The organism is Simplicispira sedimenti, from assembly GCF_022760965.1.
GTDB classification, from domain to species: Bacteria; Pseudomonadota; Gammaproteobacteria; order Burkholderiales; family Burkholderiaceae_C; genus Simplicispira; species Simplicispira sedimenti.
In genome coordinates, this window is sequence record NZ_JAKVIJ010000005.1 from 1 (window position 1) to 55,960 (window position 55,960).

57 protein-coding genes (1 of these 57 cut by a window edge) are annotated in these 55,960 nt (G+C 67.2%); 29 read left to right on the forward strand and 28 right to left on the reverse strand.

All coding sequences use genetic code 11. From position 1 onward, the window contains the following. The 7 genes from MJ602_RS06875 to MJ602_RS06905 form a co-directional block, all read left to right on the forward strand. Nucleotides 1-301, forward strand: a 301-nt coding sequence (locus tag MJ602_RS06875; RefSeq protein WP_243020111.1) for an ABC transporter substrate-binding protein, incomplete at its 5' end; no start/stop codon positions are given. A 75-nt stretch (nt 302-376) separates the two neighbouring features. Continuing rightward, nucleotides 377-1,309: a 4-hydroxyproline epimerase gene (locus MJ602_RS06880; protein ID WP_243020112.1), complete on the forward strand. Its 933-nt coding sequence runs from the start codon at nt 377-379 to the stop codon at nt 1,307-1,309. Then, entirely contained in the window at nt 1,306-2,412 is a 1,107-nt protein-coding gene (locus tag MJ602_RS06885) for an NAD(P)/FAD-dependent oxidoreductase (protein ID WP_243020113.1), read from the forward strand. Before MJ602_RS06880 ends, MJ602_RS06885 begins: the two co-directional genes overlap by 4 nt. A 2-nt stretch (nt 2,413-2,414) precedes the next feature. After that, nucleotides 2,415-2,669, forward strand: coding sequence for a (2Fe-2S)-binding protein (locus tag MJ602_RS06890; RefSeq protein WP_279235915.1), 255 nt, complete (start codon nt 2,415-2,417; stop codon nt 2,667-2,669). Continuing rightward, the gene (locus MJ602_RS06895) at nt 2,666-3,982 is read left to right on the forward strand and encodes an NAD(P)/FAD-dependent oxidoreductase (protein WP_243020114.1); all 1,317 of its coding nucleotides are present in this window, start codon (nt 2,666-2,668) and stop codon (nt 3,980-3,982) included. The genes MJ602_RS06890 and MJ602_RS06895 overlap by 4 nt, the downstream gene beginning before the upstream one ends. Next, on the forward strand, nt 3,979-5,007 hold the full coding sequence (locus MJ602_RS06900) for an Ldh family oxidoreductase (protein WP_243020115.1): 1,029 nt from the start codon (nt 3,979-3,981) through the stop codon (nt 5,005-5,007). Before MJ602_RS06895 ends, MJ602_RS06900 begins: the two co-directional genes overlap by 4 nt. A gap of 70 nt (nt 5,008-5,077) precedes the next feature. Continuing rightward, complete coding sequence (locus MJ602_RS06905; RefSeq protein ID WP_243020116.1) at nt 5,078-5,758, forward strand: GntR family transcriptional regulator; 681 nt, start codon at nt 5,078-5,080, stop codon at nt 5,756-5,758. Between the two features lie 96 nt (nt 5,759-5,854). On the opposite strand, the gene MJ602_RS06910 is transcribed toward MJ602_RS06905, so the two are convergent. Next, nucleotides 5,855-6,364, reverse strand: a complete 510-nt coding sequence (locus tag MJ602_RS06910) for an OmpA family protein (RefSeq protein WP_243020117.1) — start codon at nt 6,362-6,364, stop codon at nt 5,855-5,857. Between the two features lie 51 nt (nt 6,365-6,415). Between MJ602_RS06910 and MJ602_RS06915 the strand changes: the two genes are divergently transcribed. Genes MJ602_RS06915 through MJ602_RS06925 form a run of 3 tightly spaced genes read left to right on the forward strand, consistent with a single transcriptional unit; the run spans nt 6,416 to nt 7,968 of the window. Beyond that, nucleotides 6,416-7,039, forward strand: coding sequence for a gamma-glutamylcyclotransferase (locus MJ602_RS06915; protein WP_162016293.1), 624 nt, complete (start codon nt 6,416-6,418; stop codon nt 7,037-7,039). Beyond that, the gene (pdxH, locus tag MJ602_RS06920; protein ID WP_243020118.1) at nt 7,036-7,683 is read left to right on the forward strand and encodes a pyridoxamine 5'-phosphate oxidase; all 648 of its coding nucleotides are present in this window, start codon (nt 7,036-7,038) and stop codon (nt 7,681-7,683) included. Before MJ602_RS06915 ends, pdxH begins: the two co-directional genes overlap by 4 nt. Before the next feature lie 15 nt (nt 7,684-7,698). Next, nucleotides 7,699-7,968 (forward strand): hypothetical protein, encoded by a 270-nt coding sequence (locus MJ602_RS06925; protein ID WP_162016295.1) that lies wholly within the window; start codon nt 7,699-7,701, stop codon nt 7,966-7,968. Nucleotides 7,969-7,989: 21 nt separating this feature from the next. Here MJ602_RS06925 and MJ602_RS06930 read toward each other — a convergent pair whose 3' ends face one another. From MJ602_RS06930 to MJ602_RS06945, 4 genes are all read right to left on the reverse strand, one after another. Next, nucleotides 7,990-8,952 carry an AEC family transporter gene (locus MJ602_RS06930; protein WP_243020119.1) on the reverse strand — a complete coding sequence of 321 codons (963 nt, stop codon included), beginning with the start codon at nt 8,950-8,952 and terminating at the stop codon, nt 7,990-7,992. A gap of 162 nt (nt 8,953-9,114) precedes the next feature. Further along, complete coding sequence (locus MJ602_RS06935) at nt 9,115-10,062, reverse strand: cyanophycinase (protein ID WP_162016297.1); 948 nt, start codon at nt 10,060-10,062, stop codon at nt 9,115-9,117. Nucleotides 10,063-10,090: 28 nt separating this feature from the next. Then, nucleotides 10,091-11,146 carry a patatin-like phospholipase family protein gene (locus MJ602_RS06940; RefSeq protein ID WP_479725627.1) on the reverse strand — a complete coding sequence of 352 codons (1,056 nt, stop codon included), beginning with the start codon at nt 11,144-11,146 and terminating at the stop codon, nt 10,091-10,093. 86 nt (nt 11,147-11,232) lie between these two features. Then, a complete protein-coding gene (locus MJ602_RS06945) occupies nt 11,233-12,105 on the reverse strand; it encodes a FapA family protein (protein WP_162016298.1) in 873 nt (290 codons plus the stop codon). Between the two features lie 630 nt (nt 12,106-12,735). Here MJ602_RS06945 and MJ602_RS06950 point away from each other — a divergent pair. The 4 genes from MJ602_RS06950 (at nt 12,736) to MJ602_RS06965 (ending at nt 14,788) form a co-directional block, all read left to right on the forward strand. Next, a complete protein-coding gene (locus MJ602_RS06950; protein WP_423246690.1) occupies nt 12,736-12,975 on the forward strand; it encodes a hypothetical protein in 240 nt (79 codons plus the stop codon). Between the two features lie 115 nt (nt 12,976-13,090). Then, nucleotides 13,091-13,441 carry an RNA recognition motif domain-containing protein gene (locus MJ602_RS06955; RefSeq protein ID WP_162016300.1) on the forward strand — a complete coding sequence of 117 codons (351 nt, stop codon included), beginning with the start codon at nt 13,091-13,093 and terminating at the stop codon, nt 13,439-13,441. 274 nt (nt 13,442-13,715) lie between these two features. After that, nucleotides 13,716-14,090 carry an antitoxin Xre-like helix-turn-helix domain-containing protein gene (locus MJ602_RS06960; protein ID WP_243020120.1) on the forward strand — a complete coding sequence of 125 codons (375 nt, stop codon included), beginning with the start codon at nt 13,716-13,718 and terminating at the stop codon, nt 14,088-14,090. Further along, nucleotides 14,090-14,788 (forward strand): RES family NAD+ phosphorylase, encoded by a 699-nt coding sequence (locus MJ602_RS06965; RefSeq protein WP_243020121.1) that lies wholly within the window; start codon nt 14,090-14,092, stop codon nt 14,786-14,788. Before MJ602_RS06960 ends, MJ602_RS06965 begins: the two co-directional genes overlap by 1 nt. 97 nt (nt 14,789-14,885) lie before the next feature. Here the strand turns inward: MJ602_RS06965 and MJ602_RS06970 are convergent, their stop codons facing one another. The 13 genes from MJ602_RS06970 to MJ602_RS07030 all read right to left on the reverse strand — a co-directional run bounded on the left by MJ602_RS06970 (nt 14,886) and on the right by MJ602_RS07030 (nt 26,867). Beyond that, nucleotides 14,886-15,161, reverse strand: coding sequence for a hypothetical protein (locus MJ602_RS06970; RefSeq protein ID WP_243020122.1), 276 nt, complete (start codon nt 15,159-15,161; stop codon nt 14,886-14,888). Nucleotides 15,162-15,263: 102 nt separating this feature from the next. Further along, a complete protein-coding gene (locus tag MJ602_RS06975; protein WP_243020123.1) occupies nt 15,264-16,886 on the reverse strand; it encodes a sensor domain-containing diguanylate cyclase in 1,623 nt (540 codons plus the stop codon). A 353-nt stretch (nt 16,887-17,239) separates the two neighbouring features. Beyond that, complete coding sequence (locus MJ602_RS06980; protein ID WP_243020124.1) at nt 17,240-18,178, reverse strand: AbiTii domain-containing protein; 939 nt, start codon at nt 18,176-18,178, stop codon at nt 17,240-17,242. Between the two features lie 77 nt (nt 18,179-18,255). Then, the gene (locus tag MJ602_RS06985) at nt 18,256-19,035 is read right to left on the reverse strand and encodes a hypothetical protein (RefSeq protein WP_243020125.1); all 780 of its coding nucleotides are present in this window, start codon (nt 19,033-19,035) and stop codon (nt 18,256-18,258) included. Between the two features lie 361 nt (nt 19,036-19,396). Further along, entirely contained in the window at nt 19,397-21,463 is a 2,067-nt protein-coding gene (locus MJ602_RS06990) for a TonB-dependent receptor domain-containing protein (RefSeq protein ID WP_243020126.1), read from the reverse strand. Nucleotides 21,464-21,611: 148 nt separating this feature from the next. Then, nucleotides 21,612-22,082: a hypothetical protein gene (locus MJ602_RS06995; RefSeq protein ID WP_243020127.1), complete on the reverse strand. Its 471-nt coding sequence runs from the start codon at nt 22,080-22,082 to the stop codon at nt 21,612-21,614. 22 nt (nt 22,083-22,104) lie between these two features. After that, nucleotides 22,105-22,680 carry a DUF3299 domain-containing protein gene (locus MJ602_RS07000; protein ID WP_243020128.1) on the reverse strand — a complete coding sequence of 192 codons (576 nt, stop codon included), beginning with the start codon at nt 22,678-22,680 and terminating at the stop codon, nt 22,105-22,107. A gap of 142 nt (nt 22,681-22,822) precedes the next feature. Then, the gene (locus MJ602_RS07005) at nt 22,823-23,074 is read right to left on the reverse strand and encodes a hypothetical protein (RefSeq protein ID WP_243020129.1); all 252 of its coding nucleotides are present in this window, start codon (nt 23,072-23,074) and stop codon (nt 22,823-22,825) included. Between the two features lie 25 nt (nt 23,075-23,099). After that, a complete protein-coding gene (locus MJ602_RS07010; RefSeq protein ID WP_243020130.1) occupies nt 23,100-24,335 on the reverse strand; it encodes an FtsX-like permease family protein in 1,236 nt (411 codons plus the stop codon). Next, nucleotides 24,332-25,009 (reverse strand): ABC transporter ATP-binding protein, encoded by a 678-nt coding sequence (locus MJ602_RS07015; RefSeq protein ID WP_243020131.1) that lies wholly within the window; start codon nt 25,007-25,009, stop codon nt 24,332-24,334. Before MJ602_RS07015 ends, MJ602_RS07010 begins: the two co-directional genes overlap by 4 nt. Beyond that, complete coding sequence (locus MJ602_RS07020; protein ID WP_162018070.1) at nt 25,006-25,425, reverse strand: Fur family transcriptional regulator; 420 nt, start codon at nt 25,423-25,425, stop codon at nt 25,006-25,008. Before MJ602_RS07020 ends, MJ602_RS07015 begins: the two co-directional genes overlap by 4 nt. A 95-nt stretch (nt 25,426-25,520) precedes the next feature. Continuing rightward, on the reverse strand, nt 25,521-26,075 hold the full coding sequence (gene msrA / locus MJ602_RS07025) for a peptide-methionine (S)-S-oxide reductase MsrA (RefSeq protein WP_162016315.1): 555 nt from the start codon (nt 26,073-26,075) through the stop codon (nt 25,521-25,523). 21 nt (nt 26,076-26,096) lie between these two features. After that, complete coding sequence (locus MJ602_RS07030) at nt 26,097-26,867, reverse strand: hypothetical protein (protein ID WP_243020132.1); 771 nt, start codon at nt 26,865-26,867, stop codon at nt 26,097-26,099. A gap of 210 nt (nt 26,868-27,077) precedes the next feature. Here MJ602_RS07030 and MJ602_RS07035 point away from each other — a divergent pair, with 210 nt between their 5' ends. From MJ602_RS07035 to MJ602_RS07060, 6 genes are all read left to right on the forward strand, one after another. Next, entirely contained in the window at nt 27,078-27,746 is a 669-nt protein-coding gene (locus MJ602_RS07035) for a TetR/AcrR family transcriptional regulator (protein ID WP_243020133.1), read from the forward strand. A gap of 8 nt (nt 27,747-27,754) precedes the next feature. After that, nucleotides 27,755-28,939 (forward strand): efflux RND transporter periplasmic adaptor subunit, encoded by a 1,185-nt coding sequence (locus MJ602_RS07040; protein ID WP_243020134.1) that lies wholly within the window; start codon nt 27,755-27,757, stop codon nt 28,937-28,939. Nucleotides 28,940-28,948: 9 nt separating this feature from the next. Next, entirely contained in the window at nt 28,949-32,122 is a 3,174-nt protein-coding gene (locus MJ602_RS07045; RefSeq protein ID WP_341474741.1) for an efflux RND transporter permease subunit, read from the forward strand. A 52-nt stretch (nt 32,123-32,174) separates the two neighbouring features. After that, on the forward strand, nt 32,175-32,885 hold the full coding sequence (locus MJ602_RS07050) for a protein-L-isoaspartate O-methyltransferase family protein (RefSeq protein ID WP_162016319.1): 711 nt from the start codon (nt 32,175-32,177) through the stop codon (nt 32,883-32,885). A gap of 23 nt (nt 32,886-32,908) precedes the next feature. Continuing rightward, nucleotides 32,909-33,247: a rhodanese-like domain-containing protein gene (locus MJ602_RS07055; protein ID WP_243020135.1), complete on the forward strand. Its 339-nt coding sequence runs from the start codon at nt 32,909-32,911 to the stop codon at nt 33,245-33,247. A 63-nt stretch (nt 33,248-33,310) separates the two neighbouring features. Then, the gene (locus tag MJ602_RS07060; RefSeq protein WP_243020136.1) at nt 33,311-34,636 is read left to right on the forward strand and encodes a TolC family outer membrane protein; all 1,326 of its coding nucleotides are present in this window, start codon (nt 33,311-33,313) and stop codon (nt 34,634-34,636) included. A 36-nt stretch (nt 34,637-34,672) separates the two neighbouring features. On the opposite strand, the gene MJ602_RS07065 is transcribed toward MJ602_RS07060, so the two are convergent. Continuing rightward, the gene (locus MJ602_RS07065) at nt 34,673-35,848 is read right to left on the reverse strand and encodes a trans-sulfuration enzyme family protein (RefSeq protein WP_243020137.1); all 1,176 of its coding nucleotides are present in this window, start codon (nt 35,846-35,848) and stop codon (nt 34,673-34,675) included. A gap of 243 nt (nt 35,849-36,091) precedes the next feature. Between MJ602_RS07065 and MJ602_RS07070 the strand changes: the two genes are divergently transcribed. Further along, the gene (locus MJ602_RS07070) at nt 36,092-36,832 is read left to right on the forward strand and encodes a glycosyltransferase (protein ID WP_162016323.1); all 741 of its coding nucleotides are present in this window, start codon (nt 36,092-36,094) and stop codon (nt 36,830-36,832) included. Continuing rightward, entirely contained in the window at nt 36,829-38,868 is a 2,040-nt protein-coding gene (locus MJ602_RS07075) for a 3-deoxy-D-manno-octulosonic acid kinase (RefSeq protein ID WP_243020138.1), read from the forward strand. The genes MJ602_RS07070 and MJ602_RS07075 overlap by 4 nt, the downstream gene beginning before the upstream one ends. 63 nt (nt 38,869-38,931) lie before the next feature. Here the strand turns inward: MJ602_RS07075 and MJ602_RS07080 are convergent, their stop codons facing one another. Then, nucleotides 38,932-40,320 (reverse strand): phosphomannomutase/phosphoglucomutase, encoded by a 1,389-nt coding sequence (locus MJ602_RS07080; protein WP_243020139.1) that lies wholly within the window; start codon nt 40,318-40,320, stop codon nt 38,932-38,934. Nucleotides 40,321-40,446: 126 nt separating this feature from the next. Here MJ602_RS07080 and MJ602_RS07085 point away from each other — a divergent pair, with 126 nt between their 5' ends. The 4 genes from MJ602_RS07085 (at nt 40,447) to MJ602_RS07100 (ending at nt 46,388) form a co-directional block, all read left to right on the forward strand. Continuing rightward, nucleotides 40,447-41,967 (forward strand): DNA-3-methyladenine glycosylase 2 family protein, encoded by a 1,521-nt coding sequence (locus tag MJ602_RS07085; RefSeq protein ID WP_243020140.1) that lies wholly within the window; start codon nt 40,447-40,449, stop codon nt 41,965-41,967. A gap of 62 nt (nt 41,968-42,029) precedes the next feature. After that, a complete protein-coding gene (locus MJ602_RS07090) occupies nt 42,030-42,542 on the forward strand; it encodes a methylated-DNA--[protein]-cysteine S-methyltransferase (RefSeq protein WP_243020141.1) in 513 nt (170 codons plus the stop codon). Beyond that, complete coding sequence (locus MJ602_RS07095) at nt 42,539-43,471, forward strand: DMT family transporter (protein ID WP_243020142.1); 933 nt, start codon at nt 42,539-42,541, stop codon at nt 43,469-43,471. Before MJ602_RS07090 ends, MJ602_RS07095 begins: the two co-directional genes overlap by 4 nt. Nucleotides 43,472-43,481: 10 nt before the next feature. Continuing rightward, nucleotides 43,482-46,388: a bifunctional diguanylate cyclase/phosphodiesterase gene (locus MJ602_RS07100; RefSeq protein ID WP_243020143.1), complete on the forward strand. Its 2,907-nt coding sequence runs from the start codon at nt 43,482-43,484 to the stop codon at nt 46,386-46,388. Between the two features lie 88 nt (nt 46,389-46,476). On the opposite strand, the gene MJ602_RS07105 is transcribed toward MJ602_RS07100, so the two are convergent. From MJ602_RS07105 to MJ602_RS07140, 8 genes are all read right to left on the reverse strand, one after another. After that, entirely contained in the window at nt 46,477-48,426 is a 1,950-nt protein-coding gene (locus MJ602_RS07105) for a propionate--CoA ligase (protein WP_279235917.1), read from the reverse strand. Between the two features lie 65 nt (nt 48,427-48,491). Then, complete coding sequence (locus MJ602_RS07110) at nt 48,492-49,604, reverse strand: 6-phosphofructokinase (RefSeq protein WP_243020144.1); 1,113 nt, start codon at nt 49,602-49,604, stop codon at nt 48,492-48,494. Continuing rightward, complete coding sequence (locus MJ602_RS07115; RefSeq protein WP_243020145.1) at nt 49,601-49,864, reverse strand: hypothetical protein; 264 nt, start codon at nt 49,862-49,864, stop codon at nt 49,601-49,603. Before MJ602_RS07115 ends, MJ602_RS07110 begins: the two co-directional genes overlap by 4 nt. 54 nt (nt 49,865-49,918) lie before the next feature. Further along, complete coding sequence (locus tag MJ602_RS07120) at nt 49,919-50,521, reverse strand: isochorismatase family protein (RefSeq protein ID WP_243020146.1); 603 nt, start codon at nt 50,519-50,521, stop codon at nt 49,919-49,921. A gap of 85 nt (nt 50,522-50,606) precedes the next feature. Next, on the reverse strand, nt 50,607-51,008 hold the full coding sequence (locus MJ602_RS07125; protein ID WP_243020147.1) for a hypothetical protein: 402 nt from the start codon (nt 51,006-51,008) through the stop codon (nt 50,607-50,609). Between the two features lie 57 nt (nt 51,009-51,065). Further along, nucleotides 51,066-51,374 carry a hypothetical protein gene (locus MJ602_RS07130; protein ID WP_162016335.1) on the reverse strand — a complete coding sequence of 103 codons (309 nt, stop codon included), beginning with the start codon at nt 51,372-51,374 and terminating at the stop codon, nt 51,066-51,068. A 220-nt stretch (nt 51,375-51,594) separates the two neighbouring features. Then, nucleotides 51,595-52,524, reverse strand: coding sequence for a ribose-phosphate diphosphokinase (locus MJ602_RS07135; RefSeq protein WP_243020148.1), 930 nt, complete (start codon nt 52,522-52,524; stop codon nt 51,595-51,597). Nucleotides 52,525-52,526: 2 nt separating this feature from the next. After that, a complete protein-coding gene (locus tag MJ602_RS07140; RefSeq protein ID WP_423246691.1) occupies nt 52,527-54,131 on the reverse strand; it encodes a thymidine phosphorylase family protein in 1,605 nt (534 codons plus the stop codon). Between the two features lie 202 nt (nt 54,132-54,333). On the opposite strand from MJ602_RS07140, the gene MJ602_RS07145 reads away from it, so the two are divergent. The 3 genes in view from MJ602_RS07145 to MJ602_RS07155 are tightly spaced (at most 56 nt apart) and all read left to right on the forward strand, a layout consistent with a single transcriptional unit that may run on beyond the window. After that, nucleotides 54,334-54,957: a C40 family peptidase gene (locus tag MJ602_RS07145; protein WP_243020149.1), complete on the forward strand. Its 624-nt coding sequence runs from the start codon at nt 54,334-54,336 to the stop codon at nt 54,955-54,957. 8 nt (nt 54,958-54,965) lie between these two features. Further along, nucleotides 54,966-55,676 (forward strand): adenylate/guanylate cyclase domain-containing protein, encoded by a 711-nt coding sequence (locus tag MJ602_RS07150; protein WP_243020150.1) that lies wholly within the window; start codon nt 54,966-54,968, stop codon nt 55,674-55,676. Nucleotides 55,677-55,732: 56 nt separating this feature from the next. Next, a protein-coding gene (locus MJ602_RS07155) for a GlsB/YeaQ/YmgE family stress response membrane protein (protein ID WP_162016338.1) crosses the window boundary here: on the forward strand, nt 55,733-55,960 show its 5' portion. 24 nt of this gene lie beyond the right edge of the window; only the first 228 of its 252 coding nucleotides appear in the window; the start codon lies at nt 55,733-55,735; its stop codon lies beyond the right edge, outside the window.

Below are 55,960 nucleotides of genomic sequence, written 5' to 3' on the forward strand. Positions count from 1 at the left end.
CGGCATGCTGATGGACGCCAACGACACCACCAAGGCCTTCCAGGACAAGTTCAAGAAGCGCTTCGGCCAGAACCCCGACGTGTACGGCCCGGCCTACTACGACCAGGTCATGTTCATCGGCGAAGCCATGCAAAAGAGCGGCTCCATCGACCCCGCCAAGGTCGGCGACTGGATGCGCCACAACCCCTACAAGGGCGTGCTGGGCGAGTACGGCTACGACGACAAGGGCAACCGCCTGAAGGCACCGACCGTGGTCAACACCTTCAAGAATGGCAAGCCCACCCCGGTGGCCAGCCACTAAACGATTCGCCCATGGCCCACGGCGGGGCCATGGGCACGCCACCGATATCGGGCACCCATCTCTGAGGGACTCCCCATGAAACGCATCCAGATCCTCGACTCCCACACCGGCGGCGAACCTACGCGGCTGGTGATTGACGGCTTTCCCGACCTCGGCACGGGCAGCATGGCCGAGCGCCGCGCCCTGCTGGCGCAGCAACACGATGCCTGGCGCGCCGCCACGGTGCTGGAGCCGCGCGGCAACGACGTGATCGTCGGCGCCCTGCTCTGCGCGCCGCAGGACCCGGCGAACACCGCCGGCGTGATCTTCTTCAACAACACCGGGTATCTCGGCATGTGCGGCCACGGCACCATAGGCCTGGTGGCCTCGCTGGCCTACCTGGGCCGCATCCAGCCCGGCACGCACGGCATCGAAACCCCCGTGGGCACCGTCACCACCACGCTGCACGAGGACGGCTCGGTCAGCGTGCGCAACGTGCCCGCCTACCGGCTGCACCACCGCCTGCAGGTCGAGGTGCCCGGCCATGGCACCGTGACCGGCGACGTTGCCTGGGGCGGCAACTGGTTCTTCCTCGTCACCGAACACCAGCAGCGCGTGGAGAGCAGCAACATCGAGGCCCTGACCGACTTCGCCTGGGCCATCCGCCAGGCGCTCGAAGCGCAGGGCGTGCGCGGCGACGATGGCGGCATCATCGACCATGTGGAGCTGTTCGCCGACGACGCGCGCTTCGACAGCCGCAACTTCGTGCTCTGCCCCGGCCGCGCCTACGACCGCTCGCCCTGCGGCACCGGCACCAGCGCCAAGCTCGCCTGCCTGGCCGCCGACGGCAAGCTGCAGCCCGGCCAGGTGTGGCGCCAGGCCAGCATCATCGGCAGCCATTTCGACGCCAGCTACCAACTCGTGGACGGCAAGGTCATCCCCACGCTGCGCGGCCGCGCCCACATGAGCGCCGAGGCCACGCTGCTGATCGAAGCGGACGACCCGTTCGGATGGGGCATTCGTCTGTGACCCCTGCCGACGTCATCGTCATCGGCGCCGGCATCGTGGGCGCCGCCTGCGCCCACGAGCTGGCCGCCGCCGGCCTCTCGGTGCATGTGATCGACGCGCGCAAAGGCGGCGCCACCAACGCGGGCATGGGCCACCTCGTGGTGATGGACGACAACCCCGCCGAACTGGCGCTGAGCCAGTCGTCCCTGGACCTCTGGCACCAGTGGGGCCCGCGCATGACGGCCGACCAGCCCGCCTGCCAGTTCACGAACTGCGGCACGCTGTGGGTGGCAGCCAACGCCGAGGAAATGGCCGCCGCCGAGGAAAAGCAGCGGCGCCTGCGCGCGCACGGCATTGCCTGCGAGCTGCTCGGCCCCGCCGCACTGGCCGCCGCCGAGCCGCTGCTGCGCCCGGGCCTCGCGGGCGCGCTCAAGGTCAGCGGCGACAGCGTGGTCTACGCTCCCAACGCCGCCGAGTGGCTGCTGACGCACGCGCCGCGCCCCATCCACTTCGAGCAGGCCGAGGTCACGCGCATCGCGGGCCGCACGGTGCACCTGGCCGATGGCAGCCAACGCAGCGCGGGCGCCGTGCTGCTGGCCGCGGGCATCGAGGCGCCGCGCCTGTGCCCCGGCCTGCCCATCCGTCCCAAGAAGGGGCATCTGGCCATCACCGAACGCCACCCCGGCCTGCTGCGCCACCAGCTCGTGGAGCTGGGCTACATCACCAGCGCGCACCACAGCGACGGCACCTCGGTGGCCTTCAACCTGCAGCCCCGGCCCACGGGGCAACTGCTGCTCGGCTCGTCGCGCCAGTTCGACACCACCGACCCGGCCGTGGAAAACGCCATCCTCGCGCGCATGCTGCGCCGCGCGCTCGACTATGCGCCCGGCCTGGCCGATCTTTCCATCATCCGCACCTGGACGGGCTTTCGCGCCGCCACGCCCGACAGCCTGCCACTCATCGGCGCGCACCCCGGCCAGGACGGCCTGTGGCTGGCCGTGGGCCACGAAGGCCTGGGCGTGACCACCGCACCGGCCACGGCCCGGCTCATCGCCGCGCAGATCACGGGCGCCACGCCGCCCATCGACCCCGCACCCTACGCCGCCACGCGCTTCGGCCTGTGACCATGACATCCACCGTGCACATCCACATTGACGGCCAGGCGCTGGCCGTGCCCACGGGCAGCAGCGTGGCCGCAGCGCTGGCCGCCACGCCCACGGGCTGCGCGCGCCTGTCGGTCAGCGGCGAGCCGCGCGCGCCGTTCTGCGGCATGGGCATCTGCCACGAATGCCGCGTCACCATCGACGGCCGCCGCCAGCTCGCCTGCCAGACGGTGTGCCGCGACGGCATGCGCATCGACACCGCCACGCAACGCCCATGAACAGCGCACCGCAATCCCCCGCCGCGCCCATACAGCGCTGCGACATCCTCATCATCGGCGCCGGTCCAGCCGGCATGGCGGCGGCGCTGGCCGCCGCGCCCAGCGGCGCCGCCATCGTGCTGGTGGACGACAACCCCGCCCCCGGCGGCCAGATCTGGCGCGACGGCCCCGGCGCCCACCTGCCGCCGCTGGCGCGCACGCACCGCGAGCGCCTCGCCGCAGCCCCCAACGTGCGCGTGCTCACCGGCACGCGCGTGGTCGGCCTGGGCGATGGCGCACAGCCGGGCGACGCCCCCGCCCTGCTGCTCGAAGACGGCGAGCGCGGCTGGACCCAGCACTGCGGCCGCCTCATCCTGTGCACCGGCGCGCGCGAGCTGCTGCTGCCCTTCCCCGGCTGGACGCTGCCCGGCGTCACCGGCGCGGGCGGCCTGCAGGCGCTCATCAAGGCCGGGCTGCCCGTGCGCGGCCAGCGCATCGTCATCGCCGGCACCGGCCCGCTGCTGCTGGCCGCCGCGCACACCGCGCGCGAAGCCGGCGCCCAGGTGCTGCGCATCGCCGAGCAAGCGCCCTGGAGCCAGCTTGCGGCCTTTGGCCTGCAGCTGCCGCGCTGGCCCGCCAAGGCAGTGCAGGCCCTGCCGCTGCTGCACCCGGCCCTGCGCGCCGCCAGCCATGTGCTGGAGGCCACGGGTACGCAGCAGGTGCAGTCGGTGCGGCTGCAGCGTGGTGCTGGCGAAGAAGTGCTGGCATGCGACCGCCTGGCCTGCGGCTTTGGCCTGGTGCCCCACACCCACCTGGGGCAGATGCTGGGCTGCGAACTCAATGACCGGCTGGGCCTGACCGTGGACGCCGTGCAGGCCACCGCCGTGCCCGGCGTATTCGCCGCTGGCGAATGCACCGGCTTTGGCGGCAGCGAGAAGGCGCTGGTCGAAGGCGCCATGGCGGGCCACGCCGCCGTGGGCGACACCACCACCGCGCTGGCCCTGGCCCCGCAGCGGGCACGCTGGCAGGGCTTTGCCGATGCGCTGCACCACCACTTCGCGCTCTCACCCCGGCTGCGCAGCCTGCCCCGCCCCGACACCCTGGTCTGCCGCTGCGAGGATGTGCGCCACGCCGACCTGAGCGAACGCGGCGGCTGGATCGACGCCAAGCTGCACACGCGCTGCGGCATGGGCCCCTGCCAGGGCCGCGTGTGCGGCGCCGCCACACAATTCCTTTTCGGCTGGACGCCCGCGCCCGCGCGCCATCTGCTGGCCCCCGCACGCATCGCCACGCTGGCGGGCTGCGGCACCCGCAACGACGAAAGCACCCCATGAGCACCACCCCTTCCACCGACACTGTTCGCATTCCCCTGCCAGAGCTGCACGACCTCGCCTGCCGCGTGCTGCGGCGCCAGGGCCTGTCGCAACCGCATGCCGAGGCCATGGCCCGCACCATCGTGGCCGGGCAGCGCGACGACTGCCAGTCGCACGGCGTCTACCGCCTCGTCACCTGCGCGCACACCATCCGCGCGGGCAAGGTGGACCTGCAGGCCGAGCCCGTGCTCGCGCCCGCCAGCGGCGCCGTGGTGCGCGTGGACGCGCGCTACGCCTTCTCGCCGCTGGCCTTCGAGCGCGGGCTGCCCGCCCTGGTGGAAGCCGCGCGCACGCACGGCCTGGGGGCACTGGTCATCCAGCACTGCTTCCATTTCTCGGCGCTGTGGCCCGAGATCGAGGCCATCACCGCGCACGGCCTGGCCGCGCTGGCGCTCACGCCCAGCCACGCCTGGGTGGCGCCCGCAGGCGGCCACCAGCCGGTGTTTGGCACCAACCCCATCGCCTTCGGCTGGCCGCGCCCGGGGCCCACGCCCTTCGTCTTCGACTTTGCCACCAGCGCCATCGCGCGTGGCGACCTGGAGCTGCACCGCCGCGCCGGCAAGCCGCTGCCGCCGGGCTGCGGCGTCGATGCCCAGGGCCAGCCCAGCACCGACCCCGTGGCTATCGCCCAGGGCGCCATGCTGGCCTTCGGCGGCCACAAGGGCTCGGCCCTGTCGGCCATGGTGGAGCTGATGGCTGGCGCCCTGATCGGCGACTGGATGAGCCGCGAGTCGCTGGCCTTCGACGCGGGCGACGGCGCCGCGCCCTGCCATGGCGAGCTGATCCTGGCCTTCGACCCGGCCCGCCTGAGCGGCGGCGACCCCGCTGCGCACCAGCAGCGCGCCGAGGAGCTGTTCGCCGCCATCACCGGCCAGGGCGCGCGCCTGCCCTCGCAGCGGCGCTACGAGGCGCGCGCATGCAGCCTGGCCGAAGGCGCCGCCGTGCCGCGCGCGTTGTACGAGGAAATCCTGGCCCTAGCGCAATGAGCCACCGCGGGCATCCCCGCGCTGCAATGCACCAGGCACTAAGATCCGCGTCACCACAAGGCCCCACGCCATGCCCCCCGATCTGACCACCGAAACGCCCCGCCCCGCCGCCGCGCCCAAGCGGCGCGCGGCCGACATCGCCTACGATGCCATCGAGACGCTGATCTCCACGCTGGAGATGCGCCCCGGCAGCCCGGTGGTCGAGGCCGAGATTGTGGAGCGCACCGGCCTGGGCCGCACCCCCGTGCGCGAGGCGCTCTTGCGCATGGTCTCCATCGGCCTGATCGTGCAGCAGCCGCGCCGGGGCCTGCTGGTCTCCACCATCGACCTGGCCGACCACCTCGACGTGATCCAGACCCGGCGCGTGCTCGAATGCCTGATCGCCGCCTGCTCGGCGCGCCGCGCCACCGCGCCCCAGCGCGTCGACATCCTGCGCTGTGCCGAGCACATGGTGGAGACCGCGCACAGCGGCGACCTCGACGCATACATGCGCGCCGACCACGAGCTGGACCTTGTGAACCACCTGGCCAGCCAGAACCATTCCGCCGTCAAGTGCGTGGTGCCGCTCATCGTGCAATGCCGCCGCTTCTGGTACGCCTACCAGCACGAGGGCGAGATTGCCGAGGGCGCGCGCGCCCACATGGCACTGGCCCAGGGCATCGCCACGGGCAACGAGGCCGCCGCCGTAGCGGGCGCGAACCAGCTCATGGATTATCTGGAGTGCTTTGCCCGGCGCGTGATTGACAGGTAGCCCCGCCCTACGCGCAAAACAAAGCGCCGCAGGGCCAACCCATGCGGCGCTGGAGCGGCAATTGCCGCCGCTGTGGCGCCCAGAGCGCCTGGGGACTCAAGCCCCTGCGAGCACCACTTCGACGCGGCGGGCTTCGGCGTTGCTGCCGGTGCCTTGGGTGGCTTCGGGCTTCTTGAGTTCGATGCGGTCTTCGGCCACGCCCAGGGCCTGCAAGGCGTCGCGCACGGCCAGGGCGCGGTTCTTGGCCAGCTCGGCGTTCTGCGCGGCGTCGCCCGTGGCGTCATGGAAGCCCGATACCACGGCCTTCTGGCCTGCGGCCGCGCCCTTGACGATGTCGGCCAGGGCCTCGTTGGCGCCCGCCGCCAGATCGGCCTTGCCGGTGGCGAAGTAGAACTTGACCACACCGTTTTCCACGCGCACGCTGGCGCCGTCGTCTGCCACAGCAGCGGAAGGGGCTGCCGCCACGGCGGGCGCCTTGGCGCCGCCCAGGCCGCGCTTGACCACCACCGTGCCCACCACGCCGGCCACGACCAGGGCGATCAAGGCAAAAAGAAAGCCCAGGGCAAAGCGCTGCTGGCTGTCATCGTCGGAACTGCTGAACGACATCTTGGATACTCCATGGAAAAATGAGGTCACCGCGCATTGTAGAACCGCACTATGACCGCCTTCTCCCCCTCCACCCGCGACCCCGCGCCCTTGCTGGAGCACACCCTGCGCACCTGGAGGGGGCGGGGCGACCTGTGGGTGTTTGGCTATGCCTCGCTCATCTGGCGGCCCGACTTTGACTACGCCGAACGCCGCCCGGCCAGGGTGCATGGCTGGCACCGCGCACTCAAGATGTGGAGCCACGTCAACCGGGGCACGCCGCAATGCCCCGGCCTGGTGTTCGGCATGCTGCCCGGCGGCAGCTGCCACGGGGTGGTGTTTCGCGTGCGCGAAGCCCAGGGTGAACCGGTGCTGCGCACCCTGTGGCAGCGCGAAATGCCCGTGGCCGTGTACGACCCGCGCTGGCTCCCCTGCCACACCCCGCAGGGGCCGGTACAGGCGCTGGCGTTCACGCTCTCGCGCCGCAGCCCACACTACACGGGCACGCTGCCGATGGAACAGTACCGCCGCATCTTCGCCCAGGCCCAGGGCCGCTACGGCAGCACGCAGGACTACGCCTTGGACACCTACGAAGGCCTGCGCGCCGTAGGCATCCACGACCGCGCGCTCCGGCGCCTGATCGAAAGCGCCCAAGACTCCCAGGGCGACACACCCACGGCACAATCGGGGGCATGAGCAGCCCCACCCCCTCTATCGCCGACCTGCGCAAAAGCTACGAGCGCGCCGAACTCAACGAAGACGCCTCGCACGCCGACCCCATGCAGCAGTTCGACCAGTGGCTCAAGGAAGCCCTGGCCGCCCAGATTCCCGAACCCAACGCCATGACCCTGGCCACTGTGGGCAGCGACCTGCGGCCCAGCACGCGCGTCGTGCTCATCAAGGGCTTTGATGCGCGTGGCATCGTCTGGTACACCAACTACGACAGCCGCAAGGGCCGCCAGTTGGCGGGCAACCCGTATGCAGCGTTGCAGTTCCATTGGGTGGAGTTGGAGCGCGTGGTGCGCATCGAAGGCATCGTCGAGAAAGTGAGCGACGCCGAGAGCGACGAATACTTCCACAGCCGCCCGCTGGACTCGCGCATCGGCGCCTGGGCCAGCCCGCAAAGCCAGGTCATTTCGGGCCGCAGCGTGCTGGTGGCCAATGCCGCCAAATACGGCGCCCAGTTCATGCTCAAGCCGCCGCGCCCGCCGCACTGGGGGGGCTACCGCCTGGTGCCCGATCAGTGGGAGTTCTGGCAAGGTCGCAAGAGCCGCCTGCACGACCGCCTGCACTACCGCCAGGAAGCCGGCGCTTGGGTGCGCGAGCGGCTGGCACCCTGAGGCACGGCATTGCCCATGATGGCACTGCTGATTCTTGCTGCGCTGATCGTTCTGGTGAATGTGCTGACCTACAGGCGTTTGCCGGGGCGCAACGCCATGGCCGTTTCTGTGCTGCTACCGCCTATGCTGTTCCAGGTCGGCAACTGGCTGCATTTGGGCTATCTCGATCCGTTCTGGCCCATCGCGGCACTGGTCAGCCTGGTGGCATCGGCCCTGGGAACCATCGTACTGAGACTGCTCTTGGACAGTTTGGTGGATCGGCATCGCGATGGACGTATGCGCTGAAGGCCTGCCAGGCCCTGCGCATCACACCGCCCAGCGCGTCACCACCCACAGCACCACCGGTACGGTGGCCATGCCCAGTGCGGTGGACACGGTGACGCCAGCGGTCATTTCGTCCTGTCCCACCTCGTAGCGCTGGGCAAACAGGAACACGTTGGCGCCCACCGGCAGTGCAGCAGCCGTCACCATCACCGCCAGCGGTAGGCCCGACAGCCCCAGCGCCCATCCCAGCGCGCCCACGGCCAGGGGCAGTGCGGCGTTCTTGACCAGGGCAATGCGCAGCGCTGCGCGGAAATGCGGCCCCACGGTGGAGAACGCCAAGGTCACCCCCACCAACAGCAGCGCCAATGGCCCCAGGGCCTGACCCAGCAGTTGCAGGGGCTTGTCGATGAGGGGAGGAATGGGCCAGCCGGTTTGCGCGTACAGCAGGCCCGCGATGATGGGCAACGGCACCGGGTGCACCAGGCCACTCCACAAGGCCTGCAGCACCATGCGCCACAGGGCCGGTGGCACATGGGCCTGGCCATCGGCGCCGCCGGGCTGGTTGCGCGCCAGGGCCAGTTCCAGCACCACCGTCGCCACCGTGAGCAAGATGAGCGCGTGTACCGAAATCAGTGTAAACAGCGTGACCAGCCCCGCCTGCCCAAACACCAGCCCCACCAGAGGTACCCCCACCATCACGTTGTTGCTGAAGGTGTGGCCCAGCGCGCGCACCGCGCCCAGGGTGCTGAACCCCGCCCAGGCCAGCGTGGCGCCAAACACCAGCGCCACCCCGCCAAAGTACACCGCAATCGGCCCGAAATCCAGCTCCTGCACATGCACCCCGGCCATGGTACGAAACAGCAGTGCGGGCGCCAGCACCATGAACACGAGGTTGGACAAATCCTTGACGGCCTGTGCTCGAATCCAGCCCTGGCGGCCCGAGAGGTAGCCCAGCGCAATGAACAGCACCACGGGCACGAACGAAGAAAGAACAGGGGAGTTCAAGAGACAGGCCGTACAGGGAAATGCGCATGCCCGGCTTTGGCGCAGTGGCCTCAGACCTCATGCGCTATCAAAATAATAGCTGGTAGCGCTTGCTGCAAAAGCGCCAGGGTCGTATTTTGCTTGTAAAACCAATTCCCCGGCATGCCCGGGGTCTGCGCTGCATCAAGGCTGTGGCGGAAGCGGGAAGCGTACCCTGCCACGCCGTGGGTCAAAGGTGCCGCCCTCTGGCAGTATGTGCATGCGGATGTCGCTGGCCTTGGCCAGGAGGTCGTTGGTGTCATCGATGATGCGGGCCTGCCGCGCATCGAACAGCTTGACGTAGTGCGTGCCCAGCACCTCCCAGACGCCGTCCGGCCGCACCAGCAAAGCGGTTTCCTCATCGATGCCCACGCCGATGAGCTGCGGATGGTCAAGCACCGCACTGAGCAGGCGGTTGTAGCGGGCCCGGTGCATGAAGTGCTGGTCCACGATGGCGCCCTTGAAGAAGCCAAACCCCGGAGCCAGCTCCTTCATGCCGCGTGCAATGTTGATCTGCTCCTGCTCTTCGGCATTGTTCGGGGTGCGCCAGTTGCCGGTGAGCATGAGGCTGCTCATCACCGACGCACCGGCCGACGTGCCGCCCACCACAGCACCGTTCTGGTAGCGCGTTTCAATCACCTGCAGCGCCCGGCTGCCCACCAGCAGCGACGACAGGCGCGTCTGGTCGCCGCCCGAGAACCAGTAACCGGTGAAGGCCTCCAGCCTTGCCACGGTGCTGTCCGCATCGGCATCCTGCGGCCCGATGTCCACCACCTGCGCACTGACGCCCAGCCGCTGGAAGTCGGCCACCATCTCCTGGGCTTCTTCGTCCCCCTGGGCGCTGGCCATGGGCAGCACGGCGATGCGGGCCTTCTCCGCGCCACCGGCCAGCGCCACAAAGCGCTGCACCACCTGCAGCGGCGTATCGCCGCCACCCACAATGAGCAGGCTTCCCTTGGGTTGCCTGAAAAAGCTCGGCATCTGCCCCCACGCTGGCAAGGCCCACAGCGCCACCAGGCACACCAGCCAACCCACAACCACCGAGACCCGCCGCACATGCAGCAACGGGCGCACACTGCGCACGACCACCATGAATAACACCGTGAACTGGTTTAAAGCGTCAGGGCCGCTCGCAGGAGCCGTCCAGCCCCACCGTGCCTGCCAGCTTTTGCAGGCGCGAGCGGCTTTCCAGGCAAGCCTTGTGCTCGGCCTCGGCCGCCTTCTGCTGCGCCTGGCGCACCGCCTGGGCGCGCTCGGCCTGTAGTTTGGCCACGCGCTCGCGCAGTTGCGGCATGACGGCCAGGGCGGCTTTTTCGCCCTCCACAATCGCGCTAGCGCGCTGGGTGAAGTCCGCCGGGCCCATGTCCAGCACCTGCGGGCGGATGATGATGTCGGCCCGTGCCAGCTCGGCCTGCCCCAGCTTCTGGCCCATGATGGCGATGGACTGGTTCAGTGCCCCCAGCAGGTGGCTGGGCGTCTGGCCGCGCGCCTTGTTGGAAATATCCACCGCCACCACCACATCGGCGCCCCGTTGGCGCGCCGCGTCCACCGGCACCGGGCTCACGATGCCGCCATCCACATAGTGGTACTTGCCGATGGTGACCGGCTGGAACACGCCCGGCACGCTGCTTGAAGCCCGCACCGCCTGCCCCGTGTTGCCGCGCGCAAACACGGTGCGCTCGCCATCCTCCAGCCTTGTCGCCACCGCCACGAAGGGCTTGGCCAACTGCTCCAGCGGCTTGCGGCGCACTTGCTCGTTGACGTAGTCCTCCAGCTTCTGGCCCAGCACCAGCCCGCCGGACGACAACTGCAGGTCGCGGATCCTGGCCTCGTCCAGCGCCACGGCCTTTTCCTGCAGCTCAAACGCATTCATGCCGCTGGCATACAAGGCCCCCACCACGCTGCCCGCGCTGGTGCCCGCCACCACGGAGGGCGCGAAGCCATTGGCCTCCAGCATCTTGATGACGCCAATGTGCGCAAACCCCTTGGCCGCACCGCCGCCCAGGGCAATGCCGATCCTGATCGGGGGAGCGGAAGTCATGGTGCCCGTGGCGTCGGGGACGACCGGGGCCGGGCTGGGCGGCCTGCTGCCGCAGGCGGCCAGGGTGGCAAGCAGAAGGCACGCCAGGGCGCGCGGAAAGGAGCCGGGGCGCATGCCGAAGGATGGAACTGTCATGGGGGCCTGAAGTGTAGCGGCGGGTGGCGGCCGGTGGGTGTAGGCGGATGGCGCAAGGTTCTACCGCCTGCGGCCGCTGCCGCAGCTCACACCGCGCTCGGCCCCAGCCACACGCCGCTGCGCAGGCCCTCGGGGCGCTCGCGCGACCACACCTGCGCGCTGGCCTCCCAGGTTTCCTGCTGCACATGCAGCCCGGCAAACACGCCATAACCTGGGCCTGCGCAGATCTCGCCGCCCGCGCACAGGCTTTCGCCCGCCTTGATGGCGCCCTGGGCATGGATGCACTCACCCGCCTTGATGCCCCAGCCCGCCTCCAGGTGCGCCCCGCCGGTGATGGCACCGCCCACCACGATGCCTTGCCCCGCCCGCAGGCCCGCTTCGCCGGTCAGATGGCCGCCCACGCGCAGGCCCTTGCCACACTCCACCGGGCCGTGGGCGATGAGGTCCTGCCCCACGAAGGCGCCGCCCTGGAGCTGCAGCTTGCCATGGCACACCACATCCCAGGCGGCCCGCAGGTCGCCCGCGCAGACGATGTCGCCCCCCGCTTCCACGCCCCAATCGGCGCGCACATCGCCACCCGCCTGCAGCAAGCCCTGGCTGACGATGCCACCCGCCGCGCGAATGTCCTCCCCCGCCACGATGGACTGCCCGGCCCGCACCCCGCCACCCGCCCGGATGGAGCGGCCCGCCTGGATCACGGTGGTCACATCGATGCTGCCGCGCACTACCACCGTGCCCGCAAACACGATGGCATCGGCCTCCAGCCGGTCCACCGACAGCACGGCGGAGGTGGGGCCAAACTGCGACAGCAGCCAGCAGGCGTCGCCCACCCGCCCGGCGCTGACCAGCGTGTCCAGCGCCTCCTGGTAGCCGCTGCCGTCCTCCACATGGCGGCTGAACCACCGAAAACCGTCGGCACAAGGGCTCTTGGCCCGTAGAAACTTTTTGGTGAACTCCATCGCGCTCACCCCCGGCGCAGCTGCGTGGATGGGGGATGAACGGGGTGTGACCAGATGGGCGTGGGCCCACACGCAAGAACGGTGTGCATGAAACATCTCCTGAGGGAGCGGCCCGGGCCGATGAACCGATCAAGGTGTCAACATCGCAGCAGGCCGCCATCGCGCTGAGCGGGTGCCCGGCGATGGATGTGTTGCGCAAAAGGGGAAAGGGTTATCGCCGGGCGGAGGAATGTGCGACCGGCTTGTAAGGCCAGATCTCACGCACTACGGCGCCGCCCCCACCCACGCACAGGCAGCCGCGCAGCGGGGCTGGGTGGGGCAAAGCCGGGGGCTGGAAACGCATGGGCGCTATGGTAGCAGCGCAGCGGTATCGCACTCCAGCGGGTGGACTTGCGCCGCACGACGCCTGCGCCACATGCATTTTTAAAACTTTCAATAATATTAAATTCAACTCAAATAAATTTTGAGTTATAATTTGCTCCGTTGCACCCAACGCAACGCCTGCCCAGCGGCGCAAGCCCCTCCACGCAGGCTGCCTTTTGCGACCTTTGTCGCCCCGTGGGTCTGTAGAGCTGCAGCCCACCGCGTCCCTTGATGCTCACGCCGGCCATTTCGAGCCTGCGATCCTGAATGTTCCCCATTTCACAGACCGCCATTTCCATGGGCAAGTACGTCGTTTCGCCCACGACCCACCCGACCGCCTGCGGGCGCTTTCGCGCCTCTTTCTCGGTCCATCGCTCCCAGGGCAACGGCAGCTACTGCCGCGTGTTCCGTTTTGACAAAGCCTTTGCCTCGCGCGAAGCCGCCCGGCTCTTTGCCGTTACCCAGGGCTGGCTGCAAACGAGCATGCAGCACCCGCCCGTGTGCTGACCTGGTCAGCCAGGCCCGTATTCAACCCATACCCTTGCTGCGGACTCCCCACCCGCGCATCCCAACCCCAACGGTGCGCCCTTTATTGCGCACCATCTTTCAGAAAGACTCTTTCATGAGCAGCAAAATCTATGTGGGCAACCTGCCCTACTCCGTGACCAACGCCAGCCTGGAAAGCAACTTCGCCGAGTTTGGTGGCGTTGCCTCCGCCAAGGTCATGATGGACCGCGACACCGGCCGCTCCAAAGGCTTCGGCTTTGTGGAAATGGCCAGCGCTGAAGAAGCCCAGGCCGCCATCTCTGCCCTGAACGGCGTGTCGGTCGATGGCCGCGCCATTGTGGTCAACCTCGCCCGCCCCCGTGAAGACAACCGTGGTTCGGGTGGCTACAGCGCCAACGGCTACGGCGGCAACAAACGCTCCGACGTGGGCTACGGCTCCGGCGGCTTCGGCGGCGGTCGTTACTGATTCCAGTAAGCCCCATGAAGAACCGGCTCTGAGGAGCCGGTTTTTTTCCGCCCCGCATCCATGGGGTGGCAAAGCCCAGTTGCTATCAATACGATAGCTTTTTGCGCTTGATGGTAAAGCGCTGGAGGCCAAAAATAGCCTCAAAATCCACCTGTGAGGGCGCCACCAACGTCCGCAGCCCGTGCCGCATGCTTGCCCGCATCACCAGCACAATGTGCATGCAAATATTAAGCATTGGTGATATATTCTTTCCGAGGAAACACAGGAGCCCTTCATGCAACCCCATGTGGCCCCCGCCCCGGACAAAGCCATGGTGCTGGGCAAGGCAACCATCCGTGCCGCCCAGGAGCTGCACCTCTCCAACGCCGCCCTGGCGCGCGTGATTGGACTGAGCGAGCCCACCATCAGCCGCATTGCCGGCGGTGCACGCGGCATCGCGCCAGAATCCAAGGAAGGCCAACTGGCCCTGCTCGTGGTGCGCCTGTTTCGCTCGCTCGACCCGCTGGTCGGCTCCGACGCGCAAAAGCGCCACGACTGGCTGCGCAGCCACAACAAGGCGCTCAACGGCACACCCGCCGCGCTCATCGAAAACCCCACCGGCCTGGTCAACGCCCTGGCCTACCTGGACGGCATGCGGGCTGCCGCCTGATGGCCGCCACGGTGTGGAACCCCGGCTGGGTGCAAGAGCACACCCAGCCCCTGGCCATGCACGCATTTCGCATGGTCGAAACACAGCACATCGCCGCCACCATGCGCCTGGTGGACACCGCCGCCGAGCAAGACCTGCTGGAGCAAATGCTGGACGCCAGCAAGCCGCCCCTGCCGCTCGAGGCGCAGGGCATCCACTACCTGCTGGCGGCGCCCTTCCGCTACCTGCCGCCCACGGGCTCGCGCTTTCGCAGCGCGCACATGCCCGGCATCTGGTACGGCGCGGACGGCCCCTACTGCGCCTGCGCCGAAATCGCCTACTGGCGCCAGCGCTTTCTGCTGGACAGCGCGGGCCTCATCACCCAGCACCTGCTCACCGACCACTCCCTGTACGAAGCCGCCGTGCAAGGCCGCGCCATCGACTTGCAATCACCCCCCTGGTCCCAGGCCGAAACGCACTGGAAGCACCCCAGCGACTACACCGAAACCCAGAAGCTCGGCGCCCTGGTGCGCGAGGCGGGTAACGTGGCGTGGATCCACTACGCCTCGGTCCGCGCCCCAGGGCATGCGTGCGCCGCCGTGTTCGACCCACACAGCCTGACCATGCTGACCCCCGAGGGCCGGTACGAGCGCTGGCACTGCCACACCACGCGCGACCGGGTCACGCTGTCGAACGGGCGGGAGCGGTTCGATTTTTGATGGGTGAGATTCAGACCACCGCCCTCTGGGCACGCGTGGAGCCAGCAAACGGGGCCTGACCATGCCGACCCCAAGGGCCGGTAGCAACAACCAAAACTCAACGATCCTTTTCAGAGTCAAGGACGAACACCATGCCCAAAAAACCGACCGAGACGGTCTTGTCTTGGACCCTGGTGTAAGACGCCACCCCCAGGGAGTGGTAGTTGCTGACAAACGCAGTCAATGCCCCAACCCCCAAAAGGCCCGCCAATGGACTGCGCTCCGCAATGGATTCCTTGATTTGGCTGCGATGCCGTTCTGCAGAGGGATTGAGGGCGATGGCTGCGACAAAGATGGCGCTCGTAATCACGGCCGCTTTTACTGCTGGTGTCATGAAAGCTCCCAAAGCCTGGGTTTCAAAAAGGCCTGGCGAACCGGCGATGGCGATGGAGCCACCCCAGAAATCGTGCAGGCCGGTGGGTCGGGGCTGTGCTGCTTACTGAAACACGCACACCCCCAATGACTGGCTTTTGGCCCGGTACATGGCGTTGTCTGCCTCGCGCAGGTAGTCGTCCACCGTTGCCAGCCTGGATGCGCTGCTGACCAATCCGATACTCGCGCCACTGCGCACGGTATGTTCGCCGATCACGTAAGGCGCGGCGAGGGCGGCGGCAATCTGCTGGGCGCGCTGGATGGCTTCAGCGGGGTCAATGGACTCCAGCAGCACATTGAACTCGTCGCCACTCATGCGGGCGACCAGATCCACCGCCCGCACGCAGGATTCGAGCCGCCGCGCCACCTGCTGCAACAGCCGGTCACCCACATGGTGCCCGTAGGTGTCATTGACGGCCTTGAAACGGTTGAGATCCAGCAGCAGCACGGCGAACATCGTGGCGCCATCGCGTGCCGGCACGCCATCGTCGCTCGCCGCCTCGTTCTGCTGCAACGCGATGAGATGCGCGAGGCGATCGCGGAACAAGGGCCGGCCGGGCAAGTTGGTCAGCGCATCGTAGGAACTGCCACGCTCGGCCAGATCGCTGAGCGACCCCGCCATGCGCACCGCAACGCCATCTTCAAACTCGGCGAGCCCGCGCCAATTGACCCACACCAGCCGCCCAGCCCCGTGGAACGCGCGGAAATCCACCGAAAAATTCGGGCTGAGCCCCGCCAGGTGCCTGCGGCAGGCCGCCTGCACGCGAGCGCGATCCTCGGGGTCGATGAGCTGCTCCAGAAAGCCCCAGCCACCGTCATGCACATGATCGGAGCCAGCCAGCCCGACGATCTGGTGAAAGCGCCCGGACACATGCAGGGCGTCCGTGCGCAAGTTCCAATACCAAATGCCGTCATTCGACCCGCGGGTCGCCAGCGAATAGCGGTTTTCGGAGCGCACCAACTCCAGCTCGGTGTTCTTCTGCTGGGTCACGTCGATCATCAGGCCGATCATGCGGTTCGGCCGCCCCGGCTCGACCACGGCGCGGCACAGGTCACGCACCCACACCACCTTGCCGGACTTGGCAATCAGCCGGTAACTCATCTCGTAGGCATAGCTGTGCGTGGCGTTGTAGGCGGCATCGTCGATCAGCAGGGCCTGCTCCAGATCATCGGGATGCACATGCGCCCGCCAGAAGCCCGGGTCAGCCCGCCACTCCTCCACCGAGTAACCGAACAAGCGCTCGACCTGCGGGCTCAGGAAGGTATTGCCCACGCCGATTTCAGCCTCCCACACCACGCCGTCAATGGTTTCCAGCAGGCGCAGAAAGCGCTGGCGAATCTCTACCAGCACCTGCTCGGTGACCTCGGTGATCTCGATCAGCACACCCTGGCGGCTGATCACCCGCTCCGCCGCATCCGTTTCTGGGTGAAACTGCAGACGCACCCAGCGATATTCCGCGTCGGCAAACCGCAACCGGAACACCGGCATGCCCGAGCGCATGGTGCCGATGTCGTCGGGATGCACAAACTCCAGCAGAGACCTGCCGAGCGCCGCCTCCACCGAATGGCCGGTGAGCTTGTGCCACGCCGGATTCAGATAAGTGATCTCCCACAGCGCATCGGTTTGCACCACCGCCTCGGGCAGCAGTTGCAGCAGCTTTGCGGACGGCGTGGGAGGGGTGGGCATGCAGGGCTGTCGCGAAATGGGGGGCGTGTACATCCAACGGATAGAAAAATCAACCGCGTTGGATCAAGTATGGCATGGGTTTATGGCACCGGTGCCCCCTTGGTTTCGGTGGTTTGGGGCAGCGAAAGAGTGCAAGCCTGCAACTCCCTCCCCGGCCGCTGGCTCGCTCACATCACTAAGGCATCACCCGTCAGAACGCCACCTGCACCCCCACCAACACATTGCGCCCCATCAGAGGCGCGGCTGTCTTGATGAAGGAGGTATGCGCTTGATCGCAGTTGGGTATCGGCCACGAGCAGCTACTCAATGTTTGAAATCACCGGCGGCCGCAGGGCGTCCGGTGGAGCGATTGGTTAACCATCAATTTTCGGAAGGTGAAGAACCTCACCGAGAAATAGGTATGTGTTGAGAAACAGCGATTGAGCTTCCTCGGCTGTAACTTCCTTGTGGACGCCTGTTGATACCCGGTCGAAGAGGTTTGCGAGGTTCTGTCGCAGCCGCTGTTTTCGTGAGGCACTCTGGATTCGTTGGTGGATATACGCGTTTATGCGATTCTGGTGTTTGCTCGCATCAAGCTTTAGAACGTTTCCGCCCATTTCAACTGTGCTGTCGGAAGGTGGAAAGATTGAATCCGCGAACGATTCAACGATTCGGCGACATGTACTCAGTGCTTGGCTAATCGACTCTTCGTCACCTTCCGCAAGGCGGCTCATGACGGCGGGGATCTTCTCAAGGACATCGCCGCAGTGCTCGGCAATCAAAGTATCAACGGCACTTTTGTATCTCTCAAATATCGATTCCGAAAGATTATCGAACTCCTTCTCGTAGTAGACCTCACTGACGAAACTATGAAGTTGTGCAAGCACACGAGATCGAATGCCGCTAATTCGTGAGATGTAGTTGCTCGATGCGGTCATCGTGCCAGTCACGTGTTGAATGGCAACGCTTGCATAGTCACCGCTAGTATCTGGTACGCGCAATGCCGCGAGTTTCGCCTTTTCGGCATTAATTGAGGCCTCCTGTTGCGCGAGTGGCCCCCAATAGCCAGTGCCCTTTTCGCGATCAAGCCATCGGCCAGTAATACCCATGTACTTCAACGAGGTTGCGTTGGTGTTGTTGTAGCCACCTAGCTCCAATTTCAGCCAGTAACGTATCTCCTCAGATCCTACCCATCTAGCAAGGCGGGAAGCTTTCAAAATCAGTCGCTCAGCATCAGTACGGCCGAGCTCAATATCATCGAGAAGCTCTCTCGCAAGTTCAAGAATGTGTTCAGAGCGACTTTGGGTCTGCATGAGGATTCTCTGGTTGCTAACGTGGAGGTCACCGGCGCTGCGCGGCTTTATCGCGCAGCGCCCAGTGGATCGCATGGTTAGAACTCGTTGCCATTAATGCTCTTAAGCTCCGCAAGCATTCTGAACCCCATGGACAGTGCTTCATGAGCATATTTCTCGGGTATGTACTGCCCGTGGATGGCGGCATTGCAAACCTTGAGAACGTAGTCAAATGAACCCTCGATTCCTTCGTAATTCGGGTGCTGCCGGACGAATTGAAGGAATAACGAGCGCGCCGAAAGAAATTTTGTGTTTTCGTTGGACGTAAGGGGAGCCTTGGACTGTTTGTCGAGGATTCGACGCAGTTCCTTTTCAAGTTGCATCCGGAGCTTCGCAAGTGCGTAGTTCAGGTCGTTTCCTTCTGAAGCCAAGAGCTGTTCGATTTCCTCCTCGATTTGCGACTTTTCTGTTTTTGTTTTTAGAGTCGAATCGAGATCCTCATTTGCCCGTGTTGCATCATTACGGTCCGGAAGATTAACGTTTATGGTTTGGCTGACGGTATTGCTAATTGCTGAAACAAGGCTTGTATATGCGGAAAGGGTGGATCGGGTTTCGTCTTTAAACTGCTTTACTTCCTCCTTGATCTCTTTGACCCGTGCTTCGTACTCAAAGAGCTGCCCAAACTTCAGCTTCTTTGACTCGGGGAGCATGAAAAGAAACAGAGCAAGCGCCAAGTAGCTACCACTTGTGCCATCAAGAGGCTTGCTCGGAGGCACTCCGACGACCACGCAGAAGGCGTAAAGAAAGTACGCAGCCAGTAGGTAGCAAAGCGTCGGAAATACATTGGCCCCCGATATTTTTTTCAAGAGTTCGCGCATAGGAGATTTCGAGTTCTAACTTTGATGTAGTCGGCAATTTACCGGATATGCCAGCGTGCCAGCTGAATAACATGGCTCGGTCACAGTGGAAAATTTGTTAGAAATCATCAAGTTAGCCAAGGGTTCTGAATGAACGTGCCGGTATAACAAAAACGACAAAGTCACTGCCTCTCAAGTGCCGAGGCTGCAGCGTTGGGAGTATGACAGGCGGTTACCTTGCGTGGTTCAGTTCATGTCTCCGTTGGGTCGACAGCGGCCCAAGCGGATCGCCGAGCCATCCACAAATAATCATCAACGGCTGCACAAGCCAGCAGCACCCTCCCCCGCCGCTGGCTCGCTCACATCAGGACGGCATCGCCTGTCAGAACGCCACCCTCACCCCCACCGTCACATTGCGCCCCATCAAAGGCGCGGCGTTCTTGATGAAGGAGGTGTGCGCATAGGCCAGCCGGTCCGTCAGGTTGTTGCCCTTCAAATACACCTGCCAGGGCGTGCCATTCGTCTGGCCGCTATAGCTCACGCCCAAGTTCAGCATGCCGTAGCCGGGCGTGGGCTGCTCGAAGGCGGCCACGCGGGTCTGGCGGGCGACCTGCAGCCATTCCACCTGGCCTTGCCAGGCGTTCCAGGTGGCGTCCAGGCGCAGGCCGGCGCGGGCCGGGGGGATGCGGGGGAGCAGGCTACCGTCTGCCAGGCGGGCGCGCACGGCGTCGCCGAACAGGGTGAGGCCCAGGTGGCGGTTCAGGCGCTGGCGCACCTGGGCTTCGATGCCGGTGAAGGTGGCGTTTTGCTGGGCGTATTGCAGCAGTTGCAGGCCGTCCAGCTCGTCGAGCGTGGTGCCGTGGATGTAGCCGTTGATGCGGTTGCGGAACACGCTGACGCCGAAGGTGGTGTCGCCGCTGGTCTTGCGCAGGCTCAAATCGATGTTGTTCGACGTTTCTGCGCGCAGGTTGGCGTCGCCGCGCTCGTAGGTGGCGGTGGCCATGTGCAGGCCGCGGGCGTACAGCTCTTCGGCCGTGGGGGCGCGGCTGGCGCGGGTAACGCTGGCGCCCAGTTGGTAGCCAGGGCGGAACTTCCACACCGCGCCCAGCGATGCCGAGGTGCCGTTGTGGCTGCGCTCGATGCCGCTGGTTTCAGCAGTGGCCGTCTGTCGGTCGTGGCGCAGGGCACCCTCGAAGCGCCAGTCGCCCCAGCGGTATTCCTCCAGCGCGAACAGGCCGGCGCGGCGCGTGGTGGTGGGCTGGATGTAGGCCTCGTCGCCCTCGGCGGCAAAGCGGCGTTGCGATGCCTGCACGCCCAGGATGCCGCGCCAGCCGGCCACGGGTTCGTGCTGCAATTCCACGCGGGCGCTGTGGGCCTTGTTCTTGAAGGTGGTGACGGGGGTGCCGTCTTCCACCTCGTCATGCTGGTAGTCGGTGATGCCGGCGCGCAGGCGCAGGGCGGTAAAGCCTGCAAAGGGGTTGCGCAGCTCGCCCCGAATGTCCAGGCGCTCGCTGCGCAAGTCCACCACGGGCACGTCGCCGTGCTCGTCTTCATGGCCGTGGTCGTGGCCGTCGTCCTCGCCGTGGCTGCCGCAGTGCAGGTGGTTGCCGTGGGTGTGGCAGCCTTCAAAGCCGTGGTTGTGGCCGGGCAGGCCGTATTTGGCGGTCTGGCGGGTGTAGGCGGCGCCCAGGTAGCCGCGCTCGCCCACCCAGGATATGCCCACGCTGCCGGTGTCGGTGCGGTTGAAGCTGCCGGGCACTTTGCGGTCCACATGGCCGTCGTGCACCCAGTTGGGGCCTACGCGGTAGTCGGCGGCGTCGCGCGCCACGCCTTCCACGTGCACGGCCAGGCTGCCGGTGCCGCCGGTGAGCGAGAACACGCCCGCCTTCTCGCTGGCGCCGCTGTTGGCGCGCAGCTCCAGGCTGCCTTCGTAGCCCTTGGCGGGCACGGCGGTGGGCACCTTGCCGTCGAGCACGTTGACCACGCCGCCCACGGCGCCGTCGCCATGCACCAGGGCCGAGGGGCCGCGCAGCACTTCGATCTGGGTGGCGAGCAGGGGCTCGACCACCACGGCGTGGTCGGGGCTGAGGGTGGAGGCGTCGTGCAGCTCTGCGCCGTCGCTCAGCACCTTGACGCGCGGGCCGTCCATGCCCCGGATGATGGGGCGGCTGGCCCCGGCGCCGAAGTGGCTGCTGGTGATGCCGGGCTCGCTGTTCAGCGTTTCGCCCAGCGTGGCCTCGCGGCGGCGCACGAGTTCGTCGCCTTCGAGCACGGTCACGGGCGTGGTCATGTCGCTGGCGCCCAGTTGCAGGCCGCTGGCAGAGACGGTCACATCGGGCAGGCTGGGCGCAGCGTCTTGCGCCGCTGCAGCGACGCTCCAGGACAGGGCCACCGCCAGCGCCACAGGGCGCAGGCGCGGCAGGTATGGGATGGGGGCAATGGTTTGCATGGGGGGGGCCAAATCACGGGCGCGACCGCCCCCAGGGCACTGTGCACGCAAGTGGACGCGCACGGCCTGGGGTGGCCGCAAAAATCTCAATAAAAATGGCCTACAGCGCCCTGTTTACGGGCGCAAGCAGCTATCAATTCAATAGCATTCAGCCAAGATGCACCAGGGACTGCACCGCCCCTGGCGGGCCACGGGCGTGGTACTGAGCAGCGTGCGCCGTGGCCGGCGCCGTGCGTGCCGCCTGCACCGGCAGGGCCGGGGGCGGCGGGCTGGCCGTGGCGCCCGCTGCGCAGGGGGCGGCATCGGCCAGGGCCAGGTGGTCGAACAACTGGCAGTCGGCGCTGCTGGGGTGTTCGGCCAGGAGGTGGGCCAGGGTGTGGGCAGCAGGTTCACCCGGCGCACGTTTCTGGACTGAGTGCGCTCCGTGCGCCCCATGGGCCTGTACGCCGGGGTGTGCCAGGGCGTGCAGGCGCCCCAGCAGCGGCGCTGCCAGCAGCGCACACAGCAGCCAGGCCAGCAGCACGCGCCCGCCACCCCACCCAGGCGCGCGGCGTGCTGCCGCAGCGCTGGCGCGGGTGTGCCGCAAGGCGTGCGGCAGGGTGCGGGCGGGCAGATGCATGCCTTAGAACCTGTTCAAGGTCTTACTTGACGGGCACCGCGTCCACCAGCCGGTAGAACAGGCCGTAGGGGTCGTCCTTGAGCAACTGCAGGCGCCCCTGCACCACCACGGGCTCCAGCCCGTAGCGCACGGGCAGCTTGGCACGCACTTCGATCATGCTTTCAGGCCCGCCGGGTATGCAGAACGAGCAGGTCAGCGGCACGGTGGTGAGCAGGAAGTGCACCTGCAGCTCCTTGGCGTCCAGCGGCACCATGAAGCCCTGCACGCGCTGCACCGTGCCGTGCAGGGCCTGCTGCTCGGCGCTGAACTGGGGCACGACGCGGGTCTTGGTGGTTTTCTTCTCCAACTGCGTGAGCGTGGACCAGGGCAGCACGTCCTCGCGCTGGGGCAGCGGCTTGATGGGGCTTTGCGGGCTGTGGTAGCCCGCGCCGGTGCCCTGCGGCAGCCCCGCCGCACCGGGCTGGGCCGTGCCGCTGGGCACGGGCGAGGTGAGCACAGGCGCCCCGCCCTGCCCCGCTGCGGGGGCCTGGGCGGCGGCGGGCAGCGCGCCCAGGGCCAGCGTCATGCCCAGCAAGGCCTGCAGAGCACCAACCCGCACGCCCCAACCGGACCTTTGCCCAGCGCTACCAGAGCACGCGTGGATCGGGCTCCGCCCGTCCACCGGGTGCGTCCCCCCTCCCGCATCGCGCAGCGATGCGAGAGAGGGGGGAAGGCGCGCAGCGCCACAGGGGGGTGCTCCCTCAATGCGCATGTTTCATCCCGCAGTATTTGCCAATGGCCAGCCCTTTGCACGCGGCCTGCAGCTCCTTCATGCACTGGTCGTGGCCCTTGCCAGCCTTCAGGCACTGGGCGGCGGCCTCGTGCGCAGCGGCCATGGCGCGGTGGCGTTCGATGTCTTCCTGGGTTTCCTTGTCCTTGTGGGCTTGTGCCTGGGCCGCAGTGGCACCCAGCAATGCCAGGGCCAGGGTGATGAGGTGTTGGCGTTTGAACATGGTGTTTCCTTTCAAGGGATGGACGTCAGGTGTGGGCCAGCAGTTCGGCCACATCGGCGCGGTAGGCCTGCAGCGCAGGCAGCAGCGCAGCCAGCAGGGCCACGCCGGTGGCCAGTGCGGGCACCAGCCATTCGGTGGCCAGCCACAGGCGCCCGGTCACGGGCAGCAGGCCCTGGGCCTGCAGCAGGTAGCCCATCAGTTCGGCCAGGGCATGGCCCAGCACCAGGCCCAGGCCGGTGGCCAGCAGGGCCAGCCACAGGGCTTCGCACCACAGCAGGCCCGCCACGCGGCGCGGCGGCGCGCCCAACATGCGCAGCATGGCCAGGTCGGCGCGGCGCTCGCGCACGGCATTCCACAGCGCAATGAACACGCTGAGCGCGGCCACCACCAGCAGCACGGCGCCAAAGGCGCGCAGCACGTCGGCGCCCACGCCCAGCAGGCGCAGCAGGCGCGTGATTTCCATGGCCGGGGCGGCGGCCTGCAGGGCCGTGTCGCTGTTGATGAGGCGAGGCAGCGAGACGGCGGCCAGCGGCGTGCGGTAGCGCAGCAGGGCCACGGTGACTTCGCGCTCCTCGCGCAGGGCCTGCAGGTCGTCGGGGGTGTCGGCATGGCCGCTTTCGTGCACCTGCCAGACCGATTCGGTGCCCGTGAGGATGAGCCGGTCCAGCACACAGCCGCAGGGCGCCAGCACGCCGGTCACGGTGTAGGGGTGATCGCCATGCGCGTGTCCGCCGCCGCCCAGGCCGTGGCTGCCCACAAACTGCGCGCCCAGCAGGCGGGCATCACCCTGCCCGCCCTGCGCCAGCGCCTGCGCGGCGGTGGCGCCCAACACGGCCTCCATGGGCTGCTGCCACAGGCGGCCGTGGGCGGGCGTGGCGGCGTAATGCGCCACGTAGGTTGGCTCGGTGCCCACGATGCGGTGGCCCAGGTAGCTGTCGCCCAGGCTCAGCGGGATGACCTGCTCCACCATGGGGTGGGCCTGCAGGCGCTGCACTTCGGCCAGAGGGATGTTGCCGGTGGGCACGTCGATGTGGAACACCCCCGCCAGGATGAGTTGCAGCGGGCTGCCCTTGGCGCCCACCACCAGGTCGATGCCGCGCAGGTCGCGCTCGAAGGCCCGGTCGATCTGCGTGGCCACCAGCAGCACCAGGGTGATGGCGGCCAAGCCCAGCGTGAGCAGCAGCAGGTTGAGTGCCGTGGCCAGCGGGCGCGACCAGAGGTAGCGCCAGGACAGGCGGGCCAATTGCGCTATTGTTTTCATAGCTGCTTGCGCCCGTCCTGATTGCCTTGGAGGCCAATTTCATTCAAATCCAGCACCTGGGCGCCGGGCAGTGCCTGGTGCACGCGCCGGTCGTGCGTGGCCACCACCAGGCTGGCGCCGCAGGCGCGGCAGCATTGCTGCAGCAGGTCCAGCGCCTGGGCGGCGGCTTCGTCGTCCAGGCTGGCGGTGGGCTCGTCGGCCAGCAGCACCGCCGGGCGCAGCAGCACGGCACGGGCCAGGGCCACGCGCTGCGCCTGCCCGCCCGACAACTGCGCCGGATAGCGCGCGGCCAGGTCGCCTACGCCCAGGGGGTGCAGCGCCTGTGCGATGGCTGCATCGTCGCGCGGCAGGCCGGCGGCAAAGTAGGCCAGCGCCAGGTTGTCGTGCACGCTCAGGGCGTGGCTCAGGTGCAGGCGCTGGGGCAAGAAGCCAATGGCCCGTGCGCGCCAGGCGTCGAGCGCGCTGCCGCGCAGCCCGTCCAGCGCCTGGCCCGCCACGCACACCTGCCCGGCCGTGGGGGTGCGCAGCCCGGCCACCAGCGACAGCCAGGTGGACTTGCCGCTGCCCGAGCGCCCCTGTACCAGCAGGCTGCCGCCCTGGGGCAGGTCCACATCGGGAAAACGCAGCGGCTGGGCGCCAGCGTAGGTGCACACCAGGCCCTGGGTGCGGATCATGCGCCGCGCTCCGGGTGGGCGCAGCCCGCGCACAGGCCGTGCACGGCAATGTCCACGCTCTGGCCCTGGTGGCCCGAGCGCGCCAGGGCGCGCAGCACTTGCTGCAGGGCGCCCTGCAGGCGGTCGGCACCCTGGTCGAGGCGGAACTGGCGGTGGCAGCCGTCGCACTCAAAACGCGGTGCGCCTTCCTGCTGCGCCGGGTCGGCCAGGTGGTAGCGCGTGACGCGGGCGCTGTCGATCTGCCGGTGCAGCAGGCCTGCGGCGGCGCAGCGGTCCAGCAGGCGGTACACGGTGACGCGGTTGACCGCCACCCCGGCCTGCACCAGTGCGGCCTGCACTTCGGCGGGCGACAAGGCCGCCTCGGGCCGTGCGCGGTACAGCGCGGCCAGGGCGCGTGTGGCCTTGGTCGCACGCATGCCTGCAGGCAGGGCCCAGGCGGTGGTGGAAGGTGCGGAGGGGGTCGGCATAATGCAATCGGGTTGCATTATGCCGTGGCGGCGCAGCCCGGGCTTTACTTCAGGTACTGCGCAAAGGTCTTGCGGAATTTTTCGACCTTGGGGCCCACCACGTAGGCGCAGTAGCCCTGGTGCGGGTTGTGCGCAAAGTAGTCCTGGTGGTAGTCCTCGGCGGCGCTGTAGTTGTGCAGCGGCAGCACCTCGGTCACCACGGGGGCGCCCAGGCCGCCGTCACGCTCCAGGGTGTGGATGATGTCCCGCGCCAGTTCGGCGTGCTGAGGGTCTTCAAAGTACACCCCGCTGCGGTACTGCGGGCCCACGTCGTTGCCCTGGCGGTTGGGGGTGGTCGGGTCGTGAATGCAGAAGAAGATCTCCAGCAGTTCACGCGCGCTCACCTGGGCGGGGTCGAACTGCAGGCGCACTACCTCGGCATGGCCGGTATCGCCACGGCAGACCTGCTCGTAGCTGGGCTGCGGCACATGGCCGTTGCAGTAGCCCGACTCCACCGCCACCACGCCGCGCACGCGGCGGTACACCGCGTCCAGGCACCAGAAGCACCCGCCGCCCAGGGTGAGGGTTTGCAGAGGCTGGGCGGTGGCGGCGTGGGTCATGGCGGTGCTCCTTGGTCTATGTCAGGCGACATTCAAGTCTGACACTTGCACCATGGCGGTGTCGGCTGCGTGCTCAACCACCATTTTTCGCACACGGTCTTGCCACAGCGCGCCAAAGCGGGCCAGTTCTGCGGCGCTGGCCTGGCCGGAGATGGCCTTGGGCATCAGGGCTTTCATTTCATCGGGCCAGGGCACCACGCTGCCATCGAGCCGGACCTGCACGGCCTGGCCTGTGTCCTTGCGGCGCAGTCCCAGCACGCCTTGCAGGCTGCCCGCGCCAAACACCAGCAGGTTGTTGCGCGCAAAGCGGTGCGCGGAGCCGATGCCCTGAAAGCCGGTTTCGGGCGCCGCACCGGTGATCAGTTGTGCGACCGAGGCAATCACGCCGGTCACGCCGCTGTCGCGTGCGTCGCGCATCAGCACCTCGACCTCGCCACGCACCGGCATCTCGCTGCCGTACAGCGCACGCAGGCCGTGCAGGGTCATCAGCCAGGCGCCTGCCACCGTGGGGCAGGAATGGCCTGCCAGGCGCACGGCGTCGGCATAACGGTATTCCATGACGCCATCCTGCGCCGCACCCAGGAACTGGGCCAGCGGGTCGCGCAGGATGAGACTGGGGGCTTGGGCATAGAAGGCGGGCATGCCCTGGTCGCGGGTTTCGGTGGTCATTTCGGTGGATCCTGCGCCGCCACAGGCCTGCAAGCCCAGCGCCGCGACGACCAACAGGCCCGTACCTGTCTTGATCCAATCGCGCCGCCGAAGCTGTGCCTGGACGGATGGTTCAGTGTTCAAGGAGTGCATGCTGTGGCTCCCTAAGCTGAAAAGCCACATTCCAGTGCGAACGATTGTCAACCATTCGCAATCCTGGGAGGGCAATCCGGTTTTGACGCGGCGCAATCCTGGGGCCGATGATCGACTTGGCGTGCTGCCATACCCCTCCATTGACCCACCGGAACGCATTTGCTATATTACTAACCAGTCAGTCATTAACTTGGTTCCGATTTGTCCGATTCTGCTCTCCCCTCCTCCCACAGCAAACGCGAGCGCCGCAAGGAAGCGCGCCCCGGCGAGTTGTTGGACGCCGCGCTCGACCTGTTCGTCGAGAAGGGCTATGCCGCCACGCGGGTGGAGGAAGTGGCCGCACGGGCCGGGGTGTCCAAGGGCACGCTGTTTCTGTACTTCCCCAGCAAGGAAGAGCTGTTCAAGGCCGTGGTGCGTGAAAACATCGTGGGCCGCTTTGCCGAGTGGCGCAACGAACTGCTGCACTACGAGGGCAGCACCGCCGACATGCTGCGCTATGGCTACCGCACCTGGTGGGAATCCATCGGCTCCACACGCGCCTCGGGCATCACCAAGCTCATTCTGAGCGAGGCCTGCAACTTCCCCGACATCACGGCCTTTTACCAGCAGGAAGTCATCCTGCCAGGCCAAGAAATGATCCGCGCGCTGCTGAAACGCGGCATCGACCGGGGCGAATTCCGCCCGGTGCCATTGGAATATGCGGTGTTCACGGTGCTGGCGCCCATGATCTTCCTGATGCTGTGGAAGCACTCGGTAGGCGCCTGCGTGCCGGTGGACATGAAATTCGATCCCGAGCGCTACATCGCCAGCCAGGTCGAGACCCTGCTCCATGGGCTGCTGGCCAACCCTCCCTCCTCTACCCAACCCTGAGTTCCCCCATGAAACGCTGGATTCCCTGGACCGTCGCCGCCGTTGTTGTCGTCCTGGTCGGTGCGGGCACGCTGCGCGCCCTGGGTGCGCGCAAGGCACAGCAACAAGCGCTGGCGACCGCCGCCGCCCCGGAAGTGGTGATGCAGATCGCCAGCAACGAGTTGTGGGTGGCGCGGCGCCAGAGCCTGCCGCTGACCGTGCCCCTGACCGGCACCGTGCGTGCCGTGCAGACGGCCTTCATCAAGGCGCGGGTGCCGGGCGAGGTGCAGGGCCTGACCTTGCGCGAGGGCGACAGCGTGCGCAGCGGCCAGGAGGTAGCGCGCATCGACCCCACCGAGTTGCAGGCGCGCGTACGCCAGGCGCAGCAGCAGGCCGACGCCGCACGCGCCCAGGTGGACATTGCGCAACGCCAGTTCAGCAACAACCGCGCCCTGGTGGACCAGGGCTTCATCTCGCGCACCGCGCTGGACACCTCGCAGGCCAACCTCGGCGCCGCACAGGCCAGCCACCAGGCCGCACTGGCCGCCGTGGACGTGGCCCAGAAGTCGCTGGCCGACGCCGTGCTGCGCAGTCCGTTGGCCGGACAGGTGGCGCAGCGCCTGGTACAGAACGGCGAGCGCGTGGCCGTGGACACACGCATCCTGGAGGTGGTGGACCTCTCGCGCATGGAACTGGAAGCACAACTGGCACCGGCCGATGCGCTGGGCGTGCGCGTGGGCCAGAAAGCGCAACTGGCCATCGAAGGCAGCGGGCAGACCGTGCAGGCCACGGTGCTGCGCATCAGCCCCAGCGCCCAGAGCGGCAGCCGCGCCGTGCCGGTGTACCTGGGCGTGGAGCGCGGCCCCGACACGCCAGCGCTGCGCCATGGCCTGTTTGTGCAGGGACGGCTGGATGTGGGCCAGGCGGAGCGCCTGGTGGTGCCGCTGGAATCGGTGCGCATCGACCGGCCCGTGCCCTATGTGCAGGTGGCCGACCAGGGCCGCGTGGCCCATGTGACCGTGCAGCAGGGCGAACGTTTCGAAGCCCAGGGCCAGACCTTGGTAGCCGTGCAGGGCGTGCCCGAGGGCGCGGCCGTGCTGGCGGGGCGCGTGGGTGCGTTACCCGTGGGCACGCGGCTGCGCCTGCCCGAAACGGCTGCAGCGCCCTCTTCTGCCCCAGCGGCGACTCCCGCTGCCAGCGCATCAGCACGCTAAGGACGCAGCATGTGGTTCACCAAGGTCAGCCTCAAGAATCCGGTGTTCGCCACCATGGTCATGCTGGCCATCGTGGTGCTGGGAGCGTTTTCCTACCAGCGCCTCAAGGTGGATCAGTTCCCCGAGATTGATTTTCCGGTGGTGGTGGTCACTGCGGACTACCCCGGTGCCTCGCCTGAAATCGTCGAGAGCGAGGTCACAAAAAAGATCGAGGAAGGCGTCAACTCCATCGCGGGCATCAACGCGCTGACCTCGCGCAGCTACGAGGGCTCGGCCGTCGTCATCATCGAGTTCGAGCTGCACATCGATGGGCGCCAGGCCGCCGAGGACGTGCGCGAGAAAATGGCCACCGTGCGCACGCAGTTCCGCGACGAGGTCAAGGAACCGCGCGTGCTGCGCTTCGACCCGTCCAGCCGCCCTGTGTGGTCGCTGGCCGTGCTGCCCGATGGCGACGCCGCCACGCGCCAAAGCGCCGTGGAGCTGACCACCTGGTCCGACCAGACCCTGAAAAAGCGCCTGGAGAACGTGCGCGGCGTGGGCGCCGTGACGCTGGTGGGCGCCACCAAGCGCGAGATCAACATCTACCTGGACCCCAAGGCGCTGGAGGCCTACGGCATCACCCCCGAACAGGTGGCGCAGGCCGTGCGCACCGAGAACCAGGACCTGCCGCTGGGCTCGGTGCGCTCGCTCACGCAGGACCGCATGGTGCAGATCGACGCCCGCATGCAGCGCCCCGAGGACTTTGGCCGCATCATCGTGGCACGCCGGGGCGGCCAGCCGGTGCGTGTGGACCAGATCGCCCGCGTGCAGGACGGCCCGCAGGAGGCCGAAAGCCTGGCCCTGTACAACGGCGAACGCACGCTGCTGCTGCAGGTGCAAAAGGCCCAGGGCGAAAACACCATCGACGTGGTCGATGGCCTGAACGCCGCCGTGCAAACGCTGCGCAAGGAACTGCCCCCCGGCGTGCGGCTGGAGACCATTGGCGACAGCTCGCGCCCCATCCGCGTGGCCGTGAACAACGTGCGCCAGACGCTGATCGAGGGCGCCATCCTCACGGTGCTGATCGTGTTTCTATTCCTCAATTCGTGGCGCTCGACCGTCATCACGGGGCTGACGCTGCCGATTGCGCTCATCGGCACCTTTTTGTTCATGCACATGTTCGGCTTCACCATCAACATGATCACGCTGATGGCGCTGAGCCTGTGCGTGGGCCTGCTGATCGACGACGCCATCGTGGTGCGCGAGAACATCGTGCGCCATGTGCAGATGGGCAAGGGGCCCTACGCAGCGGCCATGGACGGCACGCAGGAAATCGGCCTGGCGGTGCTGGCCACCACGCTGTCCATCGTGGCGGTGTTTCTGCCCATTGGCTTCATGGGCGGCATCATCGGCAAGTTCTTCCACGAGTTCGGCATCACCATCGTCGCAGCGGTACTGATCTCGATGTTCGTGAGCTTCACGCTCGATCCCATGCTGTCGTCTGTGTGGCACGACCCCAGCATCCATGCCCACGGCCAGAAGGTGACTCCGGTCACCTTCTACGACAAGACCATTGGCCGCGTGACGGGCTGGTTCGACCATGCCACCGACGCCCTGGCCGAGTTCTACCAACGGCTGCTGCGCTGGTCTCTGGTGCACAAACTCAAGACCCTGGCGCTGGCGCTGGGCATCTTCGTGCTCAGCGTGTTCATGGTGCCCATGCTGGGCACGGAGTTTGCACCCAAGGCCGACTTTTCCGAGACCATGGTGAACTTCTACGTGCCGGTAGGCGCCTCCATTGAGGCCACCGAGATGAAGACCCGCCAGGTCGAGGCCGTGATCCGCGCAATGCCCGAGGTGCGCTACACGCTCTCGACCATCAACACCGGCACCACGCAGGGCAAGATCTACGCCAGCATCTACATCCGCTTGGCCGACCGCAAGGACCGCGAGCGCAACGTGGACCAGATGTCCGCCGTGCTGCGCGAGCAATTGCGCGCCATCCCCGGCATCACCGTCACGCACGTGGGCCTGCTCGACCCCGTGGGCGGGCAAAAGCAGATCGAGTTTTCGCTCCAGGGCCCGGACCAGCAGGAGCTGGCACGCCTGACGCGCGAGATCAGCGCCAAGATCCGCGACATCCCCGGCCTGGTGGACCTGGATTCAAGCGTCAAGCCCGACAAGCCGGTGATTGCGCTGGACGTGCGGCGCGATGCAGCCTCGGACCTGGGCCTGTCGGTCATGTCGATGGCGCAGTCGCTGCGCACGCTGATTGCCGGGCAGACGGTGGGCAACTGGAGCGCGCCCGACAACCAGACCTATGACGTGAACGTGCGCCTGGCGCCCGAAGCCCGCGACAACCCGCAGGACCTGGAATACCTGCCCTTTGCCCTGAGCGCCGCCGATGGCAGCAGCCGCATCGTGCGCCTGGGTCAGGTGGCGCAGGTGCGCGAATCCACGGGCCCCAACCAGATCAACCGGCGCAGCCTGACGCGCGAAGTGGCCGTCAACGCCAACGTGTACCAACGCTCGGCGGGCGAGGTATCTGCCGACATCCGCAAGGTGCTGGACAGCACGGCCTTCCCGCCGGGCTACCGCTACCAGTTTGGTGGCTCCACCAAGAACATGCAGGAGTCGTTCAGCTACGCCGTGTCGGCCCTGGCCATGGCGATCATCTTCATCTACATGATCCTGGCAAGCCAGTTCAAGAGCTTTTTGCAGCCGCTGGCACTGATGACCTCGCTGCCGCTCACGCTCATCGGGGTGGTGCTGGCCCTGCTGATGTTCCGCTCCACGCTGTCCATCTTCTCGGTCATCGGGGTGGTCATGCTCATGGGGCTGGTGACCAAGAACGCCATTTTGCTGGTGGACTTTGCCATCCGCGCCCGTGACGAGCACACCGACGACCAAGGCCGCACCGTGCCCGGCCTGCCGCGCGCCGAGGCCCTGCTGCTGGCGGCCCGCGTGCGCCTGCGCCCCATCCTGATGACCACGCTGGCCATGATCTTCGGCATGGTGCCGCTGGCCTTTGCGCTGAGCGAAGGCTCCGAGCAGCGCGCCCCCATGGGCCAGGCTGTGATTGGTGGGGTGATCACCTCGTCCCTGCTCACCCTGGTGGTGGTGCCGGTGGTTTATTGCTACATGGACGATCTGGCGCAATGGGCGCGCCGCCATTGGGGCAAAAACCAGGCAAGCCCGACTTAAAATCAAGGGTTTGTCCCGATCCGCCCCCCCTATTCCTCTTTGGAGCCCCGCCATGAACATGCCTCTGAACACGACCGCCGACACCAGCTGCCCCATCACGCAGGCACGCTACAACATGATCGAGCAGCAGATCCGCACCTGGAACGTGGTGGCCTCTGCCGTGCTGGAGACGCTGGACCAGGTGCACCGCGAGGAATTCGTGCCCGAGGCCTACCGCGCCATGGCGTTCGTGGACATGGAAATCCCGCTGCAGGGTGAGCCCCAGGCCGCGCTGCGCAGTGGCCAGTGCATGCTCAAGCCCAACGTCGAAGCCCGCATGCTGCAGGACCTGCAACTGACCAAGGACGACCGCGTGCTGGAAATCGGCGCCGGTTCGGGCTACATGGCCGCGCTGATGGCATACCAGGCCGCCCAGGTGGTGACGCTCGAACTCGACCCCCAACTGGCCCAGATGGCACGCGACAACCTGGAGCGCGCAGGCATCACCAACGCCAGCGTGCGCCAGGCCGATGGCGCCGTGGATTCCCTCCCTGAAGGCCCGTTCGACGCCATCGTGCTCAGCGGCTCGGTGGCCGAAGTGCCTGCGCGCCTGCTGGCCCAGCTCAGCGACCGTGGCCGCCTGCTGGCCATCACGGGCCAGGAGCCGGTGATGCGCGTCACGCTGGTGCGCCGCAAGGGTGACCGTTTTGAAGTCTCCTACCCCTGGGACGTGAATGCTGCCCGCCTGCAGCATTTCGAAGAGCCCTCGACCTTCCAGTTCTGACCCCCGGCGCATCCCACAGCTTTATGGTTGATCTGGTCCGGCCCGCTGAACTGCTCTCCTGGTTTGCCCAGGAAGGGGACGCCCGTCCGCTGATGCTGGATGTGCGCGAACCCTGGGAATGCGCCCTGGCCAGTGTGTCGGCGCAGGGCTTCGAACTGCTGGCCATCCCCATGGGCAGCCTGCCCGCACGGCTGGCTGAACTGGACCGGGACCGCCCCATCGCCTGCCTGTGCCACCATGGCGTGCGCAGCATGCACGTGGCGGCCTGGCTGGCCCAGCAGGGGTGGGATTGTGTGGCCAACATCGAAGGCGGCATCGACGCCTGGGCCCGAGAGCACGATCCCCAGGTGCCCCGGTATTGAAAGGCCGTCTGTCCCCAGGCCCCGTCTCCTTCTCTTGCAGGCAACCCTAGAAAGACCCATCCCATGCAGCTGTTCCGGATGCTCCCCCTGACCCTGGCGCTCGGCGCCGCACTGGCCGCCCCGGCACAGGCCCAGAGCCTGATCGAACTGGTGGAATCGGCCCGCGCCTACGACTCCTCCTGGCAATCGGCCCAGGCCCAACTGGAGGCGGCCCGGCGCCGTGCCGACCAGGCCCGCGCCGGCTTGCTCCCCTCGGCAGGCCTGTCGGCCGGTGTGAGCCGCTCCAACACCGAGATCACCGTCCCGCCCGTGGACCGCAACACCGGCGCGCAGAACCTGGCGCTCAGTGCCTCGCAACCGCTGTACCGCCCGGCCAACCGCATTGCCTACGAACAAGGCCTGCGCGGCGTGGACGTGGCCCAGGCCCAGCTCGACGCCGCGCAACAGGACCTGCTCGTGCGCGTGAGCCAGGCGTATTTCGACGTGCTGGCCGCACAGGACACCCTGACCTTTGTGCAGGCGCAAAAGTCGGCCGTTTCCGAGCAACTGGCCGCTGCCAGGCGCAATTTCGAGGTGGGCACCGCCACCATCACCGACACCCGTGAAGCGCAGGCCCGGGCCGACCTGGTCACTGCCCAGGAAATCGCGGCCGAAAACGATTTGCGCGTCAAGAAGCTGGCGCTGGACCAACTGGTGGGTATCCAGGGCACCAAGCCGCTGGCGCTGGCGCAGCCCGTGCAGCTCAGCCCGGTGCAGCCCGACAGCGTGGACCACTGGGTGCAAACCGCCCATGACCAACAACCTGGCGTGCGCCAGGCCGCCCTGGCGCTGGATGTGGCCCGCCTGGAAACCCAGCGCGCCCAGACCGGCCACCTGCCCACCGTGGACCTGCAGGCCAGCTACAGCGTCACGCGCAACCCCAACGGCACGGTGACCACGCCCAACGTCAACACGCGCACCAACAATGCCACCGTGGGCGTGGCCCTGAACCTTCCGCTGTTTGCCGGTTTTGCCGTGCAGAACCGCGTGAAGGAAACCCTGGCGCTGGAACAAAAGGCCGAGGCCGACCTGGAAACCGCCCGCCGCAACGTGGCCCAGGCCACGCGCAGCGCCTTCTTTGGGGTGCAGTCGGGCATGGGCCAGGTCAAGGCCCTGGAGGCCGCCGAGCAATCCAGCCAGAGCGCATTGGACGCCAACAAGCTGGGCTACCAGGTGGGCGTGCGCATCAACATCGATGTGCTCAATGCACAAAGCCAACTGTTCCAGACCAAGCGCGACCTGGCTGTGGCACGCTACAACGTGCTGCTGGGCCAGCTCAAGCTGCGCCAGGCCGTTGGCACGCTCACGCTGGACGATGTGAAGGCGCTGAACCAGCAGCTCGTCAAGTAACGGCGTCGGGCAGGCCCTCGCCCTGCCCTGCGCCCGTCATGGCGCGCATCCATCCAGGGCCTGCGCCAGGTCAGCCACCAGGTCGTCAGGGTGCTCGATTCCCACGCTCAGGCGCACCAGGCCCTCGGTCACTCCGGCCGCATCGCGTGCCTGCTGCGAGACAAAGCTGTGCGTGGTGCTGGCCGGGTGGCAGGCCAGGCTGTCGGTGTCGCCCAGCGAGACGGCCTGGGTGAACAGCGCCAGGCGGTTGAGCACCGCCGCCACGGCACTGCGCTCGCAGCGCTGGAGTTCAAACGCCACCATGCCGCCAAAGCCGCCCTGCATCTGGCGCTGGGCCAGGGCGTGCTGGGGGTGACTTTCCAGACCGGGGTAGTGCACCACGCGCACGGCAGGATGCTGCTGCAGAAAACGGGCCACCGCCAGGGCACCCTCGCAGTGCGCCGCCATGCGCAACGGCAAGGTCTTGATGCCACGCAAGAACAGGAAGGCCTCCTGCGGCGCAAGGTTGCCGCCCACCTGGCCCAGCCCGGTTTTGCGCACCGGGGCCACCAGGGCATCGGCACCAGCAACGATGCCGCCCGTGGCATCGCCATGGCCGCCCAGGTACTTGGTCATGGAATGCATCACCAGGTCGATGCCGCACTCCAGCGGGCGCACCAGGCACGGGGTGCAGAAGGTGTTGTCCGCCACGGTGGTGATACCGCGTGCACGCGCCATGGCAGCCACGGCCGCCAGGTCGTGCAGGCGCAGGGTGGGGTTGGTGAGCGTTTCGACCCAGACCATGCGCGTGGCGGGCGTGAGGCTGGCCTCCAGCCCGGTGGCCGTGGCATCGACCACACGGATGCCCCAGCGTTCGCCCAGATTGCGCAGCAGGCCCTCGGTGCCGCCATACAGCGGGCCCAGAAACACCAGTTCATCACCAGGACGCAGCAGGCCCAGCACCAGCGACGCCGTGGCCGCCGTGCCACTGGCAAAGGCCACCGCCGCCTGCGCCCCTTCCAGGTCGGCGAGCTTGGCTTCCAGCGCAGCCACCGTGGGGTTGGCGAAGCGGCTGTAGCGGTAGCCTGGCACCTCGCCCGCAAACAGGGCCGCGCCCCGCTCCAGCGTGCCATAGCCAAAGGCCGTGGTCTGGGTGATGGGCGTGGCGATGGCGCCGGTGGTGGGGTCGGGCTGCTGTCCGGCATGGACGGCGCGGGTTCTGAGGTGGGTCATGTGTCTTCCTGGGTGCGCAAGGGCCGGGTCAGTGCCCGTGGCCCAGTCCTTGGTGGCAGGGCCTATGCGCTACCAAAAGTGTAGCTACTAACGCAAGCACATCAAGCCATAGAGGCATTTTATTTATTGCAATTTTTTCGCCTGGGGAGTCGCTTCGCCATTATGCGCTCCGCTATACTGCCCTTTTTTCACCCCTGTCCTGCGGACCCCGGTTCGCCAGCGAATTCCAAGCAAAGGTGACTCATGCAAGCAGTCAATGTGCTGTGCATCAAGTGGGGCAACAAGTACGGCCCCGAATACGTCAACAAGCTGCACAGCATGGTTCGGCGGCACTTGCATCGCCCTTTCCGTTTTGTCTGCCTGACCGACGACGGCGCGGGCATCGACCCGTCCATCGAAGTCAAGCCGATTCCGATGATCGGCTTCGACGAATTCGATCAGCGCAAGCCCTGGACCTTTGGCCACGGCTGGCTCAAGCTGACCAGCTTCGCACCGCAGTTGTACGACCTGCAGGGCACCACCTTGTTCCTGGACCTGGACATCGTCATCCTGGACAGCCTGGACCCCTTCTTCGACCAGGCCGGCGAGTTTATCGTGATCAAGGAGTGGGACAAGAAGGACGGCACGGGCAACACCTCGTGCTACCGCTACACCATCGGGGCCCACGCGGATGCGCTGGAACACCTGAAGAACAACTACCCCGCTTCCATCGGCGACGTGCGCAACGAGCAGGAGTTCATCACGCACTACCTGTCGCGCCAGGGAAAGCTGAGCTATTGGCCAGACTCCTGGTGCCGCAGCTTCAAGCGCCACTGCCTGCAGCCGGGGCTGATGGGCTGGTTCAAGCCACCGCAGATCCCTGAGGGCGCCCGCATCATTGCCTTCCATGGCAAGCCCAACCCGCCCGATGCGATTGCCGGGGAAAGCGGTAAGTGGTACCGCAAAGTGCTTCCCACCCAGTGGGTGGCAGACCATTGGCAGTGAGATTTCCGGCACCTGCCCAGGTGGCCTACAGGCTGCTGCTGTGGGCGCTGAGCCCCGTGCTGCTGGCATGGCTGTGGTGGCGCCACCGCAAGAGTGATGCAGCCAATGGCCACATCGGGCAACGTCGGGGGTACATCCACCCCGCGCCCGGCAGCATCCATGGCCTGTGGATCCATGCGGCCTCCGTGGGCGAAGTGCAGGCCGCGGAGCCCTTGATCCGGGCCTTGCTCGCGCAGTGGCCTGCGGCCAGCCTCACCGTGAGCACGCAGTCCCTGACGGGCGCCCAGCAACTGCGCCAGCACTGGGGCGCACAGGTGCAGCACCTGTTTCTGCCCATCGACACCCCTGGCGCCACCGCGCGCTTTCTGGACCGCCTGAAACCCCGCCTGCTGGTGCTGATCGAGCGTGAACTGTGGCCCGAACTGCTCCTGCAGTGCCGCCAGCGCAGCATTCCTGTGGCACTGGTCAACGCCCGCCTGTCGGAGCGCTCGGCCCAGAGCTACCAGCGCTTCCACGCGCTGATGCGCCCCGTCTGGAGCCAACTGGCCTTGGTGGCCTGTGCGGACAAGCCCAGCCAGGCGCGCCTGGCAGGCCTGGGCGTGCCCGCCCACCGGCTGATGGAAACCGGGAATCTCAAGTTCGACCTCCCCATCGGCACCGCCCTGCCCCCTTCGCTGGATTGGCTGGCAAGCCGCAGCGCCGTGCTGGTGGCTGGCAGCACCCATGAAGGCGAGGAATCTGCGCTGCTGGCCGCCTGGCCCGCTTTTGCCCAGCAGCACCCGCACTGCGCGCTGGTGCTGGTTCCGCGCCATCCCGAGCGTTTTGACGCCGTGGCCCGGCAGATTGAGAGCGCCGGATTTCCCGTGCGCCGGCGCAGCCAGGGCGACCGCCTGGGCCCCGACGATTCCGTGTACCTGGCGGACACCATGGGCGAGCTGCGCACCTGGTACGCCCACGCAACGGCCTGCTTCATAGGCGGCAGCCTGGCACCGATTGGCGGCCACAACGCCCTGGAAGCCCTGGCCTGCGCCAAGCCCGTGCTTTTTGGCCCGCACACCCACAACTTCCAGAGCCTTTACGAAGCCATCCAGGCACAGGGCATCGGTGCCTTGGTGGCCAACGCCAGCGAGGCACTGCACCAGCTATCGCGCTGGCTGTCCGATCCCCAGGCGCTGGCGCAGCTCGGCCATGCGGCCTCCGCGTTTGTGCAAAGCCAGCAAGGCAGCAGCGCCCGCACCATAGAGGCGCTGATGCCCCTGTGGTCACCGCTGGTGCCTCGGCAACTGGCACCGGTGCAGGCGGCAGAGCTGGCGCACCAGTCCATCTGGTTCAACCCCACCTGGGTGCCGGCCGCCACCCCCGAGGTGTTCGAACCCACACCCGAGGCCGAGACCCTGGCCACCGGCAGCGGACGGGGGCAGGCGCACCGCGTCCGCCTGCAAGGGCGTGAAGCCGTGCTGCGCCACTACCGGCGCGGTGGCGCCATGGCCCGCATCAGCAAAGACCGTTTTGCCCCGCAAGCCACGGCCCAAAGCCGTGCCATGGCCGAATACAGCCTTCTGCGCCTGATGCACGCGTGGGGCTTGCCCGTGCCGGAACCCGTGGCGGCAAGGCAGGTGCGCCACGCCTGGGGCTATGGCGCCGACATTCTGGTGGCCATGATTCCCCAGACAAGCAACGTCGTGCAGGCGCTGGCACAGGCCCCACTGCCGCCAGCGGCCTGGCAGGCCCTGGGGCGTGCCATCCGCCAACTGCATGACCACCAGGTTTTCCATTCCGACCTGAATGCCCACAACCTGCTGATCGACGACCAGCAACATGCCTGGGTCATCGACTTTGACAAATGCGGGCTGCGCTGCGGCAACGAATGGAAAGCCGCCAACCTGCAGCGTTTGCTACGCTCCCTGCGCAAGGAGCAGCAGCGCTGCGCACCATTCCATTGGGACGAGTCGCAGTGGCCCCTGCTGCTGGCGGGCTACGAAGCCGGTGCTGCCACAACCCCCCCGCCCCTTTCCTACAACGGACCAGCAGGCTGACAGGCGCTTGCGGCTGCTTTCAGCCGCCGGGTGTGCAGCGCGGCGCAACCTGGGGCATGCCTCTCAATGCGCGGCCGCTCCCACCTGGGCGTCGGGCTTGACGCGTTGGAGCAGCGCCAACATCGCCGCCTCGATGCGATGCAGGGCCTCGGGCGTGTGACCCTCGAAGCGCAGCACGAGCACGGGTGTGGTGTTGCTGGCCCGGATCAGGCCGAAGCCGTCGGGCCAGTCCACGCGCAGGCCGTCGATGGTGTTGATCTGGGCCGGTGCAGCGAACGCTTCGGCGGCCAGGGCCTGGAGTTCGGCGGTCAGGCGGTGCGGCTCGCCCTCGGCGCAGGCCACGTTCAACTCCGGCGTGCTGTGGCTGGTGGGCAGGCCTTGCAGCACGGCGCCGGGGTCGGCATGGCGGCTCAGGATTTCGAGCAGGCGGCAGCCAGCGTAGGTGCCGTCGTCAAAGCCGAACCAGCGCTCCTTGAAGAAGATGTGGCCGCTCATCTCGCCGCCCAGGGGGGAGTCGAGCTCCTTCATGCGCGCCTTGATGAGCGAGTGGCCGGTCTTGTACATCAGCGGCTGGCCACCGGCCTGGGCAATGGCAGGCGCCAGGCGCTGGGTGCATTTGACGTCGAACAGGATGGTGCCGCCGGGCACGCGCGAGAGCACGTCCTGGGCAAACAGCATCATCTGCCGGTCGGGGAAGATGTTTTCGCCGCTGCGCGTGACGATGCCCAGGCGGTCGCCGTCGCCATCAAAGGCCAGGCCCAGTTCGGCGTCGCTTGCCTGCAGTGCGGCAATCAGGTCGCGCAGGTTTTCGGGCTTGCTCGGGTCGGGGTGGTGGTTGGGGAAGTCGCCGTCCACCTCGGAGAACAGCTCCGTCACCTCGCAGCCAATCGCACGCAGGATTCCGGGTGCCGAGGCACCGGCAATGCCGTTGCCGCTGTCCACCACGATCTTCATGGGGCGGGCAAGCTGGATGTCGGAGACGATGCGCTCGCGGTAGGCAGGCAGCACGTCGGTCTGGCGGATGAAGCCGCCCTGGGCCAGTGTCCAGCTTTGCTCCTCGATGCAGCGGCGCAGACCCTGGATCTCGTCGCCATAGATGGCGCGGCCGTTCAGCACCATCTTGAAGCCGTTGTAGTCCTTGGGGTTGTGGCTGCCCGTGACCTGGATTCCGCTGTTGCACAGCGTGCTGGCCGCAAAGTACAGCATGGGCGTGGTGCTCAGGCCAATGTCGATGACCTCCATGCCGCTTTCGGCCAGGCCCAGCATCAGCGCCTGCGACAGCAGCGGGCCGGACAATCGCCCGTCGCGCCCCACGGCAACGACGGATTCGCCCTCGATGCGGGCCGCCGTGCCAAAGGCGCGGCCCAGGCAGCGGGCCACATGTTCGTCGAGGGTGCTGGGGACAATGCCCCGGATGTCATAGGCTTTGAAGATGGCGGGAGCTACTTGCACGGTGGGGAGCTTTCTGCACTGCGTGGAATTGGCGCCGATTGTAGGCGGCCCCAGTGCTCAGCCCGTGCGCAAAGCACATGTCCGAAAACGGCCAGCCTGCGCACCCCCAATCCCTATGATGTGCCCATGCCTGCCCCACTACCCGCACCCGACGACAGCCGCTACCTGGCGCTGTGCTCGCGCGATGCCCGCTTTGACGGACAGTTCTTTACCGGCGTGACCAGCACCGGTATCTACTGCCGCCCCGTCTGCGCCGTGCGCACACCCCGGCGCGAGCACTGCCGCTTCTTCACGCTGGCAGCCCAGGCCGAGAGTGCGGGTTTTCGGCCCTGCCTGCGCTGCCGCCCCGAGGTGGCGCCACAGGCGCTGGCCTGGTCGGTGCAGGACGCGAGCAGCATCCTCGTGCAGCAGGCGCTGCGCCTGATCGACACCCCCCAGGCCTGGGACACGCCCGAGGGCCTGGGCGTGGCCCGGCTGGCGCAGCGCCTGGGCGTGAGCGACCGGCACCTGCGCCGCATTTTTGAAGCGGCGCTGGGCGTGTCCCCCCTGCAATACCTGCAAACCCGGCGCCTGCTGCTGGCCAAGCAGTTGCTGACCGATACCCGCTTGCCCGTGACCCAGGTGGCGCTGTCCAGCGGATTTGGCAGCGTGCGTCGCTTCAACGCGGCGTTTGCGACGCATTACGGCCTCAACCCCAGCCAATTGCGCCGCGCGGGCGCCCCAGCAGCCCCCGGCGACGCAGGGCTGTGCGGCAGCATCCGCCTGGCGTACCGGCCACCGCTGGATGTGCCAGCGCTGCTGGCCTTTTTTGTGCAGCGCCAGTTCACCGGCGTGGAATGCGCCGACCCCGCCAACGGCACCTTGCGGCGCACCGTGCGGCTGCAGGCCGGTTCCCGGGAGCTGACCGGCTGGATGGCGGCACGCTTTGACACCGCACGCCACCAAGTATGGCTGCAAACCAGCGAAGCCCTGGCCCCCGTGCTGGCCCAGGTGATTGCACGGGTGCGCGCCATGCTCGACCTGGACGCCGACCCGGCCGCCATCCATGCGGTGCTGGGCGCTGCCTTTCCGGGCACCGAGGGCCTGCGTGTGCCGGGTGCCTTTGATGGCTTCGAACTGGCCGTGCGCGCCGTGCTGGGCCAGCAGATCACCGTGGCGGCCGCGCGCACGCTGGGCCAGCGGCTGGTGGAGCGCCTGGGCGAACCCGTGGCCACGCCCTGGCCCGATCTGCAACGGCTGTTTCCCTCCCCCGCCACGCTGGCGCAGGCCGAAGGCGAGGTGCTGGGGCAGCTGGGCATCGTGCGCCAGCGCCAGGCCGCCATCGTGGCGCTGGCGCGCGCCGTGGACAGCGGCCAGCTCGCCCTGCACCCCGGCGCCGACGTGGCCGCCACCACCCAGGCGCTGTGCCAATTGCCCGGCATTGGCGACTGGACGGCGCAGTACATCGCCCTGCGCGGGCTGCGCTGGCCGGACGCCTTTCCGGCGGGCGACGTGGCCCTGCACAAGGCCCTGGGCGTGCAAGGCCAGCCACAGCCAGCACGCGCCGCCACCGCGCTGGCGCAGGCCTGGCGCCCCTGGCGCGGCTATGCGGTGCTGCGGGCCTGGGCGACGGGCAGCATCAGTTCCGCTTCACTATCAAAAGCATAGCTGCTTGCGCTTGTCCCGCAAGCGCAAAAGCCAATAATCGCTTCTAATCAAGGCCCATCACCATGCGCTTCCATCCTTCCACCGTGCAATCCACCACCGACACGCCCCTGGGCCAGGTCTGGCTGGCGGCGTCGCCCCTGGGCCTGTGCGGTCTGTGGTTCGATGGCCAGCGGCACCTTCCCAATGCACTCCCCACCTGGCCCCAGGCGCCGCAGCACCCGGTGCTGCGCGAAGCCGCCCAGCAGGTGCAACAGGTGTTGCGTGGCGAGCGGGCAGGCTTTGACCTGGCCTTGGACCTCGGCGGCGGCACGCCCTTCCAGCAGGCGGTGTGGCAGGCCCTGCTGCGCATTCCGCGCGGCCAGACGGCCAGCTACGGCGCGCTGGCACGCTCCATCGGCAAAACGCAGGCCGTGCGCGCTGTGGGTGCGGCGGTGGGGCGCAACCCGCTGAGCGTGGTCGTTCCCTGCCACCGCGTGCTGGGCAGCGACGGCAGCCTCACGGGCTATGCCGGTGGGCTGGAGCGCAAGCAGGCGCTGCTGCGCCTCGAAGGAATTGCCATGAAAGCCTCTGCATGAGTTCTGCTGCATCCACCACCCGCCCCGTGTCCGAATGGATCGGCGAGTTTCTGCTGCTGTCCGCCCTGTGGGGGGCATCGTTCCTGTTCATGCGCCTGGGCGCTGCGGAGTTCGGGCCGCTGCCCACGGCGGGCCTGCGCGTAGGGCTGGCCACGCTGTTCCTCTGGCCCATCCTGCTGCACCAGGGCCAGTGGCCGGCCTTGCGGCGCCACTGGCGGCCGGTGTTGTTGTCGGGGCTGCTCAACTCGGCCATACCGTTTGCGCTCTATGCCTGGGCGGTGCTGCACATCACCACCGGGCTGGCGTCCATCCTCAACGCCACGGTGCCGCTGTTTGGCGCACTGGTGGCCTGGGTGTGGCTGGGCGACCGCATCCAGCGGGTGCGCTGGCTGGGCCTGGGCATTGGCTTTGTGGGCGTGGCGCTGCTGGCCTGGCGCGCGCCCGGCGGTGCGGGCATCAAGTCGGCAGCGGCGCCCTGGGCCATTGCGGCCTGCCTGGGCGCCACCACCTGCTATGCCCTGGCGGCCAGCTTTGCGCGGCGCTACCTGCAAGGGGTTCCGCCCCTGGCCACGGCCACCGGCAGCATGCTGGGCGCCGCACTGGCATTGCTGGTGCCCATGGTGTGGTTCTGGCCCGCGGTGATGCCAGGGCTTCGGGCCTGGGCGGCCATTGTGGCGATTGCGGTGCTGTGCTCGGGCATTGCCTACATCCTGTATTTCCGGCTGATCGCCCATGCCGGGCCCAGCCGGGCACTGGCGGTCACCTTCATGGCACCGGTGTTTGCCGTGTTCTACGGCGCGGTGTTCCTGGGAGAACCGGTCACCGGTTGGATGCTGGGGTGCGCCGCGGTGATCGTAGGCGGCACACTGTTGTCAACAGGACTCATCCGGAGGCGCTCCAAGGCTGCACAAGGGGTGGAACGGCCCTAAACTCGGGGGCATGTCCGCCGCGCCGTTTCCGCCCAGTCCTGCTCCGCTGTCTGCGCAGGCCTCTGGCATGGAGCACGGCACTACGCCATCCGCACCCCGCCCGGAACATTTCAGAGCCATCTACGATGCGTTGCCGGACCCGGCGGGCATTACCCGCGTGGCCGACGGCATGTACCTGGAGGTCAACCCAGCGTTTTGCCAGCTGCTGGGCATGTCGCGCGAGCAGATCCTGGGGCGTACGTCCACCGAACTCAGCATCTGGGCCACCAACCAGGAGCGCAGCAAACTGGTGACCACGCTGCAGCGCGAAGGCAAGGTACAGAACCTTCCGCTGAACGCCCAAAGCAACGGACAGGTCATCCCTGGCAATATGTCGGCCCAGCCGGTGCGCATTGGTGATGAAGACTGCATGGTGTTTGTCTTTCACGATACCAGCGAGGAAACCCGCATCCGCACCGAGCTGCTGGCCAAGAATGCCGCACTCGACCAGGCCGGGCGCATGGCGCAACTGGGCTACTGGGTGGACGAGCGCGGCAAGGGCCTGGTGTTCTGGTCGGACGTCTGCTACGACATCCACGGCCTGCCCAGGGGCTCCGCCCTGCCCAAGGACTACATCAACACCTGCGTGACGCCGCGCTGGCGCAACGAGATGCGTCGGCGCATTGCCGACTGCCTGCTGCACCACACGCCCTGGAGCATGGACGTGGAGATCCAGCGGCCGGACGGCACGGTCATCTGGGGCCGCGCCCGGGGCGAACCCGTGATCGAGAACGGCCGCGTGCTGTGCATCCGCGGGGTGATGCAGGACATCGACGAACAAAAACGTGCTGAACAGCGCCTGCGCCAGTCCGAAGAGCGCTTTTCGCGCATCTTCCAGATGCTGCCCTATCCCATGGGAATCTCTCGGCGTGACGACGGGGTGTACCTGGAGGTCAATCCCGCCTGGGAGGCCATGTTTGGCTACTCCCGCCAGGAAGCCCTGGGGCGCAGCGTGACGGAGTTGGGCATTCTGGGTGCACAAGACCGTGCAGACCTCTTGGTCGCAGCGCAGAGCAGCCAACTGCTCGAGTCCTACGAACTGCAAGTCACCCTGCGCAACGGCGAGCGGCGCACCTGCCTGCAGTCCATGCGCGCCACCGAGTTCGACGGCCAGCCCTGCTGGCTGTTTGCCTTGCAGGACATCACTGGCCGCAAGCACCAGGAAGAGGAAGTGCGCGAGCGCGAAGCCTTGCTCTCGCTGACCTTGTCCACGGCCGCGGTGGGCCGTTGGGACTGGAACCTGCACACCGGCATGATTTCCGGAGACGAGCGCTGGCGCAGCATGCACGGTCTTGCTGCGGGGACCATGAAAGGCCCCGCCTTCCTGTGGACCGAACCGCTGGGCCCCGAAGAAGTGCTGCGCGTGACCACCGAAGTGACGCGCCACGTCAACCAGCCCGAGACCCCGTTCGACACCACCTTCTGCATCCGCAGACCGCACGAAAAAGAGCGCTGGATACGCAACCTGGGCAAGGTGGTGAGCCTGGACGCCGAAGGCCAACCCGAGCGCATGCTGGGCATTGCATTGGACGTCACCGCCCAGCACGAGCAGGAAAATCTGCTGCGCCGCCTGGCGCACTACGACACGCTCACCGGCCTGCCCAACCGCGTGATGCTGGCGCGCAAGCTGGCCGACGCCATGGATCAGGCCCATTCCGTGGGCGCGCTGCTGGGCGTGGCCTACCTGGATCTGGACGGCTTCAAGCCCGTGAACGACCGCCTAGGCCACGATGCCGGTGACCGCCTGCTGGTGGTGGCCGCACAACGCATGGTCCGCTCCTTGCGCCCGCAGGACTGCGTGGCCCGCCTGGGGGGCGATGAATTCGCCATCCTGCTGCCGCAGGTGCACAGCGTGCAGGAGTGCCGCCAATTGCTCCAGCAGGCCATGCAAAGCATTGCCTCGCCCTACCAGTTGGGCAGGCACCGCGTGGGCGTGACGGCCAGCATTGGCTACACGCTGTACCCGCAGGACGATGCCGACGCCGACACCCTGCTGCGCCATGCCGATCAGGCCATGTACGCGGCCAAACAGGCCGGACGCAACCGGCTGCACGAGTTCGACACCTCGCAGGAGCGCCAGTCGCGCAAGGTGCGCGAGCAGATCCAGCGCCTGCGCGAAGCGCTGGTGCGCGGCGAGTTCGAGCTGTTCCTCCAGCCCAAGGTGGACATGCACCGGGGCACCGTGGTGGGTGCCGAGGCACTGGCCCGCTGGCGGCACCCGGAGCAAGGCGTACTGGCGCCCGGAGCCTTTTTGCCCCAACTGGAGGGCACCGAGCTGGAAGTGCCCTTTGGCGCCTGGGTGCTGCAGGCAGGCCTGCTGCTGGCGCGGGCCTTGCAGAACCAAGGCCTGCCTTTGCCCGTGAGCGTGAACGTGTCCGCACCCCACCTGCAGCAGCCGGGGTTTGCACGCTGGGTGGCGGCCGAACTGGCGCGCCACAGCGATGTGCCCCCCGACATGCTGGAGATCGAGATCACCGAAACCGCCGCGCTGTACCACATCGATGCCGTGGCACAGACCCTGGCCGACCTGCGCCAACAAGGCGTGGGCGTGGCGCTGGACGACTTTGGCACCGGCTACTCTTCGCTCACCTACCTGCGGCGGCTGCCGCTGTCCACGCTCAAGATCGACCAGAGCTTTGTGCACGGCATGATGGACGACGCGGGCGACCTGGCCATCGTGCAGGGCGTGATCGGGTTGGCACGCTCCTTTGGCTACCGCGTGATTGCCGAGGGCGTGGAAACCGTGGACCAGGGCCAGATGCTGACGCAGATGGGCTGCCACCTGGCGCAGGGCTACCACATCGCCCGCCCCATGCCGCTGGGCGAATTTGTGGCCTGGAGCCGCCACTGGCAGTGCCCGCCGGAATGGAAGCGCTGACGCAGCGCCACACTCCCACATACACATAAAAAAATGGCTGCCAGCGCCCGTCAAAAGGACGCAAGAAGCTATTGATTTGATAGCAAAATCAGGCTTCGACCAGCGCCTTGACCTGTTGCAGTGCGGCGGGGTCTTCCATGGTCGTCAGGTCGCCGGGGTCACGCCGCTCGGCCACGGCTTGCAGGGCGCGGCGCAGCAGCTTGCCGCTGCGCGTCTTGGGCAGCGTGGTCACGAAGTGCACACGGGCCGGGCGGGCCACGGCGCCCATCTGGCTGTCCACCAGCTTCATCACCTCGGCTTCGAGCTGGGCACGTGCCTCGGTGGATTCCATCGCGGCCGCGTTCTTGGGCACGGCAAAGGCCATGGCCACCTGGCCCTTGAGCTGGTCGGCCACGCCCACCACCGCCACCTCGGCAATGTTGGCGTGCGAGGAAATGCACTCCTCGATCTCGCGCGTGCCCAGGCGGTGGCCGGCCACGTTGATCACGTCGTCGGTGCGGCCCAGGATGAAGTGGTAGCCGTCCGCGTCGCGGATGCCCCAGTCAAAGGTGCTATAGACCAGGCGGCCGGGAATGCTCTTCCAGTAAGTGTTGACAAAGCGCTCGTCGTCGCGCCACACGGTCTGCATGCAGCCGGGGGGCAGCGGTCCCTCGATGGCGACCACGCCCTTCTGGTTGGCGCCGGTCAGTTCCTCGCCCGTGGCCTCGTCGATCAGCTTGACGTTGAAGCCGTACACCGCCTTGCCGGGGCTGCCAAAGCGCGTGGATTGCTGCTCCACCCCGTTGCACAGGGTGAGGATGGGCCAGCCGGTCTCGGTCTGCCAGTAGTTGTCGATGATGGGCACCTGCAGCGCATCGCTGATCCACTGCGCCGTGGGCTCGTCCAGCGGCTCGCCCGCCAGCCACAGGGCCTTGAGGCTCTTGACGTTGTACTTGGCCAGGTAGGCCGGGTCCTGCTTCTTGAGCACGCGCACCGCCGTGGGTGCCGAGAACATGTGCGTGACCTGGTACTTCTCGACAATGCTCCACCAGATGCCTGCGTCGGGGCGAATGGGCAAGCCCTCGTACATGATGGTGGTCATGCCCGCCAGCAGCGGGCCGTAGATGATGTAGCTGTGCCCCACCACCCAGCCGATGTCGCTGGTGGCAAAGTAGGTCTGGCCCGCCTGGGCGTTGAAGATGTGCTTCATGCTGGCCGCCAGCGCCACAGCGTAGCCGCCCGTGTCGCGCTGCACGCCCTTGGGCTTGCCGGTGGTGCCGCTGGTGTACAGCGTGTAGCTGGGGTGCGTGGCGTCCACCCACTCGCAGGGCACGGTCGCATTCAGGTGCTGCTCGCGCAGCGTGGCCCACAGGTGGTCGCGCCCCTGCACCAGATCCATGGGCACCAGGCCCCGGTCCACCAGCAGCACGCTGCTGGGTTTGTGTTTGGACAGGCGGATGGCTTCGTCCAGCAGCGGCTTGTAGGGCACGCCCTTGCCGCCGCGCGAGCCCGCGTCGGCACTGACCACCACCACAGGCTCCGCGTCTTCGATGCGCGAGGCCAGCGAACCCGAGGCAAAGCCGCCAAACACCACCGAGTGCAGCGCGCCAATGCGCGTGCAGGCCAGCATGGCAAAGGCGGCCTCGGCGATCATGGGCATGTAGATCAGTACGCGATCACCCTTTTTCACACCCAGCGACAGCAGGCTGGCGGCCATGCGCTGCACCTCGGCGTGCAGCTCGGCAAAGCTGTAGCTGCGCTCGGAATCGGTTTCGGTGGAAATGGCCACCAGTGCGGCTTGGCCGGCGCGGTCCTTCAGGTGCCGGTCCACCGCGTTGTGGCACAGGTTGGTGGTGCCGCCCACAAACCAGCGTGCAAACGGCGGGTTGCTGTAGTCGCAAATTTGCTGGGGCGGCGTCTGCCAGTCGATCAGACGGGCCTGCTCGGCCCAGAAGGCGTCGCGTTGGTCGATGGAGTTGCGGTGGAACTCGGCGTAGCTGCTCATGGGTGGGGTCTCCTTGGCCTCGAATCCTGCCGGTGACACAGGTTTTGAATTCATAATTATTCATGACGGGCTTGCGGGAATCTGACGGGACAGGGCCAGCGCCCTGCCCATCCGCGCCCTCAATCGCCCAGACAAATGCCCAGATCGCGTGCGGTCTGCACGGTGTCGCCGTCCAGCGGTACGCCTTTCATGCGGCCCGCCACCTCGGCCAGCGGCACGTACTCCACGTTGGGGAACGCGAGCGACACCATCACGCCCGACAGCCCTTCTTCGAGCGCGCGCACCGCCGCCGTGCCAAAGCGCAGCGCAGCCAGCCGGTCGAACGAGGTGGGCGAGCCCCCGCGCAGCAAATGGCCCAGCACCACCACGCGCGCATCCTTGCCGGTGCGGTACGCCAGTTCGCGCGCCACCTGCTCGCCCATGCCACCCAGGCGCTCGGCATGTCCGGCCTCCGCAGGTGCACTCAGCGCCCGCTGCCCATCGCGCGGGAAGGCCCCTTCGGCCACCACCACCAGCGAATACATGCGGCCCAGCGCATCGCGGGCCTGGATCTGATCCACCACACCCGCCAGGTCGAACGGGATTTCGGGCAGCAAAATGGCATGCGCCCCCCCGGCAATGCCCGCGTGCAGCGCAATCCACCCGGCATAGCGCCCCATCATCTCGACCACCATGATGCGCTGGTGGCTCTCGGCCGTGCTGTGCAGGCGGTCCAGGCATTCGGTGGCAAACGACACCGCTGTGTCAAAGCCAAAGGTGGTGAAGGTCTTGTCCAGGTCGTTGTCGATGGTCTTGGGCACGCCCACCACACGCAGGCCCTTGCGGTGCAGCTCGTGCGCAATGGAGAGCGAGCCATCGCCGCCCACGGTGACCAGCGCATCAATGCCGTTTTGGGCAAAACACGCCACCAACTCATCGGAGCGGTCACGCTCGCCCATGCTGCCGTCGGGGTTGCGCACCGGAAAGTGGAACGGATCGCCCTTGTTGGTCGTGCCCAGAATGGTGCCGCCCAGGTGTGAAATGCCGCGCACCCGCTCGTGCGTGAGCGGCACCAGCCCGCCCTGCGGGTAGCGCTCGGGCACCAGCAGGCCGTTGTAGCCGTCGCGAATGCCCACGCACTCCCAGCCCCGGCGCAGCGCAGCCGACACCGTGGCGCGGATCACGGCATTGAGGCCCGGCGCGTCCCCGCCCCCGGTGCTGATGGCAATACGCCGGATCGGTGCGCCCGTCATCGCTGTTGCCGCGCCCAGAACCAGCGCAAAAAGGCCACGGCCCCCAGGTCAGCCGCCCCCGTCAGGCCCAGCGCCAAGGCCAAAAACGGCGCCGTCTGCGCATCCAGCCACGCCGGCGGTTGCAGCCAGAACCACAGGGCGCCAGCGCACATCAGCACCGCGCTGATAGCCAGCACCCCCAGAATGAGGCGGTACTGCGGCGCCAAAGCGGGCTGCTGCATCTGCTGCGCAGCGCGCGGGTCACGAAAATCCACTGTCATACCTGCTCTCCCCTGGTGATCCTTGGACAGGTTCACACGGTACAACGCCCGGCCTTATTTGACCAGCGCCAACACGTCCTTGAAAGCCGGGTGCTCACACGAGCGCAGCCACTCGAAGCACACCATCTCGGTGGTCACCAACTCGGCGCCCGCACCGGCCAGGCGGTCGTAGGCGGCGTCGCGGTTGCGCTCGGTGCGCGAGCCGCAGGCGTCCGTCACCACCCAGACCTCGAACTCGTCCTCGATCAGCTCCAGCGCCGTCTGCAACAGGCACACATGGGCCTCGCACCCGGCCAGCACGATGCTGGGGCGCTCAGGCTCGCTCTGCGCGGTTTTCTGCAAATGCTTGGGCAGGCTGCGCGCATTGCCTGCGGGCAGGCGCGCCGGGGGCCGCAGCAGCGCGGCCAGCCCATCGGGCACGGCGCTGAAGTGCATCTTGGGCAGCGTCTTGCGGCACAGCGCGCGCAAGTCTGCGTCGTTGGGCCCCAGGCGCGTGGGGTTCTGCTCCGTGCCCCACAAGGGCACATCCAGCAGTTGGGCCGCCTGCGCCAGGCGCCGTGCATTGGCCAGCACCGCCGCACCATCGTGGATGGCGGGCATGAGCTTGGCCTGGAAGTCCACCAGCACAAGCTGGGATTCGGTGGCATCGAGAAGCATGGCAGGTTCTTTCTGTCAGAAGGTGCAATGGGACGATTGTCGCAGCCAAGGCGCCCCGCCCATGGCCTTGCGCCTGCTGCGCACCCTACATGGCCCAGCGGAACGGCGCCCTGATGCGCCTGCCCGCCAGAGCCAGCGAGGCACGGTTTCCGTGCACGGTCAGCGTGAACGGCTCCACCCGCCCGTCGCCACCGCCATAAACCAGCACCAGTTCCTGGCGGCGCGGGTCAAACACCTGGACCCTGAAATTCCCACGCAGGACAACGCCTTGCGCGTCCCCCAGCCTGTGGAACGTGACACTGGCCACCACGGGGCGGTCGGTATCGCCGATTTCCAGATCCAGCACATAGCCCCCGCCGTCAAACGACAGGGACGAAGTCGCGTGAGCCGCCAGGCAGAAGGTGGCGATGGCGGTTATCCAAAGGTGCTTGCGTGTGAGAAACAGAGCGGCCTCCTGTCCGGCACGTTTACAAACACGACCTGCCAACGTCGAAGCTCAGCGGGCGGCGAAGCCGTCCGCTGGAGCGAAAGGTTGAAGCGTATGTCAGCGGAGGCGTGTGCCATCTGGGTTGATCGCATCTTCATCGCGCCTTGTTGGGTAGTACCGCTTCTTGTGATCCATCTCGTAGAAGAGAACTCCGTGGATTCCATTCACCTCAGCCTTGGCAACTCGACGCTGCCAAATTGCGGCGAACGCATGGTCCAGCTCCCTCCGTGATGCACGTGCCATCACTTCGTCAATGAACGCCACATCTTGCCCGGCCAGAAAAATCATTGCGAACTCGTCATCGGTCGCAGCAAAGATGTCGTAAACCGCGTTGTCCGCGCCGTCGATGACTTGGATGTTCTTCATGCGCTTCAACTTTGATGTAAACGGCAATTCACCGGATATGCCAGACAGCCGCCGGATAACGTGGCGCCGAGAAAACCGAAATATCTTTTGATTTCATGTGTTTACGCTCGCAAGCTGGATACATGAACAGGTATCACAAAAACACCAAAGTCGCCGCAGCGCCTCCCTTGAAGTCCACGCATTTGCTGAATCAGGTTCGCGAGTGCATCTGTGATCTGCACTATAGCCCCGAGACCGAAAAAACCTGTTGCACCCCCCGCGCCAGTTCCGTCTCCATAAGCACGGTGTTGGTCGGATGCGCCACGCAATCCGTGCTCCAGAACTGCTCCACGCCTGCCGCATGCAGCGCAGCCAGGGCGTCGACGTCGATGAGGGCATGGGTGACCGCCACGTCCACCGAGGCAGCGCCGGCCGCGAGCAACAGGCGCGTGGCCTGGGCCAGGGTGTGGCCGGTGCTGGCCATGTCGTCGAGCAGCACCACCGCCCTGCCCTGCACGTTCACGGGCGGTAACTGGATGGTGACGCTGCGGTCGCCGTGGCGTTCCTTGGTGCAGACGGCGTGATCCAGGCCGTGGCGGGCGGCGGCCTGGGCCACCCATTGGGCGGATTCGCCATCAGGCCCCACGAGCAGCGCGCCGGGGCGCTGCTGCACGATCCAGTCGGCCAGCAGCGGGGCGCCGCTGAGCACCACGGTGTGCGCTGCGGGCACGGCTTCGTGCAGAGTGGCCACGCGGTGCAGGTGCGGGTCCACGGTGACCACGGCGTCGAACAGGCTGGCCAGGAAGGGGCCGACGATGCGCTGGCTGACCGCCTCACCGGGGTGGAAGGCGATGTCCTGGCGCATGTAGGCCAGGTACGGCGCCACCAGTGTGAGGTGCTGCACGCCCAGGCCGCGCGCGGCGCGGGCGGCGAGCAGCAGTTCGATGAGCTTGTCGTTGGGCTGGTGCAGGCTGCGCAGCAGCACGGCGCGCTCGGGCAGGAGGCCGCTGGCGTCCACGGGCAGGGTGAGCTTGAGTTCGCCATCAGGAAAGCGGTGGCGGGCGATCTCCAGCGCCGGGAGGCCGCTGGCCTGGGCCAGGCGCTGGGCGGCGGCGCGCTCGTCGTCAAAGTGCAGCAGGCAGGCGGCTGGGGCAGTGGGTGACGGAACCATGCTCAGAACTCCACAAAGACGTGGGGCACCTCATCGGCGCCGCCAATGCGGTAGCCGTTGGCGCGGTGGCAGGCCTGGCGGGCAAATTCCAGGTCGGCGGGGAAGTCGGCGTGCACGCGGTACAGGGGCTGGCCGCTCTGCACGGTGTCGCCCAGCTTGCACAGCAGGTCCACGCCCGCGCCCTGCACCTTGGGCGCACCGGCCAGGCGGGCGATGCGGGCGATCTGCTGGTTGTCGATACCGGCCACCACCCCGGCAGCGGGGGCGCTGATCTCAAAATGCAGCGCGCCCAGGCGGGGGTTGTTGTGGTCAAAGTCCTTGCCGCCCTGCGCGGCGATGATGGCTTCCATGCGTGCCAGGGCGCGGCCGGAGTCGAGGATGTCGCGCGCGATGCCGTAGCCGTCGCCGCCGCGCACGTCGGGGTCGCACTCGATCAGGCGGCCGGCCAGGCGCAGGGCCTTCTGGCGCAGGTCGTTGGGGGCGCGGGGGTCGTTTTCGAGCACGCGCATCACGTCGCGCGCCTCCAGCACCGGGCCAATGCCGTTGCCGATGGGCTGGCGCCCGTCGGTGATGACCACGTCCAGCGACAGCCCCAGGCGGTGCGCCACATATTCAAACAGGCGGCGCAGGCGCTGGGCCTCGGGCATGGAGCGCACCTTGGCCGTGGGGCCGATGGGGATGTCGAGCACGAGGTGGGTGGAGCCCGCCGCGATCTTCTTGGACAGGATGGACGCCACCATCTGCCCCGGCGAGTCGATGGAGAGCGGCCGCTCCACGGAAATCAGCACGTCGTCGGCGGGCGAGAGCTGCGCCGTGCCGCCCCAGGCCAGGCAGCCAAGATGGTCGCGCACCAGGGTTTGCAACTGCTCCAGCGGCAGTTCCACATTGGCCAGCACCTCCATGGTGTCGGCCGTGCCTGCGGGCGAGGTGATGGCGCGCGACGAGGTTTTGGGGCACAGCATGCCGTGCGCCGCCACGATGGGCACCACCAGCATGGAGGTGCGGTTGCCCGGAATGCCGCCAATGCAGTGCTTGTCCACCACCAGGGGCTCGTGCCAGTCCAGCCGCTGCCCCGTCTGCACCATGGCGTCGGACAGGAAGAACACCTCCTCGCGGTCGAGTTCGTCGCGGTTGCAGGCCACGACGAAGGCGGTGAGCTCGATCTTGGAATAGCGGTGGTCGGCAATGTCGCGCACGATGGCGCGGAAGTCCTCGCGTGCCAGGCGCTCGCCGGCAATCTTGCGGAACAGCGCGCCCATGGATTCGGGCGGCTCGGCCTGCGCCACGGCCACCTTGTAGCCCGGCTCCACGCCCAGTTGCGCAAAGGCGTCTTCCGACAGGCCCAGCTCGTGGCAGCCGACGATGGCCGGGTCGTCCACCACGTTCACCGTGGCCAGGATGCGCCGACCATTGGCGCGCACCTCGATCTTGGACAGGGCCTGGAAGCCCTCAGCACGGTACACGGCGCAGTCGCGGTTCAGGTAGGCCACGTTCTCGCGCCAGGTGTCTATGGCCACGCGGCGCACGGCCAGGCGCGAGACTGCGGCGCTCTCGCCATTTCCATTGCCGGAGGCTGCTGGCGGGGGGGAATTCAGGGGGGTCGTCATACAGCAAGCCTACACCCGAAATCCCCCCTGGGCACCCCTTGGGTACCCCTGGAGCCTCCCTCGAAACCCCCAAGATATGCTGAGTTTGCTATATTTTTAATAGCTGCTTGCGCAATACACATAAGCGCTGAAGCCATATTTTTTATCAGTATGCGTTTACCCTGTCTGGAGCCTCCGCGCAGTCGTGGTACCCTTGCGCCCCATGTCACGCTGGCTTTACATCCTGGTGCTCGCCCTCAGCACCACCGCCCATGCAGCCCCCGGTTCCGCGCCCACAGAGGCGCAAGAGCCCTTCCAATGGGACAAGAATCTGCGCAGCCAACTCGCCGAGTTGGGCCACAACGTGGCCGACCAGGCCCATGTGGTGGCAGACCGCACCACAGACTTAGTGACCACCGCCATGGGTTTCCTGGGTGTGCCCTACCGCCGTGGCGGCAACAGCGCCGAAACGGGTTTTGACTGCAGCGGCTTTGTGCGCAACATCTACCATCAGACGCTGGGCCTGTTGCTGCCGCGCCAGGCGTCCGAACAGGCCGCCAGCACCCAAAAGATCGACAAGAAAGACCTGCAACCGGGTGACCTGGTGTTCTTCAACACCATGCGCCGCGCCTTCAGCCATGTCGGCATCTACGTGGGAGACGGCAAGTTCATCCACTCGCCGCGCAGCGGCGGCAAGGTGCGCGTGGAAGACATGCAGGAAAGCTACTGGCAAAAGCGCTTCAACGGCGCCCGCCGCGTGGCACCCGAGGCCCAGGCGGGCAATGCACAGGCCGCCGCGCTGCAGGCCGCAGCAGCCGAAATCCAGGCCACCCATACCCCGCGTTAAGGCGCTGTGTGCGCCGCCTCCCCACTGTGGCCTCGCACAAGACTCCCCCAGCGCTCTCTGGCGGCATTGCCCCTCGCGCACACGACCGCCAGACCCTGCAAAGTCTGCTGACCCAACGCAACCAGCAACCCGAGCAGCGGGCGCAGATCGACGACGCCATCACCCAGGCCTTTGTGCGCCCGGTGGCCATGCTGGTGCTGGACATGTGCGGCTTCTCGCGCATCACAGCCAGCCACGGAATCATCCACTTCCTGGCGCTGATCCACCGCATGGAGCATGCCGCCCGCCCCGCCATTGCGGCCAACGGCGGCGAAGTGGTCAAGCAAGAAGCCGACAACCTGTTTGCCGTGTTCACCCACCCCCAGAACGCCCTGGAAGCGGCACTCGACATCCTGCGTGCGCTGGACGCCATGAACACGGTGCAGCCACCCGAATCGCAGCTCCTGGCCAGTGTGGGCATTGGCTATGGGCCCACGCTGGTGGTGGCGGGCAAGGACCTCTTTGGCCACGAGATGAACATGGCCTGCAAGTTGGGCGAGGACATCGCCGGCCCCGGCGAGGTGTTGCTGACCCAGGCCGCCTGCCGCGACCTGGAGCCTGGCCGCTATCTGCTCTACCCGCTGCAGGAACGCATGGGCGGCATGGACATGCCTGCATTCCGCTATGTGGCCAGCCTGCACGAAAGACCCTTGCCCGGTGCGCCCATCAGCGACGCCTGACGCGCACATGTCGCAAGGCTGCGCTACGCTTGAGTCTCTTTTTGAAAGGACGCTCCATGCTCTCTGTGATTGGTTCCCTGCTCATCGGCCTGGTGGTGGGCTTCATCGCACGCGCGCTCAAGCCGGGGGACGACAAGCTGGGCTGGATCATGACCGCGCTGCTGGGCGTGGCAGGCTCCTTCGTGGCCAGCTACGCAGGCCAGGCCCTGGGCTGGTATGGCCCAGGCGAGGCGGCGGGATTCATCGCCTCGGTGGTAGGTGCCATCGTGCTGCTGGTGGTGTAC

Coding starts and splice junctions, on each gene's coding strand:
- MJ602_RS07095 (WP_243020142.1), top strand. CDS start 42,539: ATGAGTTCTGCTGCATCCACCACCCGCCCCGTGTCCGAATGGATCGGC.
- MJ602_RS07055 (WP_243020135.1), top strand. CDS start 32,909: ATGGTTGATCTGGTCCGGCCCGCTGAACTGCTCTCCTGGTTTGCCCAG.
- MJ602_RS06935 (WP_162016297.1), bottom strand. CDS start 10,062: ATGGTGGTCGTGCGCAGTGTGCGCCCGTTGCTGCATGTGCGGCGGGTC.
- MJ602_RS07130 (WP_162016335.1), bottom strand. CDS start 51,374: ATGAAGAACATCCAAGTCATCGACGGCGCGGACAACGCGGTTTACGAC.
- MJ602_RS06985 (WP_243020125.1), bottom strand. CDS start 19,035: ATGCGCGAACTCTTGAAAAAAATATCGGGGGCCAATGTATTTCCGACG.
- MJ602_RS07085 (WP_243020140.1), top strand. CDS start 40,447: ATGCCTGCCCCACTACCCGCACCCGACGACAGCCGCTACCTGGCGCTG.
- MJ602_RS06895 (WP_243020114.1), top strand. CDS start 2,666: ATGAACAGCGCACCGCAATCCCCCGCCGCGCCCATACAGCGCTGCGAC.
- MJ602_RS06890 (WP_279235915.1), top strand. CDS start 2,415: ATGACATCCACCGTGCACATCCACATTGACGGCCAGGCGCTGGCCGTG.
- MJ602_RS06880 (WP_243020112.1), top strand. CDS start 377: ATGAAACGCATCCAGATCCTCGACTCCCACACCGGCGGCGAACCTACG.
- MJ602_RS07120 (WP_243020146.1), bottom strand. CDS start 50,521: ATGCTTCTCGATGCCACCGAATCCCAGCTTGTGCTGGTGGACTTCCAG.
- MJ602_RS06950 (WP_423246690.1), top strand. CDS start 12,736: ATGTTCCCCATTTCACAGACCGCCATTTCCATGGGCAAGTACGTCGTT.
- MJ602_RS06970 (WP_243020122.1), bottom strand. CDS start 15,161: ATGACACCAGCAGTAAAAGCGGCCGTGATTACGAGCGCCATCTTTGTC.
- MJ602_RS06995 (WP_243020127.1), bottom strand. CDS start 22,082: ATGCATCTGCCCGCCCGCACCCTGCCGCACGCCTTGCGGCACACCCGC.
- MJ602_RS06940 (WP_479725627.1), bottom strand. CDS start 11,146: ATGACAGTTCCATCCTTCGGCATGCGCCCCGGCTCCTTTCCGCGCGCC.
- MJ602_RS07010 (WP_243020130.1), bottom strand. CDS start 24,335: ATGAAAACAATAGCGCAATTGGCCCGCCTGTCCTGGCGCTACCTCTGG.
- MJ602_RS06910 (WP_243020117.1), bottom strand. CDS start 6,364: ATGTCGTTCAGCAGTTCCGACGATGACAGCCAGCAGCGCTTTGCCCTG.
- MJ602_RS06925 (WP_162016295.1), top strand. CDS start 7,699: ATGATGGCACTGCTGATTCTTGCTGCGCTGATCGTTCTGGTGAATGTG.
- MJ602_RS06980 (WP_243020124.1), bottom strand. CDS start 18,178: ATGCAGACCCAAAGTCGCTCTGAACACATTCTTGAACTTGCGAGAGAG.
- MJ602_RS07100 (WP_243020143.1), top strand. CDS start 43,482: ATGTCCGCCGCGCCGTTTCCGCCCAGTCCTGCTCCGCTGTCTGCGCAG.
- MJ602_RS07110 (WP_243020144.1), bottom strand. CDS start 49,604: ATGACGGGCGCACCGATCCGGCGTATTGCCATCAGCACCGGGGGCGGG.
- MJ602_RS07140 (WP_423246691.1), bottom strand. CDS start 54,131: ATGACGACCCCCCTGAATTCCCCCCCGCCAGCAGCCTCCGGCAATGGA.
- MJ602_RS07135 (WP_243020148.1), bottom strand. CDS start 52,524: ATGGTTCCGTCACCCACTGCCCCAGCCGCCTGCCTGCTGCACTTTGAC.
- MJ602_RS07105 (WP_279235917.1), bottom strand. CDS start 48,426: ATGAATTCAAAACCTGTGTCACCGGCAGGATTCGAGGCCAAGGAGACC.
- MJ602_RS06915 (WP_162016293.1), top strand. CDS start 6,416: ATGACCGCCTTCTCCCCCTCCACCCGCGACCCCGCGCCCTTGCTGGAG.
- MJ602_RS07045 (WP_341474741.1), top strand. CDS start 28,949: ATGTGGTTCACCAAGGTCAGCCTCAAGAATCCGGTGTTCGCCACCATG.
- MJ602_RS06965 (WP_243020121.1), top strand. CDS start 14,090: ATGGCCGCCACGGTGTGGAACCCCGGCTGGGTGCAAGAGCACACCCAG.
- MJ602_RS07020 (WP_162018070.1), bottom strand. CDS start 25,425: ATGCGTGCGACCAAGGCCACACGCGCCCTGGCCGCGCTGTACCGCGCA.
- pdxH (WP_243020118.1), top strand. CDS start 7,036: ATGAGCAGCCCCACCCCCTCTATCGCCGACCTGCGCAAAAGCTACGAG.
- MJ602_RS07015 (WP_243020131.1), bottom strand. CDS start 25,009: ATGATCCGCACCCAGGGCCTGGTGTGCACCTACGCTGGCGCCCAGCCG.
- MJ602_RS06905 (WP_243020116.1), top strand. CDS start 5,078: ATGCCCCCCGATCTGACCACCGAAACGCCCCGCCCCGCCGCCGCGCCC.
- MJ602_RS07115 (WP_243020145.1), bottom strand. CDS start 49,864: ATGACAGTGGATTTTCGTGACCCGCGCGCTGCGCAGCAGATGCAGCAG.
- MJ602_RS06990 (WP_243020126.1), bottom strand. CDS start 21,463: ATGCAAACCATTGCCCCCATCCCATACCTGCCGCGCCTGCGCCCTGTG.
- MJ602_RS06955 (WP_162016300.1), top strand. CDS start 13,091: ATGAGCAGCAAAATCTATGTGGGCAACCTGCCCTACTCCGTGACCAAC.
- MJ602_RS06960 (WP_243020120.1), top strand. CDS start 13,716: ATGCAACCCCATGTGGCCCCCGCCCCGGACAAAGCCATGGTGCTGGGC.
- MJ602_RS07050 (WP_162016319.1), top strand. CDS start 32,175: ATGAACATGCCTCTGAACACGACCGCCGACACCAGCTGCCCCATCACG.
- MJ602_RS06900 (WP_243020115.1), top strand. CDS start 3,979: ATGAGCACCACCCCTTCCACCGACACTGTTCGCATTCCCCTGCCAGAG.
- MJ602_RS07090 (WP_243020141.1), top strand. CDS start 42,030: ATGCGCTTCCATCCTTCCACCGTGCAATCCACCACCGACACGCCCCTG.
- MJ602_RS07040 (WP_243020134.1), top strand. CDS start 27,755: ATGAAACGCTGGATTCCCTGGACCGTCGCCGCCGTTGTTGTCGTCCTG.
- msrA (WP_162016315.1), bottom strand. CDS start 26,075: ATGACCCACGCCGCCACCGCCCAGCCTCTGCAAACCCTCACCCTGGGC.
- MJ602_RS06945 (WP_162016298.1), bottom strand. CDS start 12,105: ATGGAGTTCACCAAAAAGTTTCTACGGGCCAAGAGCCCTTGTGCCGAC.
- MJ602_RS06975 (WP_243020123.1), bottom strand. CDS start 16,886: ATGCCCACCCCTCCCACGCCGTCCGCAAAGCTGCTGCAACTGCTGCCC.
- MJ602_RS07070 (WP_162016323.1), top strand. CDS start 36,092: ATGCAAGCAGTCAATGTGCTGTGCATCAAGTGGGGCAACAAGTACGGC.
- MJ602_RS07065 (WP_243020137.1), bottom strand. CDS start 35,848: ATGACCCACCTCAGAACCCGCGCCGTCCATGCCGGACAGCAGCCCGAC.
- MJ602_RS07060 (WP_243020136.1), top strand. CDS start 33,311: ATGCAGCTGTTCCGGATGCTCCCCCTGACCCTGGCGCTCGGCGCCGCA.
- MJ602_RS07145 (WP_243020149.1), top strand. CDS start 54,334: ATGTCACGCTGGCTTTACATCCTGGTGCTCGCCCTCAGCACCACCGCC.
- MJ602_RS07005 (WP_243020129.1), bottom strand. CDS start 23,074: ATGTTCAAACGCCAACACCTCATCACCCTGGCCCTGGCATTGCTGGGT.